At 71.1% G+C, this 57671-nt stretch carries 48 protein-coding genes, 2 tRNA genes and 1 pseudogene (1 of these 51 running past the window's edge); 28 read left to right on the top strand and 23 right to left on the bottom strand.

Translation table 11 applies throughout. The features are described 5' to 3' along the window. On the top strand, positions 1-386 hold part of the coding region annotated (locus FF36_RS20530; RefSeq protein ID WP_206778467.1) for an effector-associated domain EAD1-containing protein (this coding region is incomplete at its 5' end). The annotated region extends 170 nt beyond the left edge of the window; 386 of 556 annotated nt are visible. A 205-nt stretch (positions 387-591) separates the two neighbouring features. Here FF36_RS20530 and FF36_RS20525 read toward each other — a convergent pair. Further along, on the bottom strand, positions 592-1365 hold the full coding sequence (locus FF36_RS20525; protein ID WP_044886752.1) for a pirin family protein: 774 nt from the start codon (positions 1363-1365) through the stop codon (positions 592-594). A gap of 46 nt (positions 1366-1411) precedes the next feature. On the opposite strand from FF36_RS20525, the gene FF36_RS20520 reads away from it, so the two are divergent. The 5 genes from FF36_RS20520 (at position 1412) to FF36_RS20495 (ending at position 4381) form a co-directional block, all read left to right on the top strand. Next, the gene (locus tag FF36_RS20520) at positions 1412-1900 is read left to right on the top strand and encodes a MarR family winged helix-turn-helix transcriptional regulator (RefSeq protein ID WP_242419286.1); all 489 of its coding nucleotides are present in this window, start codon (positions 1412-1414) and stop codon (positions 1898-1900) included. Between the two features lie 103 nt (positions 1901-2003). After that, entirely contained in the window at positions 2004-2207 is a 204-nt protein-coding gene (locus tag FF36_RS20515) for a hypervirulence associated TUDOR domain-containing protein (RefSeq protein WP_044886751.1), read from the top strand. A gap of 248 nt (positions 2208-2455) precedes the next feature. Continuing rightward, positions 2456-3178, top strand: coding sequence for an HAD family hydrolase (locus FF36_RS20510; RefSeq protein WP_044886750.1), 723 nt, complete (start codon positions 2456-2458; stop codon positions 3176-3178). A gap of 330 nt (positions 3179-3508) precedes the next feature. After that, positions 3509-3823, top strand: coding sequence for an antibiotic biosynthesis monooxygenase family protein (locus FF36_RS20500; protein ID WP_044886748.1), 315 nt, complete (start codon positions 3509-3511; stop codon positions 3821-3823). 183 nt (positions 3824-4006) lie between these two features. Next, positions 4007-4381, top strand: coding sequence for a hypothetical protein (locus FF36_RS20495; protein WP_052681258.1), 375 nt, complete (start codon positions 4007-4009; stop codon positions 4379-4381). A 340-nt stretch (positions 4382-4721) separates the two neighbouring features. Here the strand turns inward: FF36_RS20495 and FF36_RS34990 are convergent, their stop codons facing one another. The 3 genes from FF36_RS34990 to FF36_RS38560 form a co-directional block, all read right to left on the bottom strand. Continuing rightward, entirely contained in the window at positions 4722-5249 is a 528-nt protein-coding gene (locus FF36_RS34990) for a hypothetical protein (RefSeq protein WP_206778466.1), read from the bottom strand. A 494-nt stretch (positions 5250-5743) separates the two neighbouring features. Next, positions 5744-6256, bottom strand: coding sequence for a 2'-5' RNA ligase family protein (locus tag FF36_RS20485; protein WP_236705718.1), 513 nt, complete (start codon positions 6254-6256; stop codon positions 5744-5746). Between the two features lie 174 nt (positions 6257-6430). After that, positions 6431-6895: a helix-turn-helix domain-containing protein gene (locus FF36_RS38560; protein WP_236705717.1), complete on the bottom strand. Its 465-nt coding sequence runs from the start codon at positions 6893-6895 to the stop codon at positions 6431-6433. A gap of 1227 nt (positions 6896-8122) precedes the next feature. Here FF36_RS38560 and FF36_RS33065 point away from each other — a divergent pair. Both FF36_RS33065 and FF36_RS33060 read left to right on the top strand, forming a co-directional pair. After that, positions 8123-8632 (top strand): HEPN domain-containing protein, encoded by a 510-nt coding sequence (locus FF36_RS33065; RefSeq protein ID WP_157871729.1) that lies wholly within the window; start codon positions 8123-8125, stop codon positions 8630-8632. Further along, on the top strand, positions 8632-10260 hold the full coding sequence (locus FF36_RS33060; RefSeq protein WP_128423346.1) for an AAA family ATPase: 1629 nt from the start codon (positions 8632-8634) through the stop codon (positions 10258-10260). Before FF36_RS33065 ends, FF36_RS33060 begins: the two co-directional genes overlap by 1 nt. A gap of 300 nt (positions 10261-10560) precedes the next feature. On the opposite strand, the gene FF36_RS20475 is transcribed toward FF36_RS33060, so the two are convergent. Next, complete coding sequence (locus tag FF36_RS20475) at positions 10561-11235, bottom strand: 2'-5' RNA ligase family protein (protein WP_052681256.1); 675 nt, start codon at positions 11233-11235, stop codon at positions 10561-10563. A gap of 11 nt (positions 11236-11246) precedes the next feature. Continuing rightward, positions 11247-12569 carry a helix-turn-helix domain-containing protein gene (locus FF36_RS20470; protein ID WP_044886746.1) on the bottom strand — a complete coding sequence of 441 codons (1323 nt, stop codon included), beginning with the start codon at positions 12567-12569 and terminating at the stop codon, positions 11247-11249. Between the two features lie 198 nt (positions 12570-12767). On the opposite strand from FF36_RS20470, the gene FF36_RS20465 reads away from it, so the two are divergent. Continuing rightward, on the top strand, positions 12768-13076 hold the full coding sequence (locus FF36_RS20465; RefSeq protein ID WP_242419288.1) for a hypothetical protein: 309 nt from the start codon (positions 12768-12770) through the stop codon (positions 13074-13076). 35 nt (positions 13077-13111) lie between these two features. Continuing rightward, complete coding sequence (locus FF36_RS20460; protein WP_242419289.1) at positions 13112-13546, top strand: hypothetical protein; 435 nt, start codon at positions 13112-13114, stop codon at positions 13544-13546. A 45-nt stretch (positions 13547-13591) separates the two neighbouring features. On the opposite strand, the gene FF36_RS20455 is transcribed toward FF36_RS20460, so the two are convergent. Beyond that, entirely contained in the window at positions 13592-14014 is a 423-nt protein-coding gene (locus FF36_RS20455; protein WP_044886743.1) for a helix-turn-helix domain-containing protein, read from the bottom strand. Between the two features lie 223 nt (positions 14015-14237). Between FF36_RS20455 and FF36_RS38555 the strand changes: the two are divergent. The 9 genes and pseudogenes from FF36_RS38555 to FF36_RS20415 all read left to right on the top strand — a co-directional run. Continuing rightward, a pseudogene (locus tag FF36_RS38555) lies at positions 14238-14307 on the top strand (plasmid replication, integration and excision activator); the annotation flags it as partial. A 1-nt stretch (position 14308) separates the two neighbouring features. Beyond that, on the top strand, positions 14309-14648 hold a 340-nt coding region (locus FF36_RS38550), incomplete at its 5' end, for a plasmid replication, integration and excision activator (protein ID WP_242422671.1). Further along, entirely contained in the window at positions 14645-14932 is a 288-nt protein-coding gene (locus tag FF36_RS20445) for a hypothetical protein (RefSeq protein WP_044886741.1), read from the top strand. The genes FF36_RS38550 and FF36_RS20445, both read left to right, overlap by 4 nt. A 128-nt stretch (positions 14933-15060) precedes the next feature. Then, on the top strand, positions 15061-16641 hold the full coding sequence (locus FF36_RS20440) for an FtsK/SpoIIIE domain-containing protein (RefSeq protein WP_044886740.1): 1581 nt from the start codon (positions 15061-15063) through the stop codon (positions 16639-16641). Positions 16642-16724: 83 nt separating this feature from the next. Then, positions 16725-18341: a replication initiator gene (locus tag FF36_RS20435; protein WP_242422669.1), complete on the top strand. Its 1617-nt coding sequence runs from the start codon at positions 16725-16727 to the stop codon at positions 18339-18341. Between the two features lie 33 nt (positions 18342-18374). After that, complete coding sequence (locus FF36_RS20430) at positions 18375-18560, top strand: helix-turn-helix domain-containing protein (protein WP_044886738.1); 186 nt, start codon at positions 18375-18377, stop codon at positions 18558-18560. A 145-nt stretch (positions 18561-18705) separates the two neighbouring features. Next, the gene (locus FF36_RS20425; protein WP_044886737.1) at positions 18706-19005 is read left to right on the top strand and encodes a hypothetical protein; all 300 of its coding nucleotides are present in this window, start codon (positions 18706-18708) and stop codon (positions 19003-19005) included. A gap of 246 nt (positions 19006-19251) precedes the next feature. After that, positions 19252-19461, top strand: a complete 210-nt coding sequence (locus FF36_RS20420) for a hypothetical protein (RefSeq protein WP_044886766.1) — start codon at positions 19252-19254, stop codon at positions 19459-19461. Further along, complete coding sequence (locus tag FF36_RS20415; protein WP_044886736.1) at positions 19461-20687, top strand: tyrosine-type recombinase/integrase; 1227 nt, start codon at positions 19461-19463, stop codon at positions 20685-20687. The genes FF36_RS20420 and FF36_RS20415 overlap by 1 nt, the downstream gene beginning before the upstream one ends. Positions 20688-20855: 168 nt before the next feature. Here the strand turns inward: FF36_RS20415 and FF36_RS20410 are convergent. Then, positions 20856-20928: transfer RNA gene (locus tag FF36_RS20410), tRNA-Lys, on the bottom strand. A gap of 724 nt (positions 20929-21652) precedes the next feature. Between FF36_RS20410 and FF36_RS20400 the strand changes: the two genes are divergently transcribed. Both FF36_RS20400 and FF36_RS20395 read left to right on the top strand, forming a co-directional pair. After that, entirely contained in the window at positions 21653-25546 is a 3894-nt protein-coding gene (locus tag FF36_RS20400; protein ID WP_044886734.1) for an ABC transporter ATP-binding protein, read from the top strand. Between the two features lie 115 nt (positions 25547-25661). Next, on the top strand, positions 25662-25979 hold the full coding sequence (locus FF36_RS20395; RefSeq protein WP_044886733.1) for a hypothetical protein: 318 nt from the start codon (positions 25662-25664) through the stop codon (positions 25977-25979). Between the two features lie 448 nt (positions 25980-26427). Here the strand turns inward: FF36_RS20395 and FF36_RS20390 are convergent, their stop codons facing one another. From FF36_RS20390 to FF36_RS20380, 3 genes are all read right to left on the bottom strand, one after another. Beyond that, positions 26428-27246 carry a DUF459 domain-containing protein gene (locus tag FF36_RS20390; protein ID WP_082122087.1) on the bottom strand — a complete coding sequence of 273 codons (819 nt, stop codon included), beginning with the start codon at positions 27244-27246 and terminating at the stop codon, positions 26428-26430. A gap of 311 nt (positions 27247-27557) precedes the next feature. Beyond that, positions 27558-29408: a phospholipase D family protein gene (locus FF36_RS20385; RefSeq protein WP_242422667.1), complete on the bottom strand. Its 1851-nt coding sequence runs from the start codon at positions 29406-29408 to the stop codon at positions 27558-27560. 121 nt (positions 29409-29529) lie between these two features. After that, positions 29530-31425 (bottom strand): TerD family protein, encoded by a 1896-nt coding sequence (locus tag FF36_RS20380; RefSeq protein WP_044886732.1) that lies wholly within the window; start codon positions 31423-31425, stop codon positions 29530-29532. Between the two features lie 177 nt (positions 31426-31602). Here FF36_RS20380 and FF36_RS20375 point away from each other — a divergent pair, with 177 nt between their 5' ends. After that, positions 31603-32364, top strand: coding sequence for a polysaccharide deacetylase family protein (locus FF36_RS20375; protein WP_044886731.1), 762 nt, complete (start codon positions 31603-31605; stop codon positions 32362-32364). Between the two features lie 21 nt (positions 32365-32385). Here the strand turns inward: FF36_RS20375 and FF36_RS20370 are convergent, their stop codons facing one another. Both FF36_RS20370 and FF36_RS20365 read right to left on the bottom strand, forming a co-directional pair. Then, positions 32386-33192, bottom strand: coding sequence for an isocitrate lyase/PEP mutase family protein (locus FF36_RS20370; protein WP_044886730.1), 807 nt, complete (start codon positions 33190-33192; stop codon positions 32386-32388). Positions 33193-33344: 152 nt separating this feature from the next. Further along, entirely contained in the window at positions 33345-34916 is a 1572-nt protein-coding gene (locus FF36_RS20365) for an aldehyde dehydrogenase family protein (protein ID WP_044886763.1), read from the bottom strand. Positions 34917-35378: 462 nt separating this feature from the next. On the opposite strand from FF36_RS20365, the gene FF36_RS20360 reads away from it, so the two are divergent. After that, a complete protein-coding gene (locus tag FF36_RS20360) occupies positions 35379-36095 on the top strand; it encodes a response regulator (RefSeq protein WP_044886729.1) in 717 nt (238 codons plus the stop codon). A gap of 60 nt (positions 36096-36155) precedes the next feature. Here the strand turns inward: FF36_RS20360 and FF36_RS20355 are convergent. The 4 genes from FF36_RS20355 to lon all read right to left on the bottom strand — a co-directional run bounded on the left by FF36_RS20355 (position 36156) and on the right by lon (position 40753). Further along, positions 36156-36231, bottom strand: a tRNA-His gene (locus FF36_RS20355). A gap of 158 nt (positions 36232-36389) precedes the next feature. Further along, positions 36390-37070, bottom strand: coding sequence for an oligoribonuclease (gene orn / locus FF36_RS20350; protein ID WP_242422663.1), 681 nt, complete (start codon positions 37068-37070; stop codon positions 36390-36392). Between the two features lie 115 nt (positions 37071-37185). Beyond that, entirely contained in the window at positions 37186-37653 is a 468-nt protein-coding gene (locus FF36_RS20345) for a hypothetical protein (RefSeq protein ID WP_044886728.1), read from the bottom strand. A 490-nt stretch (positions 37654-38143) separates the two neighbouring features. Next, positions 38144-40753 (bottom strand): endopeptidase La, encoded by a 2610-nt coding sequence (gene lon, locus FF36_RS20340; protein ID WP_044886727.1) that lies wholly within the window; start codon positions 40751-40753, stop codon positions 38144-38146. A 226-nt stretch (positions 40754-40979) separates the two neighbouring features. Here lon and FF36_RS20335 point away from each other — a divergent pair, with 226 nt between their 5' ends. The 5 genes from FF36_RS20335 to FF36_RS20315 all read left to right on the top strand — a co-directional run bounded on the left by FF36_RS20335 (position 40980) and on the right by FF36_RS20315 (position 45228). Next, positions 40980-41948 (top strand): pirin family protein, encoded by a 969-nt coding sequence (locus tag FF36_RS20335; protein ID WP_044886726.1) that lies wholly within the window; start codon positions 40980-40982, stop codon positions 41946-41948. 331 nt (positions 41949-42279) lie between these two features. Beyond that, entirely contained in the window at positions 42280-42954 is a 675-nt protein-coding gene (locus FF36_RS20330) for a Crp/Fnr family transcriptional regulator (RefSeq protein WP_044886725.1), read from the top strand. A gap of 71 nt (positions 42955-43025) precedes the next feature. Next, entirely contained in the window at positions 43026-43763 is a 738-nt protein-coding gene (locus FF36_RS20325; RefSeq protein ID WP_044886724.1) for a hypothetical protein, read from the top strand. Positions 43764-43859: 96 nt separating this feature from the next. Then, positions 43860-44792 (top strand): HipA family kinase, encoded by a 933-nt coding sequence (locus FF36_RS20320; protein ID WP_044886723.1) that lies wholly within the window; start codon positions 43860-43862, stop codon positions 44790-44792. Next, a complete protein-coding gene (locus FF36_RS20315; protein ID WP_044886722.1) occupies positions 44785-45228 on the top strand; it encodes a DUF3037 domain-containing protein in 444 nt (147 codons plus the stop codon). Before FF36_RS20320 ends, FF36_RS20315 begins: the two co-directional genes overlap by 8 nt. 243 nt (positions 45229-45471) lie before the next feature. Here FF36_RS20315 and FF36_RS20310 read toward each other — a convergent pair whose 3' ends face one another. The 6 genes from FF36_RS20310 to FF36_RS20285 all read right to left on the bottom strand — a co-directional run bounded on the left by FF36_RS20310 (position 45472) and on the right by FF36_RS20285 (position 57667). Beyond that, positions 45472-46770, bottom strand: a complete 1299-nt coding sequence (locus FF36_RS20310; RefSeq protein ID WP_236705713.1) for a glycoside hydrolase family 26 protein — start codon at positions 46768-46770, stop codon at positions 45472-45474. Between the two features lie 521 nt (positions 46771-47291). Continuing rightward, positions 47292-48437, bottom strand: a complete 1146-nt coding sequence (gene nicT / locus FF36_RS20305) for a Nickel transporter NicT (RefSeq protein WP_044886720.1) — start codon at positions 48435-48437, stop codon at positions 47292-47294. Between the two features lie 166 nt (positions 48438-48603). Then, positions 48604-53454 carry an alpha-(1->3)-arabinofuranosyltransferase domain-containing protein gene (locus FF36_RS20300; protein WP_044886719.1) on the bottom strand — a complete coding sequence of 1617 codons (4851 nt, stop codon included), beginning with the start codon at positions 53452-53454 and terminating at the stop codon, positions 48604-48606. A 25-nt stretch (positions 53455-53479) separates the two neighbouring features. Continuing rightward, a complete protein-coding gene (locus FF36_RS20295; protein WP_044886718.1) occupies positions 53480-54838 on the bottom strand; it encodes a glycosyltransferase family 4 protein in 1359 nt (452 codons plus the stop codon). After that, the gene (locus FF36_RS20290; RefSeq protein WP_422615101.1) at positions 54835-56544 is read right to left on the bottom strand and encodes a polysaccharide biosynthesis protein; all 1710 of its coding nucleotides are present in this window, start codon (positions 56542-56544) and stop codon (positions 54835-54837) included. The genes FF36_RS20295 and FF36_RS20290 overlap by 4 nt, the downstream gene beginning before the upstream one ends. A 121-nt stretch (positions 56545-56665) precedes the next feature. After that, positions 56666-57667: a GDP-mannose 4,6-dehydratase gene (locus FF36_RS20285; RefSeq protein ID WP_044886760.1), complete on the bottom strand. Its 1002-nt coding sequence runs from the start codon at positions 57665-57667 to the stop codon at positions 56666-56668. Positions 57668-57671: the final 4 nt, after the last annotated feature.

Raw genomic sequence — 57671 nt, 5'->3', positions numbered from 1 at the left:
TGGCCTCGGTCGTCGGGCAGATGGATGGTCGGGGGCGGGTGTACCGGGTGGTCGACTCGCTTGTGCGCGGCGCCGCCGGGCGGTCTTCGGCCGCGAACGGGCAGCGGCGGAAGCCTCCGTTCCCCGGGCCCGCGTCGGGGAGTCTGACCGTCGGTGAGGCAACCGCCCTCGCCGACGTCTACAGCGACCCGGCCGCCGCGCGCCGGCTGCTGGAGCGCGCGGGGCTTCCGTACCGCCGCCAGCCCAGGCCCGAGCGGAGCAGCGAGGCGTTCTGGTCGGAAGTGAACCGGCTGGTCATCGATGGTGCCTTCCCGGATGGGCGGGTGCGCATTCTTCGGGAAGCCGCGGCCGACTACCCGGCGAATCCCTGGTTCTCCGCCGGCTGAACCAGGCCGCCAGGGTACTAGCTCAGACCCTCGCGGGCGCTCGCCCGGACATGCAGGTCTGGGCCGATCCAACGAGCGAGCTCCAGCCGGCCGTGCGGGTCGACCAGCCCCGCAGCGCGCGGAGCACTCGGTACGACGTTCGTACCAGTTCGGGGCACTCCACGAGGGCCGGCCCCGTCCGACCGCGGGCATGGTCGGCCGGGGCTCAGCGGGTCAGGGCGGCGTGCATCTCCCAGACCAGGACCTCGGCGGGCTCGACGCCCGTGACCCGCTGGCCGCCGACGCCGGTGAACCGGACCGCGTCACCGGTGTGCAGCGGGCCGGCCCCCTCCAGCGTGACCTCGCCGCGGGCGACGAACAGGTGCAGATAGGGGGCGTCGGGTAGCTGGACGCTCTGCCCGGCACCGAGCCGGGCGACGTGCAGCGCGGCGTACCTGTTCCTGATCCGGATCGCGCTGGCGCCGTCGTGGCGTTCCATCCCGGACGCGACGGGGACGAGTCCGCCGCCGAGGAGCTCGCCGTCGATCTCGAGCTGCTCGTAGCCCGGGGTGATGCCCTGCTCGTCGGGCACGACCCACATCTGGACGAAGTGCACGGGCTCGTCGTGCGGGTCACCGCCACCGGCGAGGCGCCAGGCGTCGTTCTTCTCCGAGTGCAGGATGCCCCGCCCGGCACTCATCCGCTGCGCGAGCCCCGGGTAGATCACCCCGGAGTTGCCGGTGGAGTCCTGGTGGACCAGCGAGCCGCGCAGCACCCAGGTGACGATCTCCATGTCGCGGTGCGGATGGGTCTCGAACCCCGCGCCGGCGCGCACCGTGTCGTCATTGCTGACCAGCAGCAGCCCGTGGTGGGTGTTGGCCGGGTCGTAGTGGTGGCCGAAGGAGAAGGAGTGCTTCGAGTCGAGCCAGTCGATCTTCGTCGTCGGGCGCTCGGCGGCGCGGCGGATGTCGACCGTGGGCTGCGGTGTCACGTTGACCATGATGGACCCTTCTCATCTCCATGACGCGTCATCTAAACTTGATGACGTGTCAAGCAACTCTGGGGTCGGCGCATTCCCGGCCGAGCCCGTGCGATGGCTCGACGAGCGTGAGCAGCGGGTCTGGCGTCGGTACCTGCTCATGACGAGCCAGCTCACCGCGCAGATGAACCGTCAGCTCGCCGCCGACGCCGGGCTCTCGCTGGCCGACTACGAGGTCCTCGTCCGCCTCACCGACGTCCCCGCCGGGCGTCTTCGGGTGACCAGGCTCGCGCGCGAGCTGTCCTGGGAGCAGAGCCGGCTGTCCCACCACGTCTCCCGGATGGCACGCCGTGGTCTGGTCGCCCGGGAGGAGTGCGCCGACGACGGCCGCGGCGCCCTGGTGGCGCTGACCGAGCAGGGGCGGGCGGCGATCGAGCGCGCCGCACCGGCGCACGTCGCCTTCGTCCGGGCCGGTGTCTTCGACGCCCTCACCGACGCCCAGGTGGACGCGCTCGACGCCATCCTCGGTTCGATCCTGACGGCTCTCACTCAGTAGCGGGTCGGGCATCCTCGCGGGTCGTGGTCGTGGTCGTGCCGTCGAGTGCCGGCGGAGGTGCGGGGTAGTCCCCGGGAGAAGGTCCCGAGGCGATGGGGGAATCATGACGGAGTTCACCAAGGGAGACCGGGTGCGCTGGTCCAGCCATGGCGGCAGCGCGACAGGTGAGGTCGTCCGCCGGATCACCGGCGACACCGAGGCGGCCGGGCGGACCGTCCGGGCCAGCGGGGACGAACCGCAGTATCTCGTCCGTAGTGACAACGGTGGCGAAGCCGTGCACAAGCCCGATGCGCTGACGAAGATCTGACCGGCGGAGCCCCTGGCCCCCGCCGCCTGGCTAGCGACCCACTCGCTCCAGTTACGGTCGGCCCGTTCGGCCGCGGTCTCGTTCCTGGCCCGCGCGACGCCGCCGTCGTCCTCGCCGACCCGGTCTTCCGTCACCGCCGCACGGTAACCGCCGGACCCGGGAACCTCCGGCCCCGGCAGGGAACCCGGCCACGTCACGAACACCTCGCTCACCCGGGTAAGGCGATCGGGCCGGGGTAAGAGCGGACGGTGACCGATTCCGCTCCCGCCGTCCTGTTCGACCTCGACGGCACTCTGGTCGACACGAACTACGCCCACGTGCTGGCCTGGTTCCGGGCGTTCCGGCAGGAGCGGCACCCGGTCACCATGGTCGCCGTCCACCGCCATGTCGGGATGGGTTCCGACCAGCTCCTGGACGCGCTGGCGCCGGATCGGGACCGCCGCCGTGACGACATCCTGACCGCCGCCCACACCGAGCACTACGCCGGTTTCCTCGGCCTCGTCCAGCCGCTGCCCGGTGCCCGGGAGCTGGTGCGGGAGGTGGCCCGCCGCGGCGGGCAGGTCGTGCTGGCCACCTCGGCGCCGGCCGACGAGCTGCGGGCGCTGCGCGAGGCCCTCGACGTCGACGACTGCCTGAGCGCGGTGACCTCCTCCGCCGACGCCGAGACGTCGAAGCCGGCGCCGGACATCGTCCAGATCGCGCTGGAACGCTCCGGTGTCGACCCGGCCGACGCCGTGATGGTCGGCGACACCCGTTGGGACGTCCTGGCGGCGGCCCACGCCGGGATACCCTGCGTGACGGTCCTGTCCGGCGGCATCGGCCGCGACGAGCTACGCGAGGCCGGGGCCGTCGCCGTCTACACCGGACCGGACGACCTGCTGGCCCACCTCGACGACTCCCCGATCGGCCGGCTCCTGCGCGGCGGGGCTGTCAGTGCCGGCGGTCGGCGAGAAACGTTCCGCTCATCGTGACGTCTACTCGATCACCCGCCGGGTCACAGGAGTCACGTCCGCCCGCTCGATCGGGCCGCCCGGCGGGTAACCGCCATCTGGACCCCGGCCGGAGGGCAGCCACCGGGCCTCGCCACCGGCAAACCTTGTACTGCGCGGGCCCGGCTGCATCACCTCCGCTCCCGCGACGGCCACGAGGTCGATGCCCTTCGACCTCGATGACCGCATCTGGGCGCTGCCCATCAGCGCCCTGTGGGCAGCCCGGACCGATGAGCGCCGAAGCCGCCCCGCGTCCCGGCCGACGTCGCCGTGCCCTGCAACGGCTGCCCGGAATGGGCCTAGGCTGAACGGGTGACCGTCGTGAAGATCAATGCCATCGAGGTTCCCGAGGGCGCCGGCCCCGAGCTGGAGAAGCGCTTCGCCAACCGCCTGCATGCGGTGGACGGCCAGCCCGGCTTCGTCTCGTTCGAGCTGCTGCGCCCGGTGAAGGGCGACGACCGGTACTTCGTCGTGACCCACTGGGACAGCGAGGAGTCCTTCCAGGCCTGGCTCACCGGCCCGGCCATGGAGGCACACTCCGGCGAGCGCGCCCGTCCCGTGGCCTCGGGCTCGTCCCTGCTGGAGTTCGAAGTCGTCCAGCGTTCGGTAGCGGGCGACTCTGCGTAGAACTGACCAGCGCACAGCCCCGGGTCTGGTCGACCAAAGATCATCTTTGGGGGCCCCGCGTCCCGGTGAGTGGTGGCGTTCACCGCCGAACTGCCCTGCCGTGACCAGACCGTCGCCTACAACTGCCTGCACCAGGCCATCGCCGTGGCCGAGATGAACGCCAAGTCCAAGACCTAGTGGCGGGTGCGTCGTCAGGGACTTGAACCAGACCTGCCCTCCGGGCTGGAGTTCACCACGGCCTACGGCGATGTCGACCTGGTCATGGTCTATCGGATGCGCCGTCCGGAGGCGCTCTTTCGGCGGGACCTGCTGATGTTGCAGGGCTCGGTGTTGCCGATGCCGAATGCGGTGCCGGGCCGGGCGCGGTGGATGACGTCCGGTGAGCAGGAGGCGTACAGGGCCGGTTACGCCGAGGCGCTGACCACGGTGCGGCTGTTTCTGAGCCGTCTCGCCGGGGTCGACCCGGAGCCGGGTGATGCTTCGGCTGCGTCGCGAGAAGTGAGTGGTGTGTACCCATGGCTACCTGAAGCACTCCGGCGGACCGGCCAGATTGGCTGAAATGCCTGATGGGAGCGGGTGCGCCGTCAGGGACTTTAACCCCGAACCCGCGGATTAAGAGTAGCCAGCGCGCCGTCCACGGACGTCCACCGATATCCACCATGTCGGCGCGACCTGGGCTTCGACGCCGGCCAGTGTCCGCCGGTGTCCACCGACGTCCGCAGGCTCGGGTACAGCGGTGGATACACGGGGCCCCGACTCCACGGCTGCCGGGAGAGCAGACGCGTCAGGCACCAACCTGGCCCGGTTCGAACGGTCGACAGATCTCGATACCCACAGATGCAGTCAGGCTGGTGGTCTCGATCTGTGCTGGTAATAATCACGAAGGCTGACCGGGGTGCTAATCTTCGAATGGCGATCTGTCGGTGATCGCTAGCTCGATCCGCATGATTGCTCTCATCCGCGACATCATAAGGATGATCTCGTCCAAAAGCTCAATGACCTCCTCCAGTAGGGGCTCACGCGTGTTCGCATCGCTTGCGCGCTCAATCTGCTTCAGGAGTCGATAGGCCTCGGTGAGCTGGGCGTTGATGCCACCTTCGCTGTTGAGAACCTCGTCGCTCGCAGTCATCTGAGCTTCTGCCCGGCTATCACGCTGGGCTCGTCGGGCCGCCGCCACCTCCGCCGCTTCGGCCTCGCCGGCAGACTCTGCCTTTAATGCGTAAGCATAAGCTAGCATCGCGTCGCGATAATTTCGATCATTGGCGTTCAACTGGACATAGCAGTTACGCCGTTGATCCATATTTCGCCGTTCCTTGGCGGCCTCTTGCTCTGCAAGGCGTTGGCGCTCGTTATGCTCCAACTCTTGAAGTCTGACGCGCTGCGACAACTGCTGGCTAAATATTGAAGATGCCAGAGTGCCGCACACTCCGACAACTGCGACAATGAGGGAAGCGTTCTCACTAGAAATTTTCCACCTCGCATAAGAAATGAGGGGTAATCTTGGTCGTGTTATCGTTTCCTGTCTCCCGTGATCTCGCTTGGTAGGTGTGCGGGTCGATTCGCTCGGAGCATGGCACTGTGATGCGGTCTCCCGGCCAGATGTGCTAGCGCGTACTTCTCGTCCTCAGCCGCTAACCGGATATGTGTGGCGGATGGGCGCGGCGCCCTGCCTCGCTTTCGGCTGCTCTCCCAATCTGTTAGCCAGTAACGCTCTTCGAATATCTCCGGATCGTCTCGGCAGTGCGGGCTGCGACGCGCCCGGCGAGCACGGCCGTCTACGGCCGCGCGCAGGCGGTCGCGCGGCGCGGCCCGCACCGTGTCTTGATCCTAAACAAGGGATTCGGCAGCGTGCGATGGTTTTTCGACATGCTGCCGCCGGGTGTGCATGCCGGTCGGCGTGCTTCTGGCCCTCATCGTGGTTCAGGTGGTGAGGTTGATGTGGTGGCGGATGTCCCAGCGGTAGGCGTGGCCGTCTCGGCGGAGTTCGAGGAGGTCGACGCTGGCTACGGGGAGGCTGATCGGTGGGCGCTGCCGTAGGGAGGTGAGGCGGCCGATGACTTCGGTGGCCGGTGGGGTGGCGTTGCAGTAGGTGACGCTGATGTGGGGCTTGAACCGGGCCGGCTCGTCGGACACCCGGTCCGGGCCGAGCGCGGTGCCGATGGCGGTGCGTAGTCGTTCCCGGAGTTCGGCAACGGGTGCCCAGGGGGCGGCGCGCAGGAACGTCCCGCCGGGATAGGCGGCGATCGGGCCGACAGCCAGGGTGAACGGTTCGATGTCGGCGCACTGCTCGTCCGCGGCCTTCCTGAGGGCGGCGACCTGGTCGGGGGGCATCTCGTCGGCGAACGCGACTCCCTGCACGGTCATGTGCAGGCCGTCGACGGGCACGGGGTCGAGGTAGTCCAGGTCGGCAAGCTCGCGTTGAAACCCGGCCACATGGTCGGTGAGGGCCTGGTCGTGGAAGACGAGATATCAGGTCAGGTAGTGCCGGTCGGGTCGCCATCCGGGGCGCCACCACCAGTGGTCGGCCATCCGCTCGGTGCGGCGGAAGGTTTCCCAATTGTCGGCGTCGGCCTGCTGCTCGGGGGGTGAGTGGCACGGCCCAACAGGCTATGCCGTGGGCATCCGCCACGCCTTGACTGCGTCCGCGACGTTCGCGATCTCCGGCACCGTGCGCCAGGGGGCGGCGGTGGTCAGGAAATTTTTGGCCCGGCGGCCGACGACCTCGGCGCTCGCTTCCAACTGTTCCAAGGAGGCGTCATCGACGTTGGACGCGGCGAAGAGCTGCATCCGCCGGGTGACCTCGTCCAGCTCCTCATCGATCGCCCACGCGGCGACCCCGACCGCGGCGAGGACCGTCCGCCGGTCCGGCCCAGCGTCGGCGGCTACTACCGCGACGGCTGATCCCGGAGCGCCTTCGGCCGGCTGGTCCGCGGGGGATGGGGCGGCGGCGAGGCCGAGGCGCTCGCGGGGGATGTCGAGTCCTTCGGCGAACTTCTCGTAGGTCTCGATGCTGGAGACCTGGCGCTTGCCGTTGAGGATGAGACTGATCGTCGGCTGCGGCACCCCAGTCATGGTCGCGATCTGGGGTTGAGACGCGCCGGTTCACCGCTTGTAGATCGCCAGCACGGTCCGCATGTCGCGGTCGGCGAGGGCGGCGGCCATGTCGGGCCGGTGCCGCAGTCCGTTGGCGCAGTGGGCAGCGGGAAGCGAGGCCGGATGTTGAAAACAGCAGTAACCAGCCGGAAGGCGCCGAGGATGAATGATGCTTGCCCGCGGCTGCCGGGCTGGCTGCTTGGGCCACAACGGCAGACCGGCTGGAGCGGCTGAAATGCCTGGTGGGAGCGGGTGCGCCGTCAGGGACTTGAACCCCGAACCCGCGGATTAAGAGTAGCGGGCGCTTCGTCCGACGATGTCCGCAGCCGTCCGCCGGGCCGGGCAGACCAGGGTGCCAAGTCCGTGGGCGTCCCTGCCCGTCCACCGACGTCCGCCGGCTCGGGTACAGCGGTGGGTACACCGCCTGGCCAGCGAAGGAGCGATGCTTGGGCGAGCACTCGCTTATGGGGACGCAAAGTGTCCCGGCTGAGTATGCCTTGGCCCAAGCTCGGAGGGTCGGGGGGACCTATGCGCCCGCCCTACCTGCACCAGCGTCCATTCAGGCGATGCGCCGAACCTTCTAATCCGTAGATTTATGAGAGCTGTCCATGCCTGTCCGCCAGAGTCCATCGACGCAGCTAGCGCACGCGACGGCGCCCGCCTACGTCCACGGGCGTCCACCCCCGTTGCAGTACGACTGGGGTACGGCGCCCCTCCGATGAAGGTGACAATGCGTATCCGCCGGGGTCGACGGGCAACCACCGCCAGTCTCGCCGCTGGCAAGGCGAACGGGTCGGGCTGTCCGCTGCAACTGGCTCTGTCTCCCGGCCGTCCGCCGGCGTCCCCCTGCCTGCCTTTCTGCCCCCTGGCGTGCGCGATGGCGGGAGGCCGACCAGATTACCGCGCCATGGCCAGATCGCACAAACCTGCTCAGACCGAGGTCCAACCAGCCGTGCGTCCGTGGACTTCGCGCGTTCGCCTGTTGGACGTCGGGCGGTATTGCGCCGGTGGGGCCGGTCGAAGCCGTGAGAGCAGTGTCACTCTAGTCGCGAATGTCGCTATTGAGCGTAAATTGGTGAATGATGACGATTTCCACGGATGTATTGCCGTAGCTGCCCCCGCTACCGCCGATTCTCTGCCATGTCGTACGATGGACAGCTTCACTCGTCTTAGGGGATGACGTCAGCTAACGAAGAAGGAATCTGGATGCCTACGGCAACATCGGTCGAAAAGATTTATCTACACGTTTCGACTCTTCGCAAAGAGGATGTCGCCGCATTCTCGACTGGCAAGTCGAGACATCCATTTCCGATCGTCGAGATTGTTACCCAAGTAGTTTCCGACCGACTCGCCCTTGCTGGAGAAAAACTGCGTACCGGCGATGGAATGATCAGAGAATCGTATTATCGCTCGGCCATTAGTAGGCATTATTATGCAATGTACCATGCGGCACGAGCAGTTGTATTCGCGGTCGAAAAAGGAGATGATTTTGAGAGACACTCCGAACTTCCGCGCCATTTGCCGAAGCAGATGGCAGGTGTTGTAACGATGGAAGCCGAGCTGACTGAAGCTCGTCTTCTCCGCAACCAGGCTGACTATGATTGCTATCCAGCCAATTTGCAGGCATGGGAGTATGACGCCAGGAAACTTGCCGCAAGTGCGGCGGTGTTCGTAAAAACCTGCGAATCTTTTGTTATCGAGAACGGATACGTGTGATGTCTGAGCACATTTATGATCTGACACAGAAGCTATCCGAATGGGATATTAGAGTTCAGAAAGTCGATGAGCGGGAATTTCCCGGTGAAAGGTGGTTGATTATTTATGTCGACAAAGAGGACCTTGTAAAAGCCCAGAGTTTCGCGGGCCCCCTCGAGCGCGAGCTTAATCAACGATACAAAAGTGATTCGGCTTTCGCGGTAACGTTCAGATCGTCCATCGGCGATCCAATAAACCCCGATGTGCCGAATGAAGTGGGCCCACTTGCAAGTCAAAATGTCACCCAGTTGATTCAGCTTCTTGAGGCGCGGTCCCGCACCTCGGATGCGCTTCCAAGTCTGCGTTATGTAGAGGACCCTCGGGCAAGTCTGGCTGCAACGATTGCTTCGAGACACCATCTCATTTATGGCCGTCGAGGTGTGGGAAAAACATCATTGCTGCTAGAGGCTAAGAGTATGGCTGAAAAACAGGGTCACGTAGCTATATGGGTTAATACCCATATCGTGCGTCGACTTGACGCCGATGCCGCTTATCTAGTGATAGCAGATTTGATTCTGTCGGCCATAATAACGCATCTCGGATCATCCCGTTCTCCAACAGCCTCAAGATTGAGTTCGGAACGGGACAGTATAGCTGCCCTGAGGTCGAGAGATAGATTGGAGGACGGTTCAATCGACCCGAGAATCGCGAGTATCAACAGTGTGCTGCGTGGCGTCCTTCGTGATGGAGTCGTGCGCATGTATGTTTTCCTTGATGATTTCTATCTGCTCCCCGGAGATCAACAGCCTCTTCTACTTGACTATCTCGCAGGAACTTTGCGCGACTGTAACGGGTGGCTTAAAGTAGCGAGTATTGAGCGACTCACTCGGCCATTTGAACCGTCTTCGCGAACAGGGCTCGAGTTGCCGCATGATGCATCAAAAATCGACCTGGATGTGACGCTCGAGAATCCCAAAGCAGCTCAGATCTTCCTTGAATCGGTCCTGTCCGAATACACAATCGCCTCCGGTGTCGGTGCTCCTTCTGTAATCGCGAAGAGCTCCGCTCTCGGGCGCTTGGTGTTGGCGTCCGGTGGCGTTCCACGCGACTACTTGAATTTGTTTGCATCATCTATCGTGGTCGCGCGCAAGAATCGGACTAAGCCGGACAAGATAGGAAGCCAGGATGTGGCACAAGCGGCCGGTGATGCCGCGCGAAGCAAGAAGCGTGACTTGGACCAAGATGTTTCATCCGCTCGGTCGAGCGAACTAATCTCGGCACTTGATGCAATCTCCTCTGCCGTGAGAGGCGCTAAGTATACATACTTCAGAGTGGATATCTCTCAGAATCGAAGCCCCGGGTACGAAGTCCTAGCTCGACTCGTCGATCTCCGCTTTGCGCATTTGATCGAGGCTTCACTTTCCGATCAGCATCGAGCGGGCATAAAATACGAAGTCTACGTGCTTGATCTTAGCGAGTACGCGGATGTGCGTCTGAAGCGCGGCCTCAATGTCCTAGATTTGGAGAATGGTCAATGGACCAATCAGTTCACCGGAAAGGCTAATAGCCTGCAGCGCCTGACGGGGACACGCTTCCGCGATCACCTTCGTCAAACTCCTATTCTGAAGCTCGGAGATTGGGTGGTGTAGCGTTTGTAGATCCATGGCAAGTCGCGTCATTCGCGGCACGCGAATCCGAGATAGCGAGGGGTCATGTCGTTTCATACCCGCGTCGCGTCGCTGACGGCCGGCGGTACTCCTCGGTTGTGGAATTATTTGTAACAGGGGGCTGGCGACGCACCGGCGAGCACGGCCGTTTACGGCCGCGCGCAGCCGTCGCGCGGCGCGGGCCCGCACCGCGGCTTGATCTTAAAACGGGGGATTCGGCAACGTGCTGCGGGTTGGTCGCGGTCAGGCGCCCGGCCTGGTGGGCGTGCTCGTGGTCGTGGTTCAGCCGGTGAAGTCGATGTGGTGGCGGATGTCCCAGCGGTAGGCATGGCCGTCGCGGCGGAGTTCGAGAAGGTCGACGCTGGCGACGGGCAGGCTGATCGGTGGTCGTGTGCGTAGGCCGGCGAGTCGGCGGATGACCTCGGCGGCTGGTGGGGTGGCGTTGCAGTAGGTGACGCTGATGTGCGGCTTGAACCGGGCTGGCTCGTCGGACACCTTGTCCGGACCAAGGATCGCGCCGATGGCGGTGCGCAGTCGGTCGCGGAGGTCGGCGACGGGCTGCCAGGGGGCGGTGCGCAGGAACGTTCCGCCGGGGTAGGCGGCGATCGGCCCGACGGTGAGAGTGAAGGGTTCGACGTCCGCGCACTGCTCGTCCGCGGCCTTGCCGAGCGCGGCCACCTGGTCGGCGGTCATCTCGTCGGCGAATGCCACACCTTGCACGGTCATGTGCAGGCCGTCGACGGGCACCGGGTCCAGGTAGTCCAGGTCGGCAAGGTCCTGCTGGAACCCGGCCACGTAGTCGGTGAGCGCCTGATCGTGGAAGACGAGATACCAGGTGAGGTAGTGCCGGTCGGGTCTCCAGCCGGGGCGCCACCACCAGTGGTCGGCCATCCGGTCGGTGTGGCGGAACGTCTCCCAGTCGGCGGCGTCGACCTGCTGCTCGGGTGTGGGTGGCACGGCCCAACAGGCTATGCGGTGGGCAGGCGCCAGGCTTTGACTGCCTCGTGCACGTTCGCGATCTCCGGGACAGTCCGCCACTGGGCCGCGGTTGTCAGGAAGTCCTTGGCTCGGCGGGCGACTACCTCGGATCGCAGGTCGGCTCCGATGGCGAGTGCTTCGCTGACCAGTACTCCGGCCCGGTCGGGTTCGGGTGATGGTCCGGCGAGGTAGGTCATGCTGGCGTCGACGAGGGTCAGGGCGTGGCTGGCAGTGGAGTCGGCGGCAGCGAAGATGGGGATCGCCTGGTCGGTGAACTCCCGTGCCCGTAGATGGGCACCGGCGGCGAGGTAGGCGCTGGCGGCGTTCCCGGCGATGCGGGAGGCGGTGAACGGGTCGAAGGACAGGAAGTAGCCGACCGGGTCGGCGTCCTCGATCTTCGCGTGGGCGGCGAGCGCCCGACCCACTGCCTCGTCTACTCCGGCCGCGTCGCCCAGCTTGCCGAGGGTGCGGGCTTCTCCGCTGATGGCGAGGCGGATGGAGGCGGGGCCGCCGCGGGCGTAGCGCTGCCCGTCGCGGGCGAGGTCGAGTGCTTCGCGGTATCGGCCGCCGTAGTAGGCGATGAAGCTCTGCGTGCCGCGGACCCACGCGGCGAGGTCACCATGCCCGGCGGCCTTGGCAAGGCTCATCGCCTCGTTGCAGTAGGCGCGGGCCACCAGCTCGTTCCCGAGGTCGAACGCGAGATAGCCCAGGAGACCCGAGAGTTTCCCGCCGATCAGATAGAGATGGGCACGCTGGGAGGGGTGCTGATGTCCGGTGAGGAGTTCGGCAACCCATCGGCGCTGCTTCAACGCGACCGGGTAGACGGTGGCGGCATCGCTGGTCTCGTAGCGGCGGCCGACGACCTCGATGCTCGTCTCCAATTGGTCCAGCGCTGTGTCATCGACGTTGGACGCGGCGAAAGCCTGCATCCGCCGGGTGACTTCTTCCAACTCCTCGTCGATCGCCCATGCGGCGCCGACCGCGAGGACTGTCCGCCGGTTCGGGCCGTTGGCTGGTTCGACCTCGGCCGACTTGGGCGCTGCGAGTCCAAGCCGTTCGCGGGGGATGTCGAGTCCTTCGGCGAACTTCTCGAAGGTGTCGATGCCGCTGACGTGCCGCTTGCCGTTGAGGATGAGGCTGATCGTCGGCTGGGGGACGCCGGTCATGGTGGCGATCTGGGGTTGGGATGCGCCGGTCCACCGCTTGTAGATCGTCAGGATTGCCTGCATGTCGCGCTCGGCGAGGGCGGCGGCCATGTCGGGCCGGTCCCAGAGGCCCGCAGGGGCGGTGGGAAGCGGGCGTCGTCGGGTCATGGCGGGCGGCTCCCGTCAGGTGACGGTTCTACTGGGCGGCGATGTGTGCACCGTAGGCCAGTGTATCCACGCTGGGTATTCAGCCGCGTATCTATTCCGAACTGCGTCGTGGCGTCAGCGTACGTCCAGGCCGTCCCGTTGTCGCCTTGATCGCGCGGTGGGGCGCCGTCCGCACATCGACGCGGCAGGAAGGACGACATGGGTACGGATGCGACATCCGCGGAGGTCAGGGCGGTGGAGCCGTCGGGGACCCGGGGCATGGCGAACGCGGTGGCGTTCGGGGTGGTGCGGTTCGAGCATGGTGGGAGTGGGCTGGTTCGGGACACGGTGCTGACGTTCCCGTCTGCGGCGGATGCCGACCGGTTCGCCTCCGATCGGGGCTGGTCGGACTACCAGGTGTGCCCGTTGCGGTTTCTGACCGAGTCGCCTCCCGACTCGTCCGCAGGATGGATGGTGCCCGGCGGACCGTTGGAGCACCTGGTGGCCCGACGTCGGCGGATTCGGTGAACCGGCCGGCCTCTGCGCGGGGAGAGGAGACGGGGGTGCCTCGGCCGGCGGTGGCGATGCTGCCGTGGGGAGAGGGGGAATGGGCGCTCGTCGTGCAGCCGGGATCGGACTCGGCGGATCTGTTCCGGGCGATGGCGGACATGCCCTCCGGGCTGGAGTTCGCCACGGCCTACGGGGATGTTGACCTGGTCATGGTCTATCGGATGCGCCATCCGGAGATGCTGTCCCGGCGGGATCTGCTGACGTTGCATGGCTCGGTGTTGCCAATGCCGGATGCGGTGCCGGACCGGGCGCGGTGGATGACGTCCGGTGAGCAGGAGGCGTACAAGGCCGGTTACGCCGAGGCGCTGACCACGGTGCGGCTGTTTCTGAGCCGTCTCGCCGGGGTCGGCCCGGAGCCGGGGGCGGGTGATGCTTCGCCTGTGTCGTCGGATTCGGCTGCGTCATCGGATGTGGTGCCGCCGGGCTGAGTCGGGCATGGTCGGTACGGCTGCGGGCCGGACCTGCACGCGGAGCTATTCCGCTGCCGGGTCCGGCCCGTTGTCGTGTTCGCCGGGCTGCTCCAGGCCGTCGCCGTCGTCCGGGACGGGCACGCGCAGACGGGCGCCGATGGTCGCCACCTGCCGTTCGATCCGCAGCAGTACCTCAAGGATCTGCCGGTCGATCGGGGCTGGTGGGGCCGTCACGGTCTGTGGGGGTGCGCCGAGCAGGACGGTCAACAGGTGGTCATCGGGCCAGTCCAGGGCGCGGGAGATCGCCACAAGGGTGGAGTCGTGCGCCCGGCGGCGGCTCGTTCCGCGCTGTAGCTCCCGCAGGGTGGCCACGGACACCCCGGATGCGGTGGCAAGAGCCTGCTGTGTGATGCGCCGTTCTCGCATGCGTGCGGTGATGGCCTCGCCGACTGCTTTCCAGTCCTCGGCCGCGGTGTCGCGCACCATCTCCGATCATCNCCCCCGCCGTGTTTGTCGCCCGTCAAACGATAGTGCGCTCTGTGCGCTGTCCGGAAGGCTGTCGTGACGCGGGGCGCGTTTCCATAGCGGGACGTTATCCCTTCGCGTATATGCGCTTGGCGAGCGCTCGGCGAGCGGAGCATTGTGGGTTCTGTCCGACCGCGGCCGGAGCACCGGCGGCGGGGCTGAACCCTACGGAGGCTGATAGTTCATGGCGGTGCCGTCGCGTATTCCGGTGCGTTTCGAGGACGTGTTTCCGGCGGGTGCGTTTGTGCTGGGGGNGGAGGCGTCGAACGACTATGACAAGGTGAAGGCGAACCTGCCGGACGTGCAGGCACGGGACAAGGACACCGGCGAGCGGGTGTGGGTGGTGCGGGTGTTGGACGCGGACCCGGCGGCCCGGCAGGCCGAGGTGAAGGTGAAGATCACCGGTGAGGTGCAGCCGGTTCCGCCGGAGGTGATGCCGGGGACGCCGTTTCGGCCGGTGGTGTTCGAGGGTTTGACGGTGACGCCGTGGGTGGACACCAACGGGTCTCGTCCGCGGCAGGGTTTCGCGTTTCGGGCGGCGGCGATGGTGGCCGTGGGCCAGTCAGGCCGGCGCGCGTCGGCGGTCGCGGCATGAGCGGCGGAGAGCGGACGCCGTCGTACCTGTCGGTGGGCCTGTCCGTTGGCGGGGACTGGCGGGTGACCTGCCACACCTACCCGGACCGCGGGCCGATCCTGGCCGTCGATGCCGCTGGGATGTCGCTGGTCGTCTCGGCGAAGCAGGACACCCCGAACACCGATCAGATCAACTTCGCTTATGCGCTGCTGGCCGGAGTGAACGACTACCTCAACGCCTGCGAGACCCGCCAGTTCGAGGCGGAGGAATCAGCAGACCCGGCGACGGAGAAACGCGCCGCATAGCACTACCACTCTCTTTTCCGGCCGGCGGCCCAGAGGGTTCCCATAATTCAGGCCCGCCTGCCGCGCTTCCTTGCTTCCTTCCCTTCTCTCCTGTCGTTTCGTGCGCTCGAAATCAGGTGGTATTTGTCATGTCCAGAATCAGGGGTGACCGGCCGGCGCCGCGCATTCCGACCCGTGCGGACAAGGTGCGGGTGCCGTTGTGGATGCTGCTGCTGGCCGTCGCGGGCAAGGGCCTGTGGCTGGCGGTCCGCTGGTGCTTCCGGCACCGGGTCGCGGTCACGGTCGTGGTCGGGCTGCTGCTGTTCGTCCACCGGTTCGGACTGCTCGGTCTCGCCGCGCTGGCCGGCGGGCTGGTCGTGGTGGTGCTGGTTTGGGCGCGGCTGCACCCGCGGTCGTGCTCCTGGCTGGGCCGCTGGCTGTGGGGCCGGACGCGGCTGGCGTTCGTCTACCGGTGGCGCTGGCGAGCGGCGATGGTCCACACCGACCTTGCCATCCGCATGCCGACCTCGAACGCCGATCAGGTGACCTTCGACGAGTACTTCCCGCGTATCCGCACGATCCGTTCCACTCGGGCTGTGGACGTGCTGCGGGTGGAACTGCTGCCCGGTCAGACCCCCGAGCAGTGGGCGGAGCAGGGCGAGGCGCTGCGGCACATCTTCCGGGCCCGGCGCTGCCAGGTGCAGGCCGAGACATTCCGCTTCGTCCGGCTGCACTTCCACCACCGTGACACCCTCGCCCGTCCTGTCACCCCGGCCCGGCTCGACGGGATGAGCAGCGGTCCGGGCGATGCCGACCCTGACGCGGCCGGCGTCGACCCGGACCGCGGACCCGTCCACGCCGCTTACGCCCGGCTCGTCGCCGGACTGTCCGCCATTCCCGTGGGCCGCTGCGAGGACGGATCGCCCTGGACGCTGCCCGTGCGTGGGACGCATGTCCTCGTCGCCGGTGCCACCGGCGCGGGTAAGGGCTCGGTGCTGTGGTCGGCGTTGCGGGGCCTCGGCCCGGCGGTACGGGCGGGGCTGGTGGAGCTGTGGGTGTGCGACCCGAAGGGCGGGATGGAACTGGCCTTCGGCCGGGCGATGTTCACCCGGTTTGCCACCACCACGGACACCATCGCCGCTCTCCTCGACGACGCCGTGACCGTGATGCAGGACCGGACCGCCCGGCTGTCCGGTGTGACCCGGCTACACACTCCGACGACCACAGAGCCGCTGATCGTTCTGGTGGTCGACGAGATCGCCTCGCTGACCGCGTACGTGACCGACCGGGAGCTGAAGAAGCGGATCGGGGCGGCGTTGCCGCTGCTGCTGTCGCAGGGCCGGGCGCCCGGGGTGGTGGTCCTGGCCGCGGTGCAGGACCCGCGTAAGGAGGTGCTGCCGTTCCGGGATCTGTTCCCGGTGCGGGTGGCGCTGCGGATGACCGAACCCGACCAGGCCGACCTCGTCCTTGGTTCTGGTGCCCGGGACCGGGGCGCCCGCGCCGAGGAGATCCCGCTGTCCCTGCCCGGGGTCGGCTACGTCCTGCACGACGGCAACCCCGACCCCATCCGGGTCCGGGCCGCGCTCATCGACGACGACGAGATCACCCGCACCGTGCACACTTACCGACCGGCGGCGGCCGGCGGCTGGGTGCCTGATCTCGACGCCTTCAGCGGCCACGACCCCGACGATGCCCCCGATCCCCTCGACCGGCTCGACGATGCCGCGTGACCGCGCTATCCCTCGGACCTGACCCGGCCGCTCCCGTCCCTTCCCCTGGGGGCGGTGAGCGTCCGGGTTCCCGGGCCGCCCGCATGCGGATGCCGCTGGCCCGCCACGTCGTCGAAGCCGTCGCGGTGGAAAACGGGGTGTGTATCCGGCCGATGCCGATGCGCCGCACCAACCTGGACACCGGCGAAACACAGATCATCCCTGTCCCCTGCGGCGCCACGTTGGCATCGAAATGTCCTCCGTGTGCGGAGAAAGCGCGTCGGCTGCGGATGGCGCAGTGCAAGACCGGCTGGCACCTCGACGACGAACCGGTCCCCGACCCCGACCCGCCGACCGGCGACGCCAAAGCCCTGGCGACCCTGCGCGCGGACCTCGAAGCGGCCCGCGCCGACGTCCTGGCGGCCGGCGACACCGAGCAGGCTGGGGAGATCGACGAGCTGATCGGCCAGGTCGACGACGAACTGGCCGCGCTCGGTGTGCGTGGCAAGGCTGCCCCGGACAACCGGGACCGGCCGCGCCGTGTCCGCTCGACGAAGAGGCGTCAGGATGCCCCCGACCTGCCCCGGCTCCCCGTCGACCGGCGCACCGTCGGGCAGACCTTCGAGGCGGCGGACGGGACGGTGTGGCGGCCGTCGATGTTCCTCACCCTGACCTGCGACAGCTACGGCCACGTGCACAAGGACGGAACCCCGGTCGACCCGGCGTCGTACGACTACCGGCGGGCGGCGCGGGACGCGATCCACTTCCCGAAGCTGATCGATCGGTTCTGGCAGAACCTGCGCCGCGCGGTCGGCTGGGATGTCCAGTACTTCGCCGCCCTTGAACCACAGAAGCGCCTTGCGCCGCATCTGCACGCGGCGATCCGCGGCACCGTGCCCCGGGCGATGCTGCGCCTGGTGGCAGCGGCGACCTATCACCAGGTCTGGTGGCCGTCGACCGACCGGCCGGTCTACGACGACCACCGGCTACCCGCCTGGGACGACACCGCCGGCGGCTACGTCGACCCCGACACCGGGGCGCCGCTGCTGTCCTGGGATGACGCACTCGACGGCATCGGCGAGGACGACGAACCCGCCCACGTCGTCCGCTTCGGCCCCCAACTCCGCGCCGACGGGGTGACCGCGAACACGGCCACCACCGGCCGGATGATCGGCTACCTGACCAAGTACCTGACCAAAAGCCTCGACGCCTGCCACGACATCGCCAGCGACCCGCAACGACGCCACGTCGACCGGCTCGCCGACGCCCTGCGCCACGAACCCTGCTCCCCGACCTGCGCGAACTGGCTGCGCTACGGCATCCAACCCCGCAACGCCCGACCCGGTCTCGTCCCGGGACGGTGCAAGGGCAAGGTCCACCGGCGGGAAACCCTCGGCTTCGGCGGCCGGCGCGTCCTGGTCTCGCGGCGCTGGTCCGGCAAAACCCTTACCGACCACCGGCACGACCGGGTCGCGTTCATCCGCCAGCAACTCGAAGCCTTCGGCCACACCGGCGACGGACCGGCCGGCGACCCTGCCGCGAATCGCACCGCCTGGCAGCTCCTGCGCCCCGGCGACCCTGCCGCACCCCGCCGCGAACACCTCCTGTTGCACGCCGTCGCGCAACGCCACGCCTGGCGGGCCCAACTCGACGCCGCTCGTGCTGCGGCCGGCGGGGGCCTGCTTCCGGCAACCGGCCCACCGCTGCCCGATGCCGCCTGAACCCCACCCCCTGGACATCCACGGAGAGGACCCGTGACCAAGCTCCTGCTCACTCCTACCGAGGCCGCGGAACTCCTCGGCGTCAGCCGCAGCACCATCTACGAACTCATGAACTCCGGCGACATCGAATCCGTGCGCATCGGCCGGTCGCGGCGCATCCCCTCGGCCGCGCTGGTCACCTTCGTCGCCCGGCTGCGCGGCGAGGGACACGCCGCATGACCGGCAAACGCCCCTACGCCCCGGCCCGCGGACCACCAGGGGCGAGCGCGACTTCTCGGCAAACCAAAAGACGGTCCCGGCGGGTGCTGGAACACCCGACCGGGACCTGAGCCCCACCCCTTGGCCTTAACAAGGAGAGAGACCTGTGCCCATCTTCTCGTCCGACGCGCACGGCGCATGGCGCACCCCCGGCGACGACCACCCGATGCTCCTCGCCCGGGTCGACCACAACGGCGACCACGAACTGACCATTCGCCCCGGCGCGGACATCGGCGACCTGGTCGCCCTGCTCGCCACCCTGCCGCCGGACGCCTTCTTCACCGAACACTACGGCGACGTCGACGCCACCCTGATCTTCCGACCGGTCCCCGAACGTCCGGCAACCACCCCGACCGGCGGGAGCCCCACGGCGGGTCCGGCGGCGGCAAGCGTCACCCGCCCGTAGCGGGACCTGTCGCCCCACCCATTTTTCTTCCGTTCTCTGGTGGCGCCTGAAGCTGTCGGGGTGTCGGACGGGTCCAGGGTCGGCCGCAGGCCGATCGCGCAGCGACGCGCAGCGCCCTGGATGCGGCCGGCGCCCCGGCAGACCATTCCTGCGCCAGAGAACCGGAACCCCACCGGCACCGGGCAATCCCACCCGCGGCCCGCGCACCTGTTCCCGTTCTTCTTCCGGCAAGGAGCTGTGCTCACCATGCCCACCCACCCCCCGGCGGCGCCCAGAATTGCTCTCGTTCAGGCGCTGACCGACCACCTCGACCGGGCCGCCCGCGGCCAGGGACGCACCTACCCACAGGCCGACGGAGAGACCAAGTTCGCGTGCGACATGGAAGACAGCTCCTACGGCTGCCCTTGGTGCGACGCGGTCGAATGGCCGGGCGGCAACCCGCTGGACGTGGCCTGATGGCCGCGCGGTCCGCCGGTGGAGACGACCGGCAGAAGCGGCGACGCTCGCAGGGCGAGGGCGCCTTGTTTCAGCGGTCCAGCGATGGCATGTGGGTCGGTCGCCTGGATCTCGGCTGGGAGGGCGGTAAACGCGTCCGGAAGACGGTCTACGCCAAGACCGAGAAGGAATGCCGGCAGAAGCTCGACAAGGTCAAGCGCGCGGCGGAACTCGGCGTCAACGTCACCGCCGAGCGCCGGACGACGGCGGTCTGGCTGGGGGAGTGGCTGGAAATCAAGGAAGGGGACGGAACGCGGGCCTCGACGCTCCGCGCCTACCGCTGGCTGATCAACACGCACATCATTCCGGTGATCGGTCGTGTCCAGCTCGACAAGCTCACGCCGCTGGACGTGCGGCGGCTCGTCAGCACGGCGAGGAAGGCCGGCCTGTCCGCGGGAAGTGTCCGGCACGTGCACAGCCTGATCCGCAACTCCCTGGCGGAAGCCGAACGGCTCGACCTGGTCGCGCGCAACGTGGCGAAGGCGGTCAAGGCGCCCCCCGTGCCCCATCGTGAGGTGCGCGCGCTGCGGCCGGAAGAGGCACGCCGGCTCGTCGAGGTCCTCCGCGGTGAACGGCTCGAAGCGGTCTTCGCCTGCGGTCTGATGCTCGGGCTCCGGCGCGGTGAAATTCTCGGCCTTCGCTGGACGGACGTGGACCTGGGCGGCGCCACGCTCCAGGTCCGGCAGACGCTGCAACGGGTGGACGGCTCGTTGCGGTTCGTCCCGGCGAAGACGGACCGTTCACACCGGAAGCTGCCGATCCCGCCCCGGCTGGTGACGATCCTGCGGCGACACCGCGCCACGCAGACCGCGGAACGGACGGGGCTCGGCGACGCGTGGACGGAAACCGGCCTGGTGTTCACCTCGTCGGTCGGCACGCCCCTGGAGCCGCGCAACGTCAACCGGCGGTTCGAGGTCCTGCGCCGTCAGGCCGATCTGCCGTGGCTTCGGCTGCATGACCTTCGCCATGCGTTCGCGTCGATGCTCTTCGCCGAGGGGGTGCCGGCCCGGACGGTGATGGAGCTGCTCGGGCACTCCACGATCCAGCTCACCATGAACACGTACACCCACGTGATGCCCGAGACGCAGCGCGACGCGGTCGACCGACTTGACCGGATCTTCGGCGAGCCGACGCACAGCGACGACGACGAACCCGACGAGGACGACGGCGAGGAACTGGCGGGCTGACGCTGCACCCAAGGAGCCAGGGGCGCCCCGGATGGCTGTGTACCTCGCGCAGCGGCCCGGGGCGTCTGCCGTCTCTGTCACCGAGGCGCGAAGAGCTAGGGTACAAACTTGGGTACAGAGATCACTCTAAATACATCACCGAAAGTCATATGACCTGGTGGGAGCGGGTGCGCCGTCAGGGACTTGAACCCCGAACCCGCGGATTAAGAGTCCGCTGCTCTGCCAATTGAGCTAACGGCGCGTTGCCTTCGCGTTCCCCTGCGGTTGCCGCGTCGACATGGAGAACTCTACCAGGCGTCGCGGGGGTGTGGTCGGGGGGGGGTCGGACCTGCGGGCCGAGGCGCTCGGGCGGAGGGCGGCGACGGCCCCGGTGGGGGCGGGGTGGACGGGCGGATCCGGGGCAGGGTGTGGTCCGGGCCCGGAGCGGTCCGGGCATCAACCGGGTTCCAGGGATGTTTCGCTGATAGACATAGCTGACCGCGACCGGGTGCCGTGCGGCGTACGGTCGGGCAGGGCTGGAGGTTGACGTCGATGCGTTCCGTGGCGTCCCCGTGCCGCCCGCGGCCCGCGCGTCCGATGCTGGCGCCCGCGCCCCGCCCGCGCACGGCCGGATCCGTCGGAACCTGCTGACCTGGAGGTCCACCGCGAGCCCCGAACCATCCTCAGCCGAGACGCCTCGCCTCGCCGGTGGGCCGTCTCGCTCCGCGCATCCCGCTGCCGATCCGCCTCAACCGGGCGGATCGGAGCTTCCGCACCAGGGCCGCCGCCCCGCCGCAACGACGGACCCGCCGCCGACAGCCGAGACCCCGGCGGCGAGCGAGATCGCGCCGGCGAGCGAGAGCCCTGCGGTGAGAGACAGCACGGCGACGAGCCGTGGCCCGGCGGCGGGCGAGAGGCCGGCCCGAGCGGACGCACCGCAGCGTGACCAGCCGGATCGCTGGCTGCGGCGGCTCGGGCGGCAGGTCATGGTCTACCGCCGCAACGTCATCCTCGCGTTCGGCGCGGCGCTGCTCGGCACGCTCGTCACCGCCGCCGTCCCGCTGGTCGAGCGGCAGGTCATCGACAACGTCGTCGTCACCCACCGGCACTCGCTGACGCCGTACCTGGTCGTCCTGCTCGCCGCCGGTGTGGCCATTTTCGCCACCGCGTTCGTGCGGCGGTACGTGGGCGGCCGGCTGTCGCTCGACGTCCAGTACGATCTGCGTGACGAGGTTTTCAGCACCATCGAGCGGCTCGACGGGGCCCGGCAGGACCAGGTCCAGACCGGTCAGGTGGTCAGCCGGGCGATCTCGGACGTCGGCGCCATCCAGGGACTGCTGTCGTACCTGCCGATGGTCGCCGGCAACCTGGTGCTGTTCGTCGCCTCCCTGGTCGCGATGGCGTGGCTGTCGCCGCTGCTGACCCTCATCGCCCTCGCCATGGGGCCGGCGCTGTTCCTGCTCGGCTTCCGGGCGCGCAGGACCGTCTTCCCCGCCACCTGGGCGGCCCAGCAGCAGGCCGGCGAGGTCGCGGGGGCCGTCGAGGAGGCGGTCGCGGGCGTCCGGGTGGTGAAGGGCTTCGGGCAGGAGGACCGGGAGCTCGACCGGCTCGCCGGGCATGCCCGGACGCTGTTCGCGCTGCGGATGCGGGCCGTGAGGATCACCAGCCGGTTCGGTGCGGCGATGCAGGCCGTGCCCGCGCTCGGGCAGGTCGCCGTGCTGGCGCTCGGCGGCTGGCTGGCGCTGACCGACCGGATCACCCTCGGTACCTTCCTCGCCTTCAGCACCTACCTCGGGGCACTCATCGGCCCGACCCGCACGCTGGCCGGCCTGCTCACCGTCGGCCAGCAGGCCAAGGCCAGCACGGTGCGCATCTTCGAGATCATCGACTCCCACCCGGCGATCACCGACGCGCCGGACGCCACCGTCCTCGACACCGCCCGCGGGCTGATCGAGCTGGACGGGGTGACCTTCGGCTACCAGCCGTCGCGGCCGGTGCTGCGCGACATCAGCCTGCGCATCTCCCCGGGCGAGACGGTGGCCCTCGTCGGCACCTCCGGCTCCGGCAAGTCGACGATCTCCCAGCTCCTGCCCCGCTTCTACGACCCGCAGGCCGGCACGGTCCGCCTCGACGGCCACGACGTCCGCACGCTGACGCTGGCCTCGCTGCGCGCCCAGATCGGGGTGGTGTTCGAGGACAGCTTCCTGTTCTCCGACACGGTTCGGTCGAACATCTCCTACGGCCGGCCGGACGCCACCGACGACCAGATCGTCGCCGCGGCGCAGGCGGCGCAGGCCGACGGCTTCATCCGCGACCTGCCGAACGGCTACGACACCGTCGTCGGCGAGCAGGGCCTGACCCTCTCCGGCGGGCAGCGCCAGCGGGTCGCGCTCGCCCGCGCCCTGCTGTCCGACCCGCGGGTGCTGCTGCTCGACGACGCCACCTCCGCGATCGACGCCCGCATCGAGGCCGCGATCCACGCCACGCTGCGCGAGGTCATGCGCGGACGGACCACCCTGCTCATCGCGCATCGCCGCTCCACCCTGCACCTCGCCGACCGGATCGCGGTACTCGACGCCGGCCGGATCGTCGACGTCGGCACCGAGGACGAGCTGGCCGCCCGCAGCCCGCTGTTCCGCCGCCTGCTCGCCGGCCCCGGCGACACCCTCGCCGAGGACGCCGAGGAAGACCAGGAAGAGCAGCTCGTCCAGCCGCCCGGCTTGGTGGTGACGGAAGACACCGGCAGGCCGCCGTCCGGCCGGGCGTTCGGCGCGGCGCCGTCGGGCTCGGGCTTCGGGGCGGCGCCGTCGGGGCGTGGGTTCGGCTCCGTTCCGGGGGGACGCGGGTTCGGCGGGGGACGATCGGGACGGGTGCTCAGCGGGGGCGGGGCGTTCGGGGACGTGCCGGCGACGCCGGAGCTGCTCGCCAGGGTCGACGCCCTGCCGCCGGCCCGCGACGACCCGCGGGTCGACCAGGCCGCCGCCGCGGCGCCCGACCCGGACTTCACGCTGCGCCGGCTGCTGTCCTGGGTGCGCGTCCCGCTCGTGGTGGGGCTGCTGCTGGTCGCCCTCGACGCCGTCGCCGGCCTCACCGTGCCGGCGCTGGTGCGCCACGCGGTCGACGCGGGCGTGAGCGCGCAGGCGCGCGGTGTTCTGTTCGCCACCGCGGGCGTCGCGCTCGCCGTCACCCTCGCCGACTGGCTCGTCCAGATCTGGCAGACCCGGGTCACCGGCCGAATGGGCGAGCGGCTGCTCTACGTGCTGCGGGTCAAGACGTTCGCGCAGTTGCAGCGACTCGGGCTCGACTACTACGAGCGCGAACTGGCCGGGCGGATCATGACCCGGATGACGACCGACGTCGACGCCCTGTCGACGTTCCTGCAGACCGGCCTGGTCACCGCGATCGTCAGCCTGCTGTCCTTCTTCGGCGTGCTGATCGCGCTGCTGCTGCTCGACGCCCAGCTCGCCCTCGTGGTCATCGCCGTGCTGCCGGTGCTGATCGCGGTGACGGTGGTGTTCCGGCGCCGCTCGTCGGCCGCCTACACCGAGTCCCGGGAGCGGGTCAGCGCCGTCAACGCCTCCCTGCAGGAGAACCTGACGGGGCTGCGCGTCGCGCAGGCGTTCGGACGGGAGCGGGTCAACCAGGAGCGGTTCCGCGGGCTCGCCGACTCCTACCGACGTTCGCGGATGCGGGCACAACGGATGATCGCCCTGTACTTCCCCTTCGTGGAGTTCCTCTCCCGGATCGCGGGCGCCCTCGTGCTGGGCATCGGCGCGCATCTCGCCGTGCACGGATCGCTTTCGGCGGGTGCGTTGCTCGCCTTTCTGCTGTACGTCAACCTGTTCTTCTCACCGGTGCAGCAGCTTTCCCAGGTGTTCGACGGCTACCAGCAGGCGATGGTCGGCCTGCGCCGGCTGTCCGACCTGCTGCGCACCCCGACGTCGACGCCGCCGGCCGAGCACCCCCGCCCGGTCGGCCGCCTGTCCGGCGAGGTGGTGCTGGACGACGTCCACTTCGCCTACACCATCGCCGGTGGCGCGGCGGGCACCGGGGGCGCTGGTGGCGCGGCGGGTGCGGCCGGTGCGGCCGGCACGCAGCGCCCGGCGGGGAACGCCGTCGACGGGGTGAGCCTGCGCATCGCCCCCGGCGAGACCGTCGCGTTCGTCGGTGAGACGGGCGCGGGCAAGTCCACCGTGGTCAAGCTCATCGCCCGGTACTACGACGTCACCGGCGGGGCGATCCGGATCGACGGCGTCGACCTGCGTGAGTTCGACCTGTCGGCCTACCGCCGCCGGCTCGGTGTCGTCCCGCAGGAGCCGTTCGTGTTCTCCGGCACGATCCGCGACGCCATCGCCTACGCCCGGCCCGACGCCGCCGACGACGAGGTGCGGGCCGCGGCCCGCGCGGTCGGCGCCGACACTTTCATCGACACCCTGCCCGACGGCTACGACCATCCCGTCGGCGAGCGGGGGCGTGGACTGTCCGCCGGGCAGCGCCAGCTCCTGGCGCTCGCCCGCGCCGAGCTCGCCGACCCCGACATCCTGCTGTTCGACGAGGCGACCGCCGCCCTGGACCTCGCCACCGAGGCGGCGGTCACCGCCGCCGCCGAGGCGGTCACCACCCGGCGGACCACGATCGTCATCGCCCACCGGCTCACCACCGCCGCCCGCGCCGACCGGGTGGTGGTGATGGCCGACGGCCGCGTCGCCGAGCAGGGGACGCACGCCGAGCTCCTCCACGCCGGCGGCCCCTACGCCCGCCTGTGGGCGGCCTTCACCGCCGACGCCGCACCGCCCGACGCCGGGCCGTCGGGGGCTGGCCGCCAGATCGGCGAGGCGCCGACGGAGTCCGGAATGGCGGACCATTCCGTAATGTCATGATTCGATCCCCCGCCGGTGGGGATGTTCTCTGCAGGGATGGACGAATGTCCGCCGGTTACCCTGCCGGTCCCGCCGATGCGGCCGGGACGGCGACGTCCATCGGAGGAGGGGACTCATGACCACGTACGGTCTGGTCGTTGACGTCGCATGGCCGGAGCTGCCCCGCGGGATCGCGGGCCCGGACGAGCTCGCCGATCAGCTCGACGCCAGCCTGGGGGACCGGGCGGGGATCACCTCCGTCGACCAGCATGGTCTCGCCGTGCGGGTCTACCACCCGCAGGAGGTCGAGGCGCTCGCCGCCGACCTGGCCGACAGGCTGTCCGTCATCGGCATGTCCGACCGCACCTACCTGTCGTGGCGCGACGACCTGGGCGTGCACCGACGCTCGGTGACCGGGCGGCGGATGGCCACGACCGGCCGCCGGGTCGCCTGAGCCGCTGGATGCCCTGAGCTGCTGGACGCCCTGAGCTGCTGGACGCCCTGAGCCGTCAGCGGTCAGCGGCCAAGGGGGTTGGCTGGCAGGGATCGCCTTGCGGTTCTGCGCCCCTACCGGCCGCCACGCCCTTCGTATCTTTCTGTAATGAGTTGTGCACGGAATCGTGCCGAGGTGTAATGCCGGTTTCTGGCCGAAAAACCGTACCGAAGCCTCGGCACGATCTGGCCGCAATCTGGCCGGGAATCCTGCTGGGGACAGGCGGTAGTGGCTGGAGTCATGGGGTTGCCGGTCAGAGTCGACATTTGACTACTCGGCATCACGAGGCGGGTGGGAATCGCTCGGTGAGGCGTCCTGACCTGGTCGATTCCGTGCCCGCGCGGGGGCGCTGGCCAGCGGCCGCTGACGGACCGGCGTGGCTGACGGACCGGCGTGGCTGACGGACCGGCTAGGACCGCGATGGGTGCCCGCCTGGCGCGCCGGCCACCCGCTGCTCGTCGTCGCCGGTGCCGCTGCTGCCGCTGCCACCGGTGCCGGCGGGCCGGTCGAGGGTCGCACGGGCGATCGCGGTGCCGTAGCGGACCGCGCCGGGGGAGGGCACCGGGCAGGCGGTCATCGGCGGCTGGACCAACGGGCAGAAGTGGGTGCCGTCCGGGCTGCGTACCGTGACCATCCCGCCGGGGCCGCAGGTCTCCCCGGCGATGCACGGCAGCGTCGTGGTGAAGCGTCCGCCGGCGGTGATCGCCCGGCCGGCGGGGGCGACGCGGGTGTGCTGGTGGGTCGCGGCGATCTGCCGCCACACCCGGTCCAGCGGGGTGAGCCCGGCGGCGTCGACCGGCTGGTCGCGCCGGGGCGGGGCGTCGACGAGGACGACCTCGGCGCCCCGGCCGGTCAGCAGCTCGACCGCCCGGGTGACGTCCTCCCGGTAGGCGGTCACCAGGTCACGTCCCTGCATGCACGCCGTGCCCTGGTTACCGGAGAAGGCCAGCGCGGCCACGGTCGGCCGCCAGCGTCGGGCCTGGTCGTGGATGTCGGTCAGCCAGTCGCAGGCGGCGGTGCCACCCCAGGTGCGCACCAGGACCTGGCTGTGACCGTCGGCGCGCACCGTCCGGCTGAACGACGCACCCGCCTCCCAGGCCAACGAGTCGCCCCACATCGCCACCCGCGGGTGGTCGTGCGAGGTGCGGTTGACGGCCACCGCTCCCGTCACGAGCACGACCGCGACCACGAACAACCAGCCGATCGGGCCCAGCCGTCCGATCCGCACGCTGCGCCCTTCCTCGACGCGCCCCACCCGCGGCGCTCTCCCGGCATCGCTCGCCCGCCCGACGCTCGCCCGCCCGACGCCCGCCCGCCCGACGCCCGCCGGCCCGACGTCCGTCCGCCCCGATGCCAACCAGCCCCGGGCGGCAGGCGCACAACCCATGCCGGGCGGGCATCGACCGGCATCCCTCCATGGTGCCTACCGGTCGGTGCGGTCGAGGTGCTACCCGCACATCTACCGACCCGTTGGGTGTGCTCTGGGTGGCACGTGGGTGGCGTGGGCTGCGGTCGGGCCCCGGGAGGCGCCGGTGGCCGTCACCACTCGCCTGCGGCGCGCAACCGGTGCGGCCGGCCGTCGGGGTCGTAGATCGAGTGGTAGAGCGGAGCTGACCAGGCCCGGCGCAACCGGCTCAGCCGGGCCGGGCGGTGCGGACGGACCCGCCCCGGCGGCCGATCCCCGACCCGCCCGCCGGCATGCCAGGCGGCCAGGTCCTCGGCGCGGGCACGGAACGCCGCGAAGCCGGTCTCCGGGTCGAGCAGCTCGTCGTCCGGGCCCGCCCAGTCGAGGTGCTCGCGCCACAGCCGCAGCCGCAGGTCCCGGGCGAACACCCGGGCGCCGTCGCCCAGACCGGCCGGGTCGCGCGGCTCGCGCGGGTCCAGCGTGTCATCGATCGTCGCGACGGCCAGCTCGCTGTCGTGCGTCCACGACCGGCGGTTGAGGTTGTCCGACCCCACCGAGGCCCACACGTCGTCGACCGTCACCGCCTTGGCATGCACGTACACGGGGGTGCCGGCGTGGTTCTCGACGTCGTACACCCCGACCCGGTCGCCGCCCGCCGCCCGGCACAGCTCCAGCGCCTGCTCCCGGCCGACCAGGTTCGGTGGCAGCGAGAACCGCCCGCCCTGGGTGGGATGACGCGGCACCACGATGATCAGATGAAGCTCCGGGGAGCGGCGCAGCGCGTCGGCGAACAGCCGGGCGACCTCGGCGGACCACATGTACTGGTCCTCCAGGTAGATCAGCCGGCGGGCGCGGCGGAGCACCTTCTGGTAGGCGCGGGCGATCGAGCGTTCGCCCGCGCGGGCGAACGGGTACGCCGGGCGCAGCTTGCGGGGGTAGGTCCGCAGGATCTGGACGTTGTGCGGGCCGGCCGCCGGCGGATCGGGCTGCTGGGGCGGCAGCTCGTCGGTCCGGGTCGCCACCGGGCGGATCCGGTAGAACAGCCGCCGCAGCGGGTTCGGGTTGTCCAGGCTCGACGGGTCGTCCCACCGCTCGCGGAAGGTGTGCTCCAGATCGCCGACGGCCGGGCCGCGCACCTCCACCTGGATGTCGTGCCAGGGCGGGGCGTCGCCGTACGGGGCGGCCATCGGCTGGCTCTGCGGGTCGCCCGCGTGGGCCGCGTCGTCGCGCCGGTTGTAGCACAGGTCGATCCCGCCGGCGAAGGCCACACCGGCCGCCGGATCGCCGGCGGGACGCGCGACGACCAGCTTCTGGTGGTGGGAGCCGCCGCGGCGCACCCGCTGATCCAGCACGACCCGAGCCCCGGAGCTGGTGAGCTGCTCAGCGAGCAGCCGGTTCGGTTTCGAGCTGAACGACAGCAGCTCCAGGTGGGACCGCCACATCAGGCCGCGGACCGCCACCCCGCGCCGGGCCGCCCGGCCCAGCACCTCGCCGACCTCGGAGCCGGCGCCGTCCAGGCGCTGGTCGAGGTCCCCGCGCCAGTCGGTGAACAGCAGCAGGTCGCCGTCGCCGAGTCCCTCGACGGTCTCCAGCAGGCGGGTGAAGTAGTCCCGGCCGTGCACGAGCGGCACGACGAGGTTGCCGGTGGTCCACGGCCGGCCGTCGGGATGGCGCCGGTCGAGGTCGGTGCTCGGATTCCCGCGCTCCTCGGTGGTCAGGAACCAGACGGCGAGCACCGCCGTGCCGTCCGACCCGACGGCGGCCGTCCCACCGTCCGGCTCGGGGGCCGGCGGGGCAGCCGGCGTCGGCTGCGACGGCAGGGTCCGCGGCGCCGGCGGGGCAGCCGAAACCGGTAACACGCCCGGTGCCGTGGCCCTCCCATCACTTTCCGCTGTCACGTCGCTCGCCACCGCGTCGCTCGTCACCACGTCGTTCGTCACCACGTCGTTCGCCCCCACCGTGGACGCATCTCCCGCCTGTGCCATGGATCCGTTCACCGAACCTTCCCTCGGGATGCAACCGCCATTCCCGGCGAGTCGCCCGATTCCTCGTCAGCCGTCAGCTGGGTGCGGCCGTCCGCCGCGTCCTGCTCGCCGCCGTCCGCCGTCAGATCCGCGCGCCCTTGGAACGGTTACACCGCCGACACAGCAGCTGCAGGTTGTTGACGCTGGACGCGCCGCCGCGGCTGAACGGGATCACGTGGTCGAACTCCAGGTGTTCGCCGCCCCCGCACTCGACGCACACCCCGCCGTCGCGCCGCCACACCTCCGCCTTCACCGCCTGCGGGATCGCCCGGCTCGCCCGGCTGCCCGGCGCGATGACCTGCCGTCGGGCGACCCGCAGGATCCCGGCCAGCACCGCGGCGACGTACTGCGGGTCGTCCACGAGGTAGCTGCCCGAGCCACGGGTGGTGGTAGCGGCGATGTCGACGCACCCGCCCCGCGCCTCCACCTCGACGATCTTCGACAGGCCGAGTTCGGCGCCCCGCCCGGTCTCACCGAGGAAGCGCAGCTTGCGGTTGGTGGCGAGCAGCCGACCCGGGGCGTGGCGGGGGCCGGCCGCGGCCTGCTGGACCAGGGTGGCCGGCGCGTCGAGGTGCACGATCTCGTCGAGGTCGAGGTGCAGGGAACCCGCGGGCAGCCGGGGCAGCTCGCCGGCGCCGATCCGGGTCAGCTCCAGGCCTCGGGCGAGGCGTTGGCGCAGGGCGTCGAGCTCTGGGCCGGCCAGGTGCAGGCGCGTGGCGGCCGCCTCGATGCGGTCGACCTCGTCCGGCTCGATCACCCCGTCGGTGAACGCGAACGCCGTCAGCCGTTCCAGGTGTGCCTGCCCGACCGCCTGGACGATCTCCCAGCCCGCCGACTCCGGAATTCGCTGGTAGCGCAGGTCGGCCCACAGCGGTTCGAGGTCGGCGCCGGTCGGGTCGTCCCGCGTCAGCGACGACACCACGCGGGCCCGCCAGTCCCACAGGTACGCCCGGATCGCCTGCGCACACTCCTCGCAGGCCGGCGGGCCGCCGAGCAGCCGCCACCGCTTGCGGGCGCCGCACCGTCCGCAGCTCGTGTCCGACTCCGTGAGGATCGGCGTGGGCGGACCCTGCCAGCGGTCCCCGTCCCACCAGCGCATGTGGTCCGGGCGCACCGGATCGGGATACCAGTCCGCCCGGATCCGCCGCGCCGGACGCGGCGAGCGGCTTCGCGGCACCTCGGCCTGCGCCGCGGCCTCTTCGTCGGTGCGGGCCTCGCGTTCCTCCCCGGCAGTGACAGCGTCCTCGGCGCCGACCCCGGCCTCGCTGGCTGAGCGGGTATCCGCGTCGACCTCGGGCAGCACCCGGGTGGGCTCCACACCGGTCGGCTCGTGACCGGTCGGCTCGTGACCGGCCGCATCGTCACTGGCCGGACCGCTGCTGGTGACGTCGGCGCTGGTCGGGTGGGCGCTGGTCGGGTGAGTGCTGGTCGGGGCGTCGCCGTCGGGGTCGTCGGTGGGGATGTCGGCGCGGACGTTGATGCCGAAGCCGCGGGCCAGGCCGGCGAGGCCGCTGTCCCAGCCCTGGGCGACGGCGCGGAACCGCCAGCCACCCGCCCGGCGGTAGAGCTCCCCGAATACCAGCGCGGTGACCGGCCCGTCGGGTTCCGCGACGAACCGGGCCACCGGCCGGCCCGCTCGGTCGGTCAGCTCGACGGCGAGGTCGGCGAGGTCGGCGAAGGTCCCCGAGTCGAGGGATCCGGCGATCACGATCCGGCTCACCGCCGGCTCCACCCGGGGCAGCGTCACCACCAGGCCGGCCGTCCCGGGGCCCGCGGCCGTCAGGGTGACCGCGCCCGAGGGGTGACTCGGCGCGTTGAAGAACACGAAGTCGGCGTCGGAGCGAACCCGCTCCCGCTCGGTGACGAGGACGGCGCAGACGTCCACCACCCGGCCCGGCGCCCAGCCGACCGCGACGCGTAGCACCCCGGCGGGAACGGGTGCGTTGGCGCCCTTCTGCAGGGTCGGGGCCAGGGTCATGGGGCCTTTCGCGGGTCGGGGCGGCGACGACCGCCCGCCACCGGCGGGTGGCCGTCGACACGTCTGCGTGGAAGGAATGTATGCCGATCGGCCCGCACGGCGGTCGGTCCTGACATATCGGGCCGCCGGCCGGGGCGCGCTGGGGGCGCGGCGGCACGTGTGGCAGAGTTTGGCGTCATGACGCGGTCCGTCACGACGCGCGGGTCCATCGTGGGACGCCGCGCCGCCCGCACGGCGGTGGCGCTGAGTGCCACGGCGGGCCTCACCTACGGCCTGCCCTCGCTGGCGACCCTGCGCCGACTGCGGCTGCGGGTCACCCCGACGCTCGCCGGGGTCGGCGCCGACGACCACGTCGCGCTCACCTTCGACGACGGGCCCGACCCCGCCTCGACCCCGCAGTTCCTCGACGTGCTCGCCGAACTCGACGTCCGCTCGACGTTCTTCGTCCTCGGCAGCCTGCTGGAGCGCTCGCCGAGTCTGGCCCGGGAGATGGTCGCCGCCGGTCACGAGCTCGCCGTGCACGGCTGGGACCACCGCCCGATGCTGCTGCGCGGCCCGCGGTCGACCCGTGACCAGCTCGTGCGCACCCGCGACCTGGTCGCCGAGGTCACCGGGCGCACCCCGCGCTTCGTCCGGCCGCCGCACGGCATCCTCTCCGCCGGACTGCTCGTCGCCGCCCGCGACCTGGAACTGACGCCGGTGCTGTGGTCGGCGTGGGGTCGGGACTGGACGGCGCAGGCGACCCCGCGCAGCGTCCTGGACACCCTCGCGCCCGACCTGCGCGGCGGGGCCACCGTGCTGCTGCACGACTGCGACTGCACGTCGGCGCCCGGTGCCTGGCGCAGCGCGCTCGGCGCCCTGCCGGAGATCGCCGCCCGGTGCGAGGACGCCGGCCTGCGCCTCGGCCCCCTCGCCGAGCACGGCCTGCGGGGCCGCTGACCGGCCTTCGCTGACCAGCCTCTACCAGGCGCGGACGAGCTCGCGTCCCGCCCCGGCGTCCGGCCAGAACGACGGGGCCGCCCCGTCGAGCAGCTCACGGACCGACCGGCCGAGCGCGCCCAACGCGGCGAAGGCGAGCGCGCCACCGGTCGAGATCCGCGCGGCGCCGAGCTCGGCGAGCTCCGCCACGCCCGGCCCGCCCGGCATCAGCAGGACGTTGACCGGCCGGTCCAGCTCCGCCAGCAGGCTGCGGATGTCCGCCGCGCGACGCAGCCCCGGGGCGTAGAGGACGTCCGCGCCGGCCTGCTGGTAGCGCTGCAACCGGTCGATCGTGTCGGCGAGGTCGTCCCGGCCGTGCAGATGGTTCTCGGCGCGGGCGGTGAGCACGAGCCGCCCGGCCGCCGCCTCGACCGCGGCGGCGATCCGCTCGGTGGCCAGACCAACCTCGTGGATCGAGCCCTGCGGGTCGCCGGTGAAGTCCTCGATCGAGCATCCGGCGAGCCCCGCGTCCACCGCCGCCCGCACCGTCGCCGCGACGTCGGCCGGCTCGGCGCCGTAGCCGTTCTCCAGATCGGCGGAGACCGGCACCTCCACGGCGGCCGCGAGCGCGGCGGCGTGCCCGAGCGCCTCGTCGCGGGTCACCGACCGGTCGGGCCGGCCGAGCGTGCCGGCGAACCCGCTGCTCGTCGTCCCCACCGCCAGGCAGCCGACCGCGGCGAGCACCCGCGCCGTCCCCGCGTCCCAGGCATTCGGCATGATCAGCGGCGCCCCGGGGTGGTGCAGCCCGCGGAACCGCTCGGTCCGCGCGGCGGTGGTCGAGGCCGTCACGGCGCCGCCACCGCTCGCACCGTGGCCCGCCCTCGGGCGGACCGGACGGCGAGGAATCCCTGCCCGGTAAAGCTCATCACAGGGTGCAGCGTAGGACACCGAGACTCGTGCGGAGGACCGTCCGCCCCAGGGGGCCGCTTCGACGCTGCCCCTCAGACCTCGGGGTAGAGGGAGTAGCTGGGGAAGTTGCCGACGAGGCGCTCGTCGGGGTCGGGTCCGACGGTGACGGCCCGGGCGAGGTGGGCGCCGCCGACGAATGCGCCCTTCCAGGACGCGCCGCGCCCGCCGAACGGCTCGTCGCGGTCGCCGCGCGAACGCGGCTTGTTGACGCCGACCTTGAACGCCTGCAGCTCCCCGGCGAGCCGGCGGGCGTAGGACTCGTCGTCGCAGGCCAGGGAGGCGACCAGCGCGCCGTTGGAGGCGTTCATGGCCGCCAGCAGCTCGGCCTCGGAGTCGACGACGACGATCGTGTCGACCGGCCCGAACGGCTCGGCGTGGCGCAGCGCGCTGGAGGCGGGCGGGTGCAGGATCGCCACCGGCGGGACGTAGGCGGAGGTGTCCTGCCCGGGGATGAACCGGCCGTCGGCGATGTCGCCGCGGTAGAGCGGCACGCCGCCTTTCGTGATCGCCTCGTCGATCTTCGCGGCGAGTTCCGTGGCCTTGTCGGCGGTGATGACCGGACCGTAGTCCAGCTCGGGCAGCGGGTCGGCGTCGTCGGCGACGGCCAGCGGATGGCCGAACCGGACCCCCGAGACCACCGGCAGGTACATCGCGAGGAAGCGGTCGAACAACTGGCGCTGGACGACGTAGCGCGGGTAGGCGGTGCAGCGCTGCTTGCCGTACTCGAAGCCCTTGCGCAGGTGGGCGGCGAGGGTGTCCCACTGGGAGAAGTCCCAGATGCCCCAGGCGTTGAGGCCCTCCTGCTCGAGGAAGTGGCGCTTTCCGGTGTCGACGAGGGCGGCGGCGACCTGCCCGCCGGCGGAGCGGCCGCCGACGAACGCCAGGCAGCCGATCTCCGGGGCACGCACCAGCGCCGAGGACAGCCGCGAACCCGATCCCGAGACCAGCGAGACCGGCAGGCCCTCCCGGCGGGCCAGGGCGCTGGCCAGCGTCAGGCAGGCGGCCCCGCCGTCGGTGGGGGTCTTCGCGATCGTGCCGTTGCCGGCGAGCATCTGGACCAGCATGGCGTGCATGAGCACGCTCATCGGGTAGTTCCAGCTCGCGATGTTGCTGACCGGGCCCGGCAGCGGGCTGCGGCCGGCGATCATGCCGTCGATCTCGTCGAGGTACCAGCGGACGCCGTCGAGGGCGCGGTCGACGTCGGTGAGGGCGAGGCGCCAGGGCTTGCCGATCTCCCAGACGAGCAGCAGCGCGAGCAGCTCGCGGTGGGCGTCCATCGCGTCGACCGCGGCGCGCACGCGGGCCTTGCGCTCGGCCAGCGCCACGTCGCGCCACTCCTTGTGGTCGTCGAGGGCGGCCCTGATCGCCTCCTGCGCCTCGTCCTGGCCCAGCATGGGCGGCCCGGCGATCGGCGAGCCGTCGACGGGGGAGTGGCTGTGCAGGGGATCGCCGGTGCGGCGCCACTCGCCGCCCCACAGGTTGCGCAGGCGGTCGGCGTCGAACGCCTCCGGGGCGAGCTCGTGGCATCGGGCGAACGCGTCGGACCAGGTCGTGCCCGGCTTGATGTGGAGTCGCGGCTGGGGAGTGCTGGTGGTCGCGGCCATACACATGAGATTGACGGTCAACGGCCAGATGCGCCACCAGTCGAGTGCCATATATCGCACATCCGATAATTCGATCGACCACAGATATCGGGGCCGACCGATTGACGGACGGTCAATTGACGAGACAAGCACTCATTAGGCGACCGGACGCGGATCGTCCGATTTGGCGCGACCTGGGCCCGTGTCCGGCAGTGGCGCCGGGTCGGGCGCCAACCCCCTGACCGGCCGAAACCGCTGCCGTTCCGGTGCCGAAGCCGGCGATCCGGGTGGGCGGAGACCGTCCACCGCGTACTATTTCCGGCATGTCGGATGCGTTAATGGGGGGAGACGCGGGCGTCACTCGGGCGCTGTCACGACCTCTGGTGTGTACTTCATCACGTAGAGTGGAAGGGTGTCCGAACCATCTTTCGTTCGCGTCCGCGTCGTCGCCCGGACGATTCGATCCTGATTCCCGGATGTGTGATGACGGCCAGTGTCATGCCGCCGTCGGCCGCTGAAGCCGACTCCGTCGAGGGCTCCGCACCGATCCGGGTCCTCGTTGTAGACGATCATGAGCTTTTTCTGCAGGGCCTGCAGACGGTCCTGGAGATCGAGGAGGACATCAGCGTCGTCGGCCGCGCCGGCGACGGACTGGAGGCGCTGACCCTGGCCTCCGGCACGTCGCCGGACATCGTGCTCATGGACGTCCGCATGCCCGGCCGGGACGGGATCGCCGCGGCCGGGGCGATCAAGCGGGCGGTGCCACGCACCCGGATCGTGATGCTCACCGTGTCGGACGAGGAGTCCGATCTGTTCGAGGCGATCAAGGCGGGTGCCGTCGGGTACCTGCTCAAGTCGATCCCGCCGCACGAGGTGGCCGACGCCGTTCGCGCCGTGCACAACGGGCAGAGCCTGATCAGCCCGTCGATGGCGTCGAAGCTGATGGTCGAGTTCGCCACGATGGCCCGCGGCACCGAGGACCGTCCCCGCGTGAACGCCCCGCACCTGACCGCCCGCGAACTCGAGGTGCTCAAGCTCGTCGCGGAGGGCCGCGCGAACCGGGAGATCGCCCGCAAGCTGTTCATCAGCGAGAACACGGTCAAGAACCACGTGCGCAACATCCTGGACAAGCTTCAGCTGCACTCGCGGATGGAGGCCGTCATGTACGCGGTGCGCCAGGGCCTGTTCGACATCGAGTGACCGCCCGGCCCCGGGAGCGGCACATGTCGATCCGAAAAAAGATCAACATGTGCTCTGACCTGGGGTGGGTGACGGGACTTGAACCCGCGACCACCGGGACCACAACCCGGTGCTCTACCAGCTGAGCTACACCCACCATGATCAATGACTACGCCTGGCGCGACCGATCGGGGCGCGCCGGCAATCCCTTGCCGGTACGGATCCCGAGTGTGCCGCCTGGGCGTCTCACCGAGCGAAGCCATCGTACCGGTCGAGGTCGCCTCGTGGGCAGGGGGATCGCCGGTGACGTGGACATCACGTTGCGTTCGCGCGGTCCGGGGCGGTCGACGGGGTGTTCTCCACCGTGGCGCCGCCGGGCGGCGACGTCGGGGCGAGGGTGCCGGCGGGGAGCGCGGCGAGGATGGCGTCGGTCTGGGCGCGGACCTCGGCCGCGATCGTCCGTGCCTGCTCGGTGCCGGGGCCGGGCGGCGGCACGAACAGCGCCTGCCGGTAGTAGCGCAGCTCCTCGATGCTCTCCTGGATGTCGGCCAGCGCCCGGTGGCCGCCCCGCTTGACGGGCGCCGCGTAGTACGTCCGCACGTACCAACGCCGAGCCAGTTCCTTGATCGACGAGACGTCGATCATGCGGTAGTGGAGGTGGGCGTCCAGCGACGGCATGTGGCGGGCGAGGAAGGTGCGGTCGGTGGCGATCGAGTTGCCGCACAGCGGCGCCTTGCGTACCTCCGGCACGCGGGCGCGGACGTAGTCGAGGACCTGCGCCTGCGCGTCCGCCAGGGTCAGCGTGGAGGCGCGGACGGCGGCGGTCAGGCCGGAGCTCTGGTGCATCTCGCGCACGACGGGCACCATCGCCTCGAGCGCCTCGTCCGGCGCCGAGATGACCAGGTCGATGCCCTCGTCGAGGATGTTTAGCTCACTGTCCGTAACCAGGCAGGCCACTTCCAGCAGCAGATCCGACGCGGCATCCAGGCCCGTCATCTCGCAGTCGATCCACACCAGTCGATCCATCCCGTTGACACTAGGGTCTGCGGCTCGCAACGTCACGCGCACCCCCGGGAGGCGGACGGTGTGGTCGGGCGAACGGCGGCGGATGTCAGCCGGTCGCACCCGTCCCGTTACCCACGGTAAACGTTATGGAGATGTGATCGTTGGCCACCTGGGTCGGGATGGCGGTCAGGGTGTACTCCCCGTCCGGTACCTCGGTGGTCTTCCAGCCCCCGACGTGGGGGTTGAAAATGTAGGGCGGCTGGCTCAGATCCAGCCGGAACGGGGCGATGGGCCCGTTGAGCACGAATTCCAGCGGGCCGCTGTAACGGGTCGACACCACCCGGATGGCCCGGAAGCCGAAGATCCGCTCACCCGGGCGGATGCCGGCGAAGGCGAGCGGCGTGGTCGCCGGCTGCGAGGGGGCCACGGTGACGAGACGATCGGTGGCGGTGACGGCGACCGCCGAGTGCCGCGGTGGCTGGTTCTTGTCGTACCCGAAGACCAGGATCGGCATGAGTATCAGCGCCGCGAAGAACAGCGCCAAGCCGATCCAGCCTCGTCTGAGGGCGTCCACGTCGTCCGGGTCCCTCCGCCACGCCGCCCATGGGGGATCCGGTCACTCTAATGGGCCGGTTCGCGGTGCTGACCGGCGCCCTCGTCTCGGACCGGCGCCCTCGTCTCGGACGGGCGGGGGCGGGCGCGGTCAGCGGGTGCGCCGCCGGCGGCCGGGTGGCCTGCTTGGCGGGCGGGCCGGGCCGCGGTTGTCGCGCGGTCGTTGGCGTACCCCTTGTCGACTGAGCCCCAGGATGCGCTGCTGTGCGATGCGCTCCTGCCGAAGACAGCGGCCACTATCCACGCCCCGACCGTAGCCGTGTTCGGGGTCCTGCGCGCCCGGCGTCACATGGTGTTTACCTCGCCCACGGCGTGTCGCTTGCAAGCCGTATGCGGTCTTGTCCGGCCATGCCGGTCTCGCCTGTGCGATCCGCCCAGCTCACGGCGGCCGCCCGCCGTCCGGCCGGTGTTCGGGGACACCGACCGGACCGCGGGAGAGCGCAGGAGCGTGATCAGGCGGCCAGGGCCGTGGGAGAGTGCCCGGCGCGCCCCGGCGACCGGCCGCCGTGGTCGGCGTCGAACGCGGGCTCCAGCGCCAGGTCCAGCACCTCCCGGACGTCGGTCACCAGGTGAACGGTGAGCGCATCACGCACCGGGGCGGGCACGTCGTCGAGGTCCGGCCCGTTGCGCTGGGGCAGCAGCACGGTGGTCAGGCCGGCCCGGTGCGCGGCGAGCAGCTTCTGCTTCACCCCGCCGATCGGCAGCACCCGCCCGGTCAGCGACACCTCGCCGGTCATGGCCACGTCCGCCCGGACCGGCCGGCCGGACAGCAGCGACGCGAGCGCCGTCGTCATCGTCACCCCGGCGCTGGGCCCGTCCTTCGGCACGGCGCCCGCGGGGACGTGCACGTGGACGCCGCGGTCGGCGAGGTCGCCGACGGGCAGCTCCAGCTCCACCCCGTGCGAGCGCAGGTAGGACAGCGCGATCTGCGCCGACTCCTTCATCACGTCGCCGAGCTGACCGGTCAGCGTGATGCCGGCGCCGCCGGTCTCCGCGTCGGCCAGGGAGGCCTCGACGAACAGCACGTCGCCGCCGGCGCCGGTGACCGCCAGGCCCGTCGCCACCCCGGGCAGGGCCGTGCGCTCAGCCGACTCCGGGGTGTGCCGAGGCCGGCCGAGGTAGCCGGTCAGATCCCCGGCGTCGATCGCGACCGGCAGGGCGGCCTCGCCGAGCGCCACCCGGGCGACGACCTTGCGCAGCAGCCGGGCGATCGAGCGCTCCAGGTCGCGCACCCCGGCCTCGCGGGTGTACTCCCCGGCCAGCGCGTGCAGGGCGCCGTCGCCGACGGTCACGTCACCCTCGGCGAGCCCCGCCCGGTCGAGCTGGCGGCGCAGCAGGTGGTCGCGGGCGATGACGACCTTCTCGTCCTCGGTGTAGCCGTCGAGGCGGATGATCTCCATCCGGTCCAGCAGCGGCGCCGGGATGGCCTCCAGCACGTTCGCCGTGGCCAGGAACAGCACGTCGGACAGGTCCAGCTCCACCTCGAGGTAGTGGTCGCGGAAGGTGTGGTTCTGCTCGGGGTCGAGCACCTCCAGCAGCGCCGCGGTCGGGTCGCCCCGGTAGTCCGCGCCGAGCTTGTCGACCTCGTCCAGCAGCACCACCGGGTTCATCGAGCCGGCCTCCCGGATCGCCCGCACGATGCGGCCGGGCAGCGCCCCGACGTAGGTGCGCCGGTGGCCGCGGATCTCGGCCTCGTCGCGCACGCCGCCCAGCGCCACCCGGACGAACGAGCGGCCCATGGCCCGCGCGATCGACTCGCCGAGCGACGTCTTGCCGACCCCGGGCGGGCCGGCCAGCGCCAGCACCGCGCCGCCGCGCCGGCCGCCGACGATCCCGAGACCGGCGTCCGCGCGCCGCCGGCGCACCGCGAGATGCTCGATGATGCGATCCTTGACGTCGTCGAGACCGGAGTGGTCGGCGTCGAGCACGGCACGGGCCGCGGTGATGTCGTAGGAGTCCTCGGCGCGGACGTTCCAGGGCAGGTCGAGGACGGTGTCGAGCCAGGTGCGGATCCAGCCGCCCTCGGGCGAGGACTCGGCCGTGCGCTCCAGCTTGTCGACCTCCTTGACCGCCGCCGCCCGCACCTTCTCGGGCAGGTCCGCGGCCTCGACCCGGGCCCGGTAGGCGGCCGGCTCCGAGCCGTTCGCTCCGTCGGTGCCACCGTCCGGGCCGTCCAGCTCGGCCAGCTCCTTGCGGACGGCCTCGAGCTGGCGGCGCAGCAGGAACTCGCGCTGCTGGCGATCCATGCCCTCCTGGACGTCGCGGCGGATCGTCTCGGCGACGTCGAGCTCGGCCAGGTGCTCCTTCGTCCAGGTCAGCAGCCGCTCCAGGCGGGTGCCGACCGCCGGCGTGCCGAGCAGCTCGATCTTCTGCGCGGTGGTCAGGTAGGCGGCGTAGCCGGCCGTGTCGGCGAGCGTGGCGGGATCGGTGATCGCCGACACGGAATCGATGACCTGCCAGGCGCCGCGCTGGCGCAACAGGTCCGTGACCAGCGCGCGGTACTCCTTGGCAAGCTTCTCCACGCGGGCGGCCTCGTCGGCCGGGGAACCGGCGCGGGTGCCGGCCGGGTCGTCGAGCGCGCCGAAGGGAGCGGCCGCGTCGTCGTCGACGACGACCGCGTCCACCCACCGCACGCCCGCGCCGCTCCCGGCGCCGGCATCATCGCCGGCCGTGGCAGCGGATGTGGCAACGCCGGTGCCGCGGCCGGCCGGGGCCGGCCGCTCGCCGCCGACGTGGGCTCGCGCCGTGCCGCGCACGACCGCCGCGGAGCCGCCGCGCGGCAGCCGGCCGACCTGCTCGATCACCCCGACCGCGCCGACCTCGGCGAGTTCGCCGTCGACACGGGGCACGAGCAGCACCTCGGCGGGCCGGCCGGCGGCGCGGCTGGAGATCCCCGGCGCGCGGGCGTCGGGGGAGCCACCGGAGCCACCGGAGCCGTCGGCACGGGCGGCGTCCACGGCGGCTCGGGTCTGCTCGTCGGACATGTCGAGGGACACGACCATGCCGGGGAGAACAACGGCGTCGTCGAGTGGCAGGACGGGCAACACCCGGATCTGTGGCATGTGGTCCACCCTCACGTGAGGAAGTTGAGTCACCTGGACTGAAGTCCCATTAGCCTACCGTTGTTCCCGAGGTTGCTCGCCCAGAGCGAACATCCGTGGCGGGAAGGATTGCGGCGGGGGTGTGGTTGTGTCGGCCAGGTAGTTGCATATACAACTGTCTAGGACGCCGGGACGGGCCCGCTCGGGCCGGCCCGCCGGCGGCCGCAAGCACAGCCAGGAGGACGACATGCCCGCCGTCACCGCCGACACCGTCCGGCTGCCCCGGCTGGCCGAGCCCGCGCTCGGTGCCGTCGACCGCCCGGTGCGCACGATCACGACCGCGCCCAGCGGCTTCGAGGGCGAGGGGTTCCCGGTCCGTCGCGCCTTCGCGGGCGTCCGGCTCACCGACCTTGACCCGTTCATCCACATGGACGAGATGGGCGCGGTCGACTACGGCCCCGGCGAGCCCAAGGGCACCCCGTGGCACCCGCACCGCGGCTTCGAGACCGTCACCTACATGATCGACGGCACCTTCCAGCACCAGGACTCCCACGGCGGCGGCGGGCTCATCACGGACGGCGCGACGCAGTGGATGACCGCCGGCGCAGGCATCCTGCACATCGAGACCCCGCCGGAGGAACTGGTCGTGCGCGGGGGCCTGTTCCACGGCATCCAGCTCTGGGTGAACCTGCCGGCCCGGGACAAGTTCACCCCGCCGCGCTACCAGAACCTCGAGGCCGGGCAGGTAGAACTGGTCGCCTCGCCGGACGGCGGCGCGCTGCTGCGCGTCATCGCGGGCGCGGTGGGCGAGCACCGGGGTCCGGGCTCGACGCACACGCCGATCTCCGTCGTCCATGCGACGGTGAGCCCCGGGGCGCGGGTGCATGTCCCCTGGAACCCGGAGTTCAACGCGCTCGCCTACGTCCTCGGCGGCCGCGGCACGGTCGGCCCGGCTGGTCGGCCGATCGAGGCCGGGCAGCTCGCCGTCCTCGGTGCCGGGGATCTGGTGACGGTGGCGGCCGACGCCCGGCAGGACGCGACGACGCCGGCACTGGAGGTCCTGCTCCTGGGCGGGCGTCCGATTCGCGAGCACGTCGAGGCGTACGGGCCGTTCGTCATGAACACCCGGGCGGAACTGATCCAGGCCGTCGAGGACTTCCAGGCCGGCAAGCTCGGCGTCATCCCGGCCGGCGCGCTCATGCCGCACCGCGGCTGAGATCGCTCGCGGTCCGGCCGGTGGCGTGATCCTGCCCGGACCGTATTTGCGCAATTCGGACGATCTGCACCCTTGCGTTCCCGGAATGGCTCGTTCGGATAATTGTCTCGGTATGCTGGATCAGCATCCGGATGACGGGACCGGGGGTCCGGTGACGACTCTCCCGCGAACGGTCGCCGGGGCGTGATGCCGGCGGTGCGCGCGCATACGCGGTGTGCGTGGGGTCCGTGCCGTCGCTGACCGGCCGTGCTGGCATGGGCGAGGGGGCGTCGTGTGGCAGGAGCCTGAACCGACGGGAGGCGGGTCCGACCGGGATCCGCGGCCGCGCCGGATGGAATGGCCGGCGGCAAGCGTCCTCGGTCGGATGGCGGCGGAAAGTCGCGCGGAGATTCTGCGGCTCGGTTCGTATCGTGAATACGCGAGCGAAGAGGTCGTCATGCACGAGGGCGACCGCACGAACTTCGTCGTTCTGCTGCTCAACGGCTGGGTGAAGGTCACCGCCGCCACCGAGAACGGCGGGTTCGCCCTGCTCGCGATCCGGCACGGGGGTGACCTCGTCGGTGAGCTCGCCGGGCTCGATTCCGAACCGCGGGTCGCGACTGTGACCGCGGCCGGCGCCGTGCTGGCGAAGGTCGTTCGGGCGGACGCCTTCGTCGCGTTCCTGCGCCGCCAGCCCGACGTGCACCAGGTACTGAGCAGCACGATCGCGGCGAAACTGCGCTCGGCAACCCGGCGGCGGGTCGAGTTCGGCGGCTGCTCGGTCGCGGTGCGGGTGGCGCGGGTGATCCTGGAGCTGGAGCGGGCCTACGGCGGCTCGTCGCCGGATGGGCGCCGTTCCGTCGGGGTCTCGCTCACCCAGCCGGAGCTCGCCGCCCTCGTGGGTGCCGCTGAGCCGACGGTCCACAAGGTGCTCCGGGACCTGCGCCAGCGAGGCGTCCTCGCCACCGGCTACCGGGCCGTGGTGATCCAGGATCTCGACGCGCTGCGGCTCGCCGCAAACCCGTGAGAATACGGGGCGGCCGTCCTCGTTCCTGGTGACACTGAAACTCCCCCGGCTCCGACCCGTGGAGGTTCAGCGTGAGTGAAAGGCCACCGGGTATCCGGCGGTTGTGCATCGCGATGGAGATCGACGGGGACGCCGGCGAGATACCCGGCGTGCTGCGGCCGCCGCGATGGCGGCGGGATCTCGGCGCCGTCATCGAGGAACTCGGTCGCGTCGCCGCTCTGGACCGGGCGCACTGGAACCCGCCCGCCGTGGGCGGCGGGGAAATCGCCTTCCTGCCGCCCGGAATCGACGAGGGGCGGTTCGTCGCAGCATTCGTCGACACATTGCGTTCCGCCATCGCCCGGCTGAACGACGGCGTGCCGCGGACGGAACGGGTTCGCCTGCGGGTGGCGCTGCACCAGGGAATCACCTTCCTTGACGAATCGGGCTTTTCCGGGCGGGCGGTGGTGAAGGTCGCCGCGCTGCGCGACTGTGCCGCCTTACGAGCCGAGCTGCGGCGCCATCCCAGTGTCGATCTCGCCCTGGCGGTGTCCGGCGAGCTCTTTGACGATGTGGTCGAGCACGACTATCCGGGGTTACGCGGCCGGGACTTCCGTCCGGAGCAGGTGGAGCTGGAGTCGGGGCCCGGCGTCGACGCCTGGTTGCTCATGCCCGGCCTCACCAGGGCGACGGCCCGGCTCGCCGCTGCGGCAGCCACCCGGGACGCGGCAGCCGACCGGCGCCCGGAACCCGCCCGGCGGGCGGCGAGATCCCCACTGTTCGCCATCGTCTCGACGCCGGCCGGCTCCTGGCCGGTCCACGTCCGCTGACCCCGCTGCCCGCCGCCGACCCCGCTGCCGCCAGCCAGGCGGGCGGCCCAGGGCAGTGTTGGCTCGGGGCAGTGACGGCTCGGGCAGACTGGCGGGATGTTGCGACACGTCACGGCGGTGCGGTATGCGACGCCGCTGCGGGAGGGCGGGAGCCTGCCCGGCCTGATGGAGGGCGACGATCTCGGCACCTGGGTCGTCAAGTTCAGTGGCGCCGGGCAGGGGCCGAAGGCGCTGGTCGCCGAGGTGATCGTCGGCGAGCTCGCCCGCGAGCTCGGGCTCGCGGTGCCCGAGCTCGTCGGAATCGACGTCGACCCCGAGCTCGGCCGCACCGAGCCGGACCAGGAGGTCCAGGATCTGCTGCGGGCCAGTGCCGGGCTCAACCTCGGCATGGACTACCTGCCCGGGTCCATCACCTACGATCCACTGGCCTTCGACGTCACGCCCGAGATCGCCGCCCGGGTGCTCTGGCTCGACGCCCTGACGCTCAACGTCGACAGATCCTGGCGCAACCCGAACCTGCTGGTCTGGGGCGGTCGGCTGTGGTTGATCGACCACGGCGCCGCCCTGTACCCCCACCACGACTGGGCGAGCGCGGCCGCGGCGGTCGGCCGGGTCCTGCCCGGCATCGCCGACCATGTGCTCCTGCCGGTCGTGGCCGCGCAACCCACGACGTTCGCCGCCGCCGACACCGCACTGGCCCCGCGGATCGACGCGGAGCTGCTGACCGCGGTTCTCGCCCGCGTGCCCGACGCCTGGCTGGACGTCCCGCGCGCCGACTACGTCCACTGGCTGCTGGCGCGGGTCGCGGCCCGGGCGCCCACGCGGGACGCGGTCACCGCGGCGCTCGCGCAGGCGCATCCGGCCGCCGAGATGGCGCCGGGCGCCCGGGTGGCGGCCGCCGCGCTCGCGAGCCGCCGGCGCGGTGCCAGCCCGGCCGACTCGGCCAAGGCGGGCCGGCCGGACTGGCTGCGCGCGGGGGACTGGCTGCGGACCGGCGGGGCGGCGGCCGTGGAGAACCGCGATGCGTGAGCTGTTCGAGTACGCGATGATCCGGATCGTCCCGCGAGTGGAACGGGGCGAGTTCGTCAACGTCGGCGTGATGCTGTACTGCCAGCGCTCCCGCTACCTGGACCTGCGCTGCCGGCTCGACGAGGGGCGCCTGGGCGTCCTCGATCCCTACCTCGACCCGGCCGTCGTCGTCGCCCATCTCGCGGCGTTTCGCGCCGTCTGCTGCGGCGGCGAGCAGGCGGGGCCGGCCGGGCGGCTCACCGCCGGAGAGCGGTTCCGCTGGCTGACCGCGCCGCGCAGCACCGTCGTGCAGACCTCGCCCGTCCACACCGGCCTGACCGGCGACCCGGCGGCCGAGCTGGATCGCCTCGTCGCCCTGTTGGTCGACCCGCCGGGACCCCCGGTCCCCTCGCTCGACCTCGACCTCGATCCCGACCCCGATCCCGCGACTCCCTGACCCGGCGCGGCCACCCACGCCACCGGGAACCGCGCCGCACTTCACGGGCCCTTCCGCGAGGGCAAATCGGACGCGAAGGGCTGTGGAAGGGCAAGGAACACGAGCTCGGCCACGAGGAAGGGCGGGGCGGCGGGCGGGAATCCCGCCGCCCCGCCCCGGTTCCGGCACCCAGTCGTCGTCAGCGACCGTCACCAGAGGGACCGTCGCCGGGGGGCGACGGGACGGCCCGGGCAGCCGCACGCGTTACCACAGGTCCCTGTAGCGGGCCGCGGACTGGTTGTTCTGGAACAGGCAGTGCTCGGTGTCCAACGGGCGATAGAGGTTCGAGCCGACGTTGGGGGGCTCGCAGGTGTTGAAGTAGTTCTCGTAGTACAGCCCCTTGCCGGCCCGTTCCCGCAGCCAGTCCCACATGAACTGGATGTAGTTCGGGTTGTCGCCGGCGCCGTCGTCGTCGCGACCGCTCACCACGCCCCATTCCCCGACACCGAAGAGCTTCCCGTGCTGGCGGGCGAAGTTGTACAGCCAGGTGATGCCGCCGGTCTCGTTCGCCTGCTTGGTGAACTCCGCGAGCGTGCGCGACGGCGGGTAGTGGTCGTAGGCATCGATGCCGATCACATCGACCCACTGGTCACCCGGGTAGAGGTCCAGCGGGTTGTGGCTCGGCGGGTTCTGGGAGTAGTGGGCGTTGATGGACCAGTCGAGCAGCGGATCAGGATTCGCCGTCGACCGGATGGCGTCGGCGACCTTACGCCAGCAGTTGACGTACGCGGTCGGATTCTGCCCGGACCACTGGTACCAGTCGCCGTTGCCCTCCCAGGCGATCCGGATGATGGAGTTCTGCCGGCCGGTCGAGTTCAGGGTGTTGCCGAACTGCCGCCAGTAGGTGTCGTACGCCCCCGTCGCGCACGTCTCCAGGGAGGCCCCGATGTTCTCCGGGAACGGCGGCACGGAGAGGACCAGTCGGCCCGGCCAACCGGTGAAGTTCTGTTCCGCCCAGGACGGGGCGACCATGTTCTGCCAGCTGTTGCGGCTCACGAAGACGTGGGAGAGGTCGCAGGGGCTGCCCCGGTTGGCGCAGAAACCGTCGACATCGGCCGGCACCATGATCGGATCCCCGTTGACGCCCGACAGCCACGGCAGTCCGGAGCGGTTCGGCTCCGTCGGCGGCGTGGTCGGCGGCGTGGTCGGCGGAGTGACCTCGCGGAACGTATCAGCCTTGTCGAAACCGACCCAGGTGCCCGTCGATCCGCCCGCGGATCGGCCGAGGTTGACGACGAAGGCGGTGTGCGGCCCGTCGCTGAGTACCGACGAGCGGTAGAACAGTGCCCTGGTGGGCAGCGGAGCGAAGGTGTTGACGGTGTGAGGCGCCTGCCCGTCGATGCTCACCGTGATGATCCCGCCCTGCGGCGACCGGATGCCGTAGATGTCGATCTGGGCGCCGGTGAACCGGATCCCGACCGTCGCTCCCGCGGCGACCGAGTAGCGGTAGCTGCTGTTGTCCGTGGGCGGCGCGCATCCGCCGCAGGTGGTCCATACGTTCACGTAGTTGATCTGACGGCTGTCGTCCTCAATGGACCCCGTCTGCTCGAAGACCGCGAGCGCCGGGCTTATGCGTCCTCCCAGAAGAAAGATCGGGGCGATGCAGAGAACGGCGAGAAGAAGCCATCGACGGATTCCTCGCCGACGAGTCCTCCGAAATTCTCTTGCCGTTGTCTCTGTCGCCGGGGCCCTGCTCGGACCCGATGTCCGGGTTTCCCGCCGGTGGCGTCCCATGGGCGGCCTTGCCTGCTCTGTTCGAGTCATTCCCCCGCCTGATGCAATCGGTCCTCGGAATCGACGAGTGTCGGTCCTGGCCAGTCGCTAGCAGGGGGATACTAGGCAGCAAGTAAGATCGTAATTACTCTCCGTGTCGATGCGGCTGGGCTCCGCGTGTCGAGCGGGTCCGCGATTTCCCCACAAAAGATGTTCGAACGGGCGGCCTCACCCGTGCAGGCGGGACACGCTGGTAACCGTGTGTATGTGGGATCGGGGCCGGCCTGGGCGGGTTCGCCGCGGTGACCCGCTCAGGCCGTCGGCTCGGGCTGGCCGCGCTCGGGTCCCGCCGCCGCCCACCGCTCCTCGATGCGGCCGACCTTCCACACCAGCAGGCTCACCGCCCAGGTGACGACGAACAGGCCGACGATGAAATAGCCGACGACGTTCAGGTCGAGTCCCGAGACCCAGTCCCAGAAACCACCCGACAGGTGCGCCTTCTCGGCGAGGATGCCGAGCAGTTCGACGGTGCCGATGAGGAAGGCGACCGCGACCGACAGACCCGTGATGGTGATGTTGTAGTACGCCTTGCGGACCGGCTTGGAAAAAGCCCAGCCGTAGGCGAAGTTCATGAACGACCCGTCGATCGTGTCCAGCAGGCTCATGCCGGCGGCGAAGAGGACCGGCAGCACGAGGATGGCGTACCAGGGCAGCCCACTGCCGGCGGCACCCGCGGCGAGGAACAGCAGCGCGACCTCTGTCGCGGTGTCGAAACCCAGACCGAACAGCAGCCCGAGCGGATACATCTGCCACGGCCGGGTGATCGCTCGCGTGACGCGGCCGAGGAGGCGGTTCGCGAAACCGCGGGAGTTCAGCCGCTCCTCCAGCGCCGCCTCGTCCACGAGGCCGCGGCGCATGTCGCGGAACACCGCCACGATGCCGACGAGCACGGCGAGGTTGATGCCGGCGATGAGGTAGAGGAATCCGCCGGAGACGGTGGTGCCTATCCAGCCGGTGACGTCGTGCAGGGTCGACCCGTCGTCGGAGACCTGGCCGGCCAGCGAGCGCACCCCGACGCCGAACAGGACGGCCAGCGCGAACACGATCGTCGAGTGGCCGAGGGAGAAGAAGAACCCGACGGACAGCGGCCGCCGGCCGTCCGTCATGAGCTTGCGGGTGGTGTTGTCGATCGCGGCGATGTGGTCGGCGTCGAACGCGTGCCGAAGGCCGAGGGTGTAGGCGGTGACCCCGAGGCCGACGCCGAACACCTGGCCGTCGGCGCCGAACCGGTAGTGGTGCGGCGCGATGACCGCGGTCAGCAGGAGCCAGCCGACCACATGCAGGCCGACGATGACGGCGGCCATGGCGCCGAGGGTCGTCCACTCCCGTCGGTCGAGCGCGCCGCTCACCCGCGCCCGCAGGTTCCGTCCTGGTCCGGTGGCGACGGGCGTGGTCATGGCATCTCCCTCGTGGCGCCCCGTCACCGGTCGCGGGTGGTGTCCCCTGCCGGCCGGGCAGGCATGACCATAACCATGCCCAATGTGCTCCTGCAACACTGTTGCAGGAGCACCGCGACGACAGGTGGCGGGACCACCATGTCGGGACGTGCCGTCGTCAACCGTCTCAGTGGCTGTCCGCGGCCGGCTCCGTCCCGCTCGGCCCGGCGAGGGGCCGCCCGGACGGCCCAGGCAGCCCGGACGCGGCCCGTCGACCGCCCTGGAGCACCGCGACGAGCTGATCCGTGGCCAGCAGCAGCACCGTGAGCCACGAAATCGTCGCGACCCGTCCGAACGCCTCCACCCAGTCACCGTTCGTCGGCAGCGAATGGCGGGCCTGCACCTCCAGCACGTACAGGGCACTGACCGCCAGGCAGACCGCGGGGCCGACCCGGGTCAACCACCTGCCCCGCGGGGCGAGCAGCGCGATCACGGTGGCGAGGGCGACGACGATCCCGGCGGCCACCGAGACGAGGACCGTGGCGAGCAGCCCGGCCCCCACCGCGGCGTATGCCGCCGTCCGCCAGTCGATCCGTACCGGACGGATCGACCAGGGGTCGACCGTCGGCAGGTCCGGTCCCGGCTCGACCGCACCCGCCGCCCGCCGGCGTGCGCGGCGGGTGGTGAACAGCAGCAGGGCCAGGAAGAACACGACCGTCACCGCGGACAGCACCAGCGAGTAGCGGACGATCTGCTGCGGCGCCCAGGTCAGGGTCACGGTGAACGCCGCGGCCGTCGGGTTGATCCGCCAGCCGTTGGCGTAGCCGTCGACCAGCCGCGGCTGGCCCGCGTCGGCGCCGTTCACCGTCGCCTTCCACCCCCGCGACAGGCTCTCGCCGAGCACCAGCCAGAAGGGCGTCCCCGGCTGGGCTCCCGTGACCTGCGCGGTGAACGACGTCGCGTCCGAGGACTGGACGATGATCCGCGGCGACAACCCGGCCGCGCCGGCCGTCCTGGCGGTAGGGGTGCCGGTCGGCGTCGCCGCGCCGGTGGCGGGTGTGCCGGTGGCGGGTGTGCCGGCGTCGCCGGCGCCCAGCCAGGGGCCGCCGCCGGCGTCCGAGGCGAGCAGGAGGCGGTCGATGTCCACGCCCAGCTCGGCGCCGTCCCCGGTCTTGATCACATGCTCGCCGGGGCCGAGGGTGAGCGCTCCGCCGCAGGTGGACACCCGCAGGCCGAGGCGGTTCACCGCGTCGGAGGTGGATCCGTCGATACGCACGCCGACCGGGTGGCCGTCGATGCTCAGCAGGTCGTCCCGGCAGGTCCCCGGGAGCTGCGCCGGGAGCAGGGCCGAGGCGGCCCCCGCGCTCTGGGTGGCGGTGGTGCTCTGGCCCGCGCCCGGGGCCTCGGTGACTCCGCTGGCCAGGCCCGGCAGCCCGATCTCGGCGATGCCCACCGGCATCGACAACGGCGACCGGCTGATCGGGTCGATGCTCTTGACCGTCCGCACGTCGTCGACGACGAACCGCCAGGTGCTGCCGGTGACGGCCGGGAAGGTCAGGGTCACCTGGCGGGTACCACCACGCTGGGCGGTGTCGGTGACCGGTGGCACCGGCACCGAGCCGACGACCCGGCCGTCGACCACCAGCCCGATCCGGGTCGGCACCGAGTGCCGGCCGTCGGCGACGATGGACATCGTCACCGAGGAGGTGGTGATCGGGGCCGGCGAGGCGACCTGGAGCCAGCCGCCCTCGGGGTCGCCGATGCCGGGGCTCCACGCGGTGGTGACGTCGCCGTCGAAGGCGCTCGACGACCGGGCCGCGAGCGAACCGGGCAGGCGGCCGGACGAGGACACGACCGGCAGGTTCGACGGCCGCCCGAGCAGGCGGTCGATGTGGTCGTCGGCGGCGTACGCGGAGATTCGCGCCGTGCCGGTCAGCGCGAACGTCCGCGCCGTCGGCAGCGCGAACGACCGGCTGATGATCTCCTCGGTGTCCTGCTTGAACGGCTCGGCCGGGTTGGCCCGGTCCCGCGACATCTGCAGGGCCAGGCGGTGGCCGAGGGAGGAGGCGCCGGCGGCGTCGAGGCTGTCGCTCGGCATCCGCAGCACCTCGTCGGCGGTCAGCGCCTTACCGTCCGCGCCGGGGATCTCGACCTCGGCGAAGCCGACGGCGGAGACGTTGTCGTAGGTGCGCTGGCGGCCGTAGTTCGTCGCGTCGACCCGGATGTGCAGCGTGCGGAACGTGCGGGTCGGGAAGCTGACGACCTGGCCGACCTGGGTGCGCGACGACGGGGTGAGGTCGACGGTGACGGGGGAGCCGCCGTCGAACGTCAGCGTCGCCCGGGTGATGTACCGGTTGCGGGGCCCGGACAGCGGCTGGGTGAGCCGGACGTGGTCGGTCGTGGTCGGCGCGGCCAGCGTCGTCTGCCACGCCTCACCGGTCGGGTCGGTGAAGGCGCCGACCCGCCAGGCGGTGTTGATGTCGCCGTCGATGCCGCGCACCGGCCGGTCCCAGGGGCCGTAGGCGAAGGAGTTGCCGTAGGCCGACGCCGTCACCGCGGCGATCTTCGCCGGAGTGCCGGGGGCGTGCAGGGCCGCCGTCGTCTCGTTGGCGGTCGTCTCGTCACCGAACAGCGGCAACCGGTTGTCGTTCGGGTCCTTCACCAGGGGGGCGACGCCGGGCTGCTCGACGTAGCCGAAGTTCTCCCGGACCCCCGTCCAGCGCTCGGCCCGCAGCCGGTTGGTGTCGCTGACGAGCAGGTCGGCGCCGTCGTCGAGGGCCTGGGCGAGCTCGCCCGGCTTGCTGGCCAGCTCGGGGGCGTAGAGGATCGCCCGCCCGGACGCGACGGGCTCGGCGAGCAGCCCGGAGGCGGCCGCGTCGACCAGCGCCTCCCCGTTGCCGCTGACCAGCAACGGCCGGGCGGTGGTGGCGGTGCGCACGATCGGCTGGGTGTTCGACACGGGGAAGACGGCCAGCGCCGGGGGATCGGGCACCGAGGTCTTCGTGCCGAGCGTGATCTCGTCGGTGAAGGGGATCCCCGGATCCTCGGCCACCGGCGGTCCGTAGGTCTGCGGCGCGCCGAGGCCGGCCGGCCGGGTGGAGGTGAACAGGTCCCACGTCGAGCGGGGCCGCGGGGTGCGGTAACGCTCGTAGGCGAGGTTGCTGCGCAGCATCACGTCGCCGACGCCCATCAGCCGGGCCAGGTCCGGCACGGCGGACGTCTCCAGCACGCCCTCCTGCATCCGCCGGTCCAGCGAGCGGACCAGGTCGACGGTGCCGGCCTCGCCGTACGGGATCAGCTCGCGCAGGACCAGCGGCCGGTCCATCAGCCCCTCGGTGACCGGGTCGAGGGTGCTGCCCCAGCGGTAGTGCGAGAAGTCGGCGCCAGGCAGCTCCAGCACCCGAGAGCCGTCGTCGCCGGCGTCGAGCGCCTTGGCGACCTGCGTCTCGTAGGCGGGGACCTGCTCGGGACGCTTCAGCAGGGGCTCGACGAACTCGCCGCGGAACAGCGGCGACATGTTCGCGGCGATGAGTACCAGCACCAGTCCCATCGCGAGCTGGGGAACCCCAGGCCGCCAGCCTCGCGCGGCACCGCCGCCGCCGACGGAGCCCGCGCGACGCCCGCCGCCGCCCGGGCCGGACCCGGCCGCCGCGCGCAGCGCGTACCGCTCCTCCAGGGCGGCCAGGCCGCCCGCGAGCAGCACCGACAGGCCGAGGGCGACCATCGGGACCGCGCGCGGCAGCGAGCGCAGCGCGAGCCCGGCCGTCGACCCCTCCGCGAAGTCCTTGAACAGCCGACCCCAGGGGGAGGGGTCGTCGTAGGGGTAGACGCCGACGGCGATCGTGGTGCCCAGCAGGATGAGCGCGACGAAGTAGCCGCGGTGCCCCCAGCGGATCGCCGAGGCCGCCGCGAGCGCGAGGATCGGCAGCGCGAAGCTGACGACGATCAGCCACAGGTCGTGCGTGTAGTGGGTCGCCGGCCCGATCCAGGGGCCGAGCGCGTCCTGGCCGTAGAAGAACCAGTTGCCCAGGCCTCGCAGCACCTCGGACGCCTGCGAGCTGCTGGCGACCGTCTCGATCGTCTCGGTGAAGGCGAGCACGTTCAGCCCGTAGCCGGCCTGCGTGTACAGCCCGGCGATCCACCACGCCGAGGTGACGAGGACGGCCAGCACGGCCCGGGTGCACATGCCCGCGGCGGCGCCGAGGCGGACCTCCCGGGTGCCCCACACGGCGAACGGCACCCACAGCAGCGGCGCGAACAGGATGAAGATGAGGCTGGAGGCGTTGATGCTGCCGATCGTGGTGACGACCAGGGCGAACGCGGCGGGGAAGCGCCAGCCCGCGGGGCGCCAGCCGGCGCGCCCCGGCTCGGCCTCCCGCAGGCCACGCACGGTGATGCCGATCAGCCAGCCCAGCCCGGCGTAGGGCAGCAGGATCGCCGAGATCCGCGCCTCGTACTCCAGGATGTAGGGCGAGAGCATGTAGCCGGCGGCGGCCACGAACGCGAACCGGTCCGGCCAGCGGAACGAGCGCAGCAGGAACAGCACACCGGCGCCCGCGCCGAACAGGATCGAGCCGGTCCACAGCCGCTGCGCCACCCAGTCGGGCAGGCCCGCGATGTCCAGCAGCCAGTAGAACAGCCCCTGCGGGTACAGATAGCCGATGTTCTGGTGGGTGACGGTGCCCATGCCGATCGCGGGGTCCCACATGGAGACCGCCCGGCGCAGCATCCGGCCCGGATCGAGGTAGAGGTACGCCTTCGTGTCCGCGCCGATCTTGCCGGGCGCGGTGGCCAGCAGCGGCAGGTAGGCCACGGCGGCCAGCACCAGCGTGGGCCAGGTCGGCAGCAGCCGGCGGCCCCGTGACACCGCCGCACCGGCCCGACCAGCCGGGTCCGGCCGGCCGCCGGTCCGCGGGTCCGGGCGTCGCCCGGCCGGGGTCGCCGGGTCCGCGGCGCGCGGGGACGGGGCCTGGGCGGCGCCGTCCGGCGCCGGCGGGCGACCCCCGTCGGCACCGGACGGTGACGTGGTCAGGGTCACCGGATCACCGGGGTGGTCGCCAGGGTCACCGGCGCTGGCCGATCACGTCCGCGGCGCGGGCCGCGGGGGAGGCGGACCCGCGCTGGCGGGCCGCCTCCCGCACGAGCGCGGCGAACGTGGCGCGGGCCGTCTCCGCCCAGGTGAACGTCGCGGCGTGGGCGAGGGCACCGGCGGACAGCCGGGCTCGCAGGTCGTCGTCGGAGAGCACGCCGGCCAGTGTCTTGCCCAGATCGGTCGGGTCCTCCACCAACACGCCGGTCTCACCGTCGACGACCGCGTCGGTGTGCCCGGCGATGCGGGTGGCCACCGACGGCGTGCCGCACGCCGCCGCCTCCGTGATCGTCATTCCCCAGCCCTCCCGGGCGGACGCCGAGGTGAGCACCCAGGCGCGCCGGTAGAGCGAGAGCAGCTCGTCGTCGTCGACGCGCCCGACGAGGCGCAGCCACGCGCCCGCCCCGGCGGCCCGGATCTTCTTCTCCAGCTCCGGCCGCTCGTAGCCGTCGCCGACGATCACCGCCTCCATCGTCGGGTGCTCGTCGTGCGCCCGCAGCAGGCCGTCGATGAGGATGTCGAAGCGCTTGACCGGCACCAGCCGGCCGACGGCGAGGACGAGAGGATGCGGGGACCGCTCGCCGGCGGGGGTGAACGCCGGGTCGATCCCCGGCGGCACGACCGAGATGTTGCGCGGTGGCAGGCCGAGCAGCTCGATGATCTCGTGTCGGGACGACTGGGACAGCGTCAGGATCCGCGTGCGCCGGTACAGCGGCGGGGCGACCTTGAACTCCACCGTCTCGCCGACCTTCGCCAGCTTCGGGGAGAGCACCATCCGCCACATCTCGGCGTGCACATGGTGCAGGAACACCACCCGCGGGCAGCGGGCCCAGACGGGGGAGAAGAACGGCATGCCGTTCCAGATCTCCACCAGGCCGTCCCACGGACCGGTGCGGCCCAGCGCGCCGGACAGGGCGGTGCGCGGGAAGACCGAGTAGCGCCCCGCCTTACGCACCACCGAGTAACCGTGGCGGCGGACCGACTCGGGATGGCCGGGGGCGAACGCGGTGCGCAGGCTCACGTCGATGCCCGCCTGCGCCCAGCGCTCGGCGACCTTGTCGGCGTGCAGCTCCGAGCCGCCGGACTCGGGGTCGTCGAGGTCGCGCCAGGCGAGCACGTGCACGCGGCGCAGCCCGGAGGTCTCGACGAGCTCGGCGAGCGAGGGGCGCCGGGGGACGTCCTCGATGCCCGGCGCACCGAGCTGCGGGGCCAGGATTCCCGGCGGCACCGCGGCGCCGGCGCCGACCTGGGGCAGGATCAGACCCTTCGGGGTCGGCGGGATCGTCGCGCCGGGACCGGGACCGGGGCTGCGGCCGTTGCTCGGCGCGGTCATGCCCGAGCCGTCCGGCGGGCCGCGGCGAGCACCGACAGGCCGGTGACGACGGCCAACGCGGCCTGGCAGGCGAGATCGGCCCGAGCGGTCGCCGTCGGCGAACCATCCGCCCACACCAGCAGGGGGATGGTCGCCGCGGCGGCGAGGCCCAGGGCCAGCAGGACGCCTCGCTCTCCGAGAGCGAGCAGGTAATGGGTGAACAGCACGGTAGCTCCGAGACAGGTCATCGCTGCGGCCAGGGGAAGGAGCGCGCCGGAGGCGTCGGTGAAACGGGGGCCGAAGGCCAGGGAAAGCAGTTTCTCCGGTGCGATGAGAGCGGCGAAGAGCAACCCCATCGCCGGTACGAGGAGTATCGCGATCGTCGCACCGAGTTGATGCAGAGCGTGCTGCCCGAGATGCCGGCGGTCCGCCGCCTCCGGGAGCAGGAACCCGGCCAGCACCACCGCAGCCAGCACGATCACCTTGCTGGCGACGGAGACGGCCGCGTAGGAGCCCGAGCGGTCCGGGGCGAGCCGGCCCTGCAGCAGCACGTCGACGTTCTGCAGCAGCCCGAGCAGCGCGAGCGCGACCAACGCGGCGCCGACCTCCACCGCCAGCCGGGTCGGCGCCTGGGTGGGCGTCAAGGTGGGTGCCGCGGGGGGCGGCTGCCCGGGCGGCGGGGCGGCCCGGTCGCGGCCCGGCGCCTCCAGGCTGCGGCCCATCGTTTCCGGGCTGCGGCCCATCGTTTCCGGGCTGCGGTACAGAGTCCACCGCACGTGGGCGAGGGCCGCGAGCACACCGAGCAGGACGCCGATCGCCGCGCCGGACTCGTCGAGGCCGACGAGCACCAGGCCGATCGTGAACACGGTCTTCACCACGGCGTCGACGAGCAGGTTCGTGGCCAGCGCCGGGTACTGGCGGGCGCACTGGAGCAACCCCCGGTCGACGCACAGCAGGCACCACGCGGCCCCCGCCGTGATGATCTCGGCGACGCCGCCGGGGCCGGGCAGCGACAGCTCGCGCGCCACGTATCCCCGCCCGATGATCGCGAGCACCGCGACCACGAGCACGGTCGCGACGCCCACCCGGCGGACCCGGTTCACCCAGGCGGCCATGAGGTGCAGCCGGCCGCTGTGCTGCCAGGTGGTGACCCGCCGGACCACCCCGACGAGCAGCGCGCTGCCCGGCATCGACACGACGAAGAAGATCGCGATGAGCTGGGCCACCGCGCCGTAGGACCTGGTGCTCATCGCCCGGGCGATGATCAGGGTGACGCCCATGTTCGCGGCGTTGGCAAGCAGGCCGGCGAGGGCCAGGGGGACGGCGCCGCGCAGCGCACCGCGCAGCCGAGTGCCGCGGGTCTGCCGTAGCCGCTTGCGCAGCGTCCAGCCGTCCCCGGCCTCGGCGGGGACGGCCCGCTCCGCCGGCCCGGCGCCGGCGGGAACCGGTCCGGCCACCATCGCCCCCGGGGCCAGCGGGCCCGTCGACAGCGGGCCCGTCGACAGCGGGCTCACCGCGGTGGGTCCGGTGGTGCTCGAGTTGATGGTGGCGGACCCGGAGCCGCGGGGGAGCGGCCCGGTGGTCGGCGGGCGGTTCATCTCCGGCCGTACCACCATCGGGCCGGTCGAGGCGGGATCCGGGGCGGTCGGACCGGATCTCGTCCGGTGCGCCGCCGCGCGCCGGACGGTGGGCGAGAGGTCCCCCGGCGGGACGGCGTTGCGGTTCATCAGCGTCCTCCCCGACGACACACGCAGGCGTCCTCCCCGGCGCGCGCCGGGGAATACCCGCGCGTGGCCGGTTCACCCGCGGCGGGGTGGCCGGCCGCGCGTTTCGTCAGGGGAAGGGCGTTCACCTGATCGTCAACGCCTTACCTGTTGATTCCACCTCAAGAGCCAGGTCGGCGTCGACCATCATCGCGATCAACTCCTCGAACCCGACCCGCGGCGTCCACCCCAACACCTCGCGCGCCTTCGACGGATCACCCACCAGCACATCCACCTCCGCCGGCCGGAAAAACCGCGGATCCTGCTGCACCAACCCCGACCAGTCCGAAATCCCCACCCGCCCGAACGCCGCATCCAACAACTCCCGAATACTATGCGTCACCCCCGTCGCCACCACATAGTCATCCGGAGTGTCCTGCTGCAACATCCGCCACATCGCCTCCACATAATCCCCCGCAAAACCCCAGTCCCGCCGCGACTCCAGATTCCCCAACGTCAACGAGTCCTGCAACCCCAACGAAATCCGCGCCACCGCCCGCGTGATCTTCCGCGTCACAAACTCGATCCCCCGCCGCGGCGACTCGTGATTAAACAACAACCCCGAACACGCAAACGCCCCGTACGACTCCCGATAATTCACCGTCAAATAATGCCCGAACGTCTTCGCCACCCCATACGGCGACCGCGGATGAAACGGCGTCGTCTCCCGCTGCGGCGTCTCCCGCACCTTCCCGAACATCTCCGACGACGACGCCTGATAGAACCGCACACCCGACATGTCGTTACCACCCGCGATCCGCAACGCCTCCAACACCCGCAACACCCCCATCCCCGTCGTCTCCCCCGTCAACTCCGCCTGCTTCCACGACAGTCCGACGAACGAGATCGCCCCCAGGTTGTACACCTCGTCCGGCTGCGAGATCTCCACCGCACCGATCAACGACGAAAGATCCGTCAGATCACCCTCCAACAACACCACCCCCGGCACCACCCGCTCCACCACCGCCACCTTCGGGTTGGACTGCCCCCGAACCAACCCGAACACCTCATAACCCTTCGCGGTCAACAACTCACCCAGATACAACCCGTCCTGACCGGTAATCCCGGTAATCAGCGCACGCGGCACGTCG

The sequence above is a fragment of the Frankia torreyi genome, from assembly GCF_000948395.1.
Classification (GTDB): domain Bacteria; phylum Actinomycetota; class Actinomycetes; order Frankiales; family Frankiaceae; genus Frankia; species Frankia torreyi.
This window is presented reverse-complemented; position numbering and strand designations above follow the sequence as displayed.

What these genes read in the sequence shown, in the direction of transcription:
- FF36_RS20375 (WP_044886731.1), top strand. Translation starts at nt 31,603, where the DNA reads ATGACGCGGTCCGTCACGACGCGCGGGTCCATCGTGGGACGCCGCGCC.
- orn (WP_242422663.1), bottom strand. Translation starts at nt 37,070, where the DNA reads ATGACGGGCCTGGATGCCGCGTCGGATCTGCTGCTGGAAGTGGCCTGC.
- FF36_RS20320 (WP_044886723.1), top strand. Translation starts at nt 43,860, where the DNA reads ATGTTGCGACACGTCACGGCGGTGCGGTATGCGACGCCGCTGCGGGAG.
- nicT (WP_044886720.1), bottom strand. Translation starts at nt 48,437, where the DNA reads ATGACCACGCCCGTCGCCACCGGACCAGGACGGAACCTGCGGGCGCGG.
- FF36_RS20335 (WP_044886726.1), top strand. Translation starts at nt 40,980, where the DNA reads ATGCCCGCCGTCACCGCCGACACCGTCCGGCTGCCCCGGCTGGCCGAG.
- lon (WP_044886727.1), bottom strand. Translation starts at nt 40,753, where the DNA reads ATGCCACAGATCCGGGTGTTGCCCGTCCTGCCACTCGACGACGCCGTT.
- FF36_RS20365 (WP_044886763.1), bottom strand. Translation starts at nt 34,916, where the DNA reads ATGGCCGCGACCACCAGCACTCCCCAGCCGCGACTCCACATCAAGCCG.
- FF36_RS33065 (WP_157871729.1), top strand. Translation starts at nt 8,123, where the DNA reads ATGCCTACGGCAACATCGGTCGAAAAGATTTATCTACACGTTTCGACT.
- FF36_RS20360 (WP_044886729.1), top strand. Translation starts at nt 35,379, where the DNA reads ATGACGGCCAGTGTCATGCCGCCGTCGGCCGCTGAAGCCGACTCCGTC.
- FF36_RS20295 (WP_044886718.1), bottom strand. Translation starts at nt 54,838, where the DNA reads ATGACCGCGCCGAGCAACGGCCGCAGCCCCGGTCCCGGTCCCGGCGCG.
- FF36_RS33060 (WP_128423346.1), top strand. Translation starts at nt 8,632, where the DNA reads ATGTCTGAGCACATTTATGATCTGACACAGAAGCTATCCGAATGGGAT.
- FF36_RS20385 (WP_242422667.1), bottom strand. Translation starts at nt 29,408, where the DNA reads ATGGCACAGGCGGGAGATGCGTCCACGGTGGGGGCGAACGACGTGGTG.
- FF36_RS20290 (WP_422615101.1), bottom strand. Translation starts at nt 56,544, where the DNA reads ATGAACCGCAACGCCGTCCCGCCGGGGGACCTCTCGCCCACCGTCCGG.
- FF36_RS20525 (WP_044886752.1), bottom strand. Translation starts at nt 1,365, where the DNA reads ATGGTCAACGTGACACCGCAGCCCACGGTCGACATCCGCCGCGCCGCC.
- FF36_RS38560 (WP_236705717.1), bottom strand. Translation starts at nt 6,895, where the DNA reads ATGACTGGGGTGCCGCAGCCGACGATCAGTCTCATCCTCAACGGCAAG.
- FF36_RS20445 (WP_044886741.1), top strand. Translation starts at nt 14,645, where the DNA reads ATGAGCGGCGGAGAGCGGACGCCGTCGTACCTGTCGGTGGGCCTGTCC.
- FF36_RS20470 (WP_044886746.1), bottom strand. Translation starts at nt 12,569, where the DNA reads ATGACCCGACGACGCCCGCTTCCCACCGCCCCTGCGGGCCTCTGGGAC.
- FF36_RS20515 (WP_044886751.1), top strand. Translation starts at nt 2,004, where the DNA reads ATGACGGAGTTCACCAAGGGAGACCGGGTGCGCTGGTCCAGCCATGGC.
- FF36_RS20420 (WP_044886766.1), top strand. Translation starts at nt 19,252, where the DNA reads ATGCCCACCCACCCCCCGGCGGCGCCCAGAATTGCTCTCGTTCAGGCG.
- FF36_RS20440 (WP_044886740.1), top strand. Translation starts at nt 15,061, where the DNA reads ATGTCCAGAATCAGGGGTGACCGGCCGGCGCCGCGCATTCCGACCCGT.
- FF36_RS20400 (WP_044886734.1), top strand. Translation starts at nt 21,653, where the DNA reads ATGGTCTACCGCCGCAACGTCATCCTCGCGTTCGGCGCGGCGCTGCTC.
- FF36_RS20395 (WP_044886733.1), top strand. Translation starts at nt 25,662, where the DNA reads ATGACCACGTACGGTCTGGTCGTTGACGTCGCATGGCCGGAGCTGCCC.
- FF36_RS20465 (WP_242419288.1), top strand. Translation starts at nt 12,768, where the DNA reads ATGGGTACGGATGCGACATCCGCGGAGGTCAGGGCGGTGGAGCCGTCG.
- FF36_RS20330 (WP_044886725.1), top strand. Translation starts at nt 42,280, where the DNA reads ATGGAATGGCCGGCGGCAAGCGTCCTCGGTCGGATGGCGGCGGAAAGT.
- FF36_RS20415 (WP_044886736.1), top strand. Translation starts at nt 19,461, where the DNA reads ATGGCCGCGCGGTCCGCCGGTGGAGACGACCGGCAGAAGCGGCGACGC.
- FF36_RS20455 (WP_044886743.1), bottom strand. Translation starts at nt 14,014, where the DNA reads ATGGTGCGCGACACCGCGGCCGAGGACTGGAAAGCAGTCGGCGAGGCC.
- FF36_RS20380 (WP_044886732.1), bottom strand. Translation starts at nt 31,425, where the DNA reads ATGACCCTGGCCCCGACCCTGCAGAAGGGCGCCAACGCACCCGTTCCC.
- FF36_RS20315 (WP_044886722.1), top strand. Translation starts at nt 44,785, where the DNA reads ATGCGTGAGCTGTTCGAGTACGCGATGATCCGGATCGTCCCGCGAGTG.
- FF36_RS20435 (WP_242422669.1), top strand. Translation starts at nt 16,725, where the DNA reads ATGCGGATGCCGCTGGCCCGCCACGTCGTCGAAGCCGTCGCGGTGGAA.